Below are 53,196 nucleotides of genomic sequence, written 5' to 3' on the forward strand. Positions count from 1 at the left end.
CCTTATCGTCGGCAGCGTCAGATGTGTATAAGAGACAGGGGCGGGGACGGCGTCAGACATCGGCGGTCTCCTTGTCCACGCTGCGGCTCGCCTCGTCGATGGCCTGCACGAACACCGCAGGGTCCTGCGCGCCCGAGACGCCGTAGCGGCCGTCGAGCACGAAGAACGGGACGCCGTTGATGCCGTAGGCGCGGGCCTGGGCGATGTCAGCGGCGACGTCGCCGGCGAACCGGCCGCTGTTCAGCGCCTCGAGCACCTCCTCCCGGTCCAGACCCACCTCGGCGGCCAGGTCGGCGAGCTCGTCGGCGTGCCCGACATGCCGGCCGTCCGTGAAGTAGGCCTTGAGCAGCCGTTCCTTCATCTCGTACTGCTTGCCGTGCGCCTTGGCCAGATGCAGCAGCTCGTGCGCCTTGAGCGTCTTGGTGTGCCGCACGTCGTCCGTGCGGAACTCGACACCCTCGGCGGCCGCGAGCGCGGCGACGTGCTGCTGCATCTGCCGGGCCTGCTCCAGGGGAATCCGCTTGTGCCCGGCGAGGAACTCGGTGGCGGTGCCTTCGAAGTCGACCGGCGTGTCCGGTGACAGCTCGAAGGAGTGGTACTCGATGGTCACGTCGGGCCGGGCGCCGTCGCGCTCGGTGATGCGGTCGATCGCCGACTCGAGCCGGCGCTTGCCGATGTAGCACCAGGGGCAGGCGACGTCGGACCAGATGTCGATCTTCAGGGGTTCGCTCACGCCGGGCGACAACGCCGGGCGCGGGCGTCGCATTCCGGCCCGCGTCTACCGGCGTTCCGGGGCGTCCCGCAGCGCCGAGACGACTGCGATCCTGTCCGCGCCGTACGTCCGGTCGGCGTGGCGCTGGATGCTGCCGTCGTCGTAGACGACCGTGATCCAGACGTAGCCGTTCTCGGTCCAGCCGGCGAGCCCGCCGAGGGGCTCGTAGACCTCGTCCAGCAGGTCCTGGGCCTGGCGCTCCGGCCCGGCCTCGCCGGGGTCGCCGGGGTCGCGCCGGGGGTCGTCGGGCGGCTCGGCCCTGGGGTCCGGGGCCGTCGCGGGCTCGGTGAGGTGGAACGTCTCGCCGTCCCAGGTGCCCACGACCGCATATTCGCCCCAGGTGGTGTCCCGCACGGACTCGGACTCGACGTCGTCCCAGTCCCAGCCGGTGCTCTGGGGGCCGCCGCACTGGGGAGGGAGCGATTCGGCGACCCCGCCCAGGCAGAGCTCCGGGGGGCCGTCGCCCTTCTGGAGCACGGTCGCGACCGCGGTCACCGGGTCGCCGCTCGATGCGCCGGCGCCGGATGCCGGGCCGGCCGGGCCCGCGCAGCCGCCGAGGAGCAGGACGCCGGCCGAGGCGACACCGAGGAGCAGGCGCGGGGATCGTGCCGGGATGGCTCGTCGTTGGGTCATGCCTGGTATGTGTCGCGGGGACGACGGCGCTTGCGCAGGCGAGCGGGGGCACCAGGGTCCGGGGGAGAGCGCTCAGCCCACCGAGCGGCGGTGCCGCTCCGCGAGCTTCTGGTACTCGACGGCGTTCTCCCGCACGCGCTCGCGGCCGGCGTCGTCCAGCTCGCCGCGCACCTTCGCGGGCAGTCCCGCGGCCAGGTGGCCGGCAGGGATCTCCTGCCCCTCGCGCACGAGCGCGCCGGCCGCGACGAGGGCACCGGTGCGGATCACGCTGTTGTTCAGGAGTTTCGCGCCCATGCCGATGAGGCAGCCGTCCTCGATGGTGGCGCCGTGGACGATCGCCGCGTGCCCGACGCCGACCCCGGCCCCGATGTGCGCCGGGACGCCGGTGTCGGTGTGCACCACACAGTTGTCCTGGATGTTGCTGCCCTCGCCGAGGGTGATCTCGTCCATGTCGCCGCGCAGGACGGCGCCGTAGAAGACGCTCGCGCGGGGCCCGATCGTCACGCGGCCCACGATGGTCGCGGTCGGCGCGATCCACGCCGTCGGGTCGATCTGCGGCTCGTGGCCGTCGAAGGGGAGAACAGTCGCCATGGAGGGCACCCTACGTCCCGGGCGAGTCGACAGGCACGGAAGCCGGTGGACCGGGGACACTGTGCTGCATGGAAAGTCAGTACAAGCCCGATGACTCCCGGTTCATGACACTGACGGACGTCTGCAAGGCCCTCGACGTCTCCAGCGCGATCGTGTACGGCCTGCTGCGCAGCGGCGAGCTGCCGGCCATCCAGGTGGGGCCCAAGAAGGTCTGGCGGATCGAGCGTTCTCGTTTCGAGGAGTACGTCACCGCCCAGTACGCCCTGGTCCGGGAACGGATCCGGAGCGGCGAGGTCCGGTAGGTCACCCGGTGCGGGCCGCGGCGAGCTGCACGACGATCTTGCCGCGGTTCGCGCTGTCGGCGAGCCGCTCGTACGCGGCGGGCGCCTCCTCGAACGGGTAGACGCGGTCGACCACGGGGCTGACGGCGGCGGTGGTCAGCCAGTGCGTCACCGCGACGAGGTCGTCGCGGCTCTGGGGGACGGCGAGCATGCGCACCCGCTTGCCGGTGAACCAGTGGATCGCCGGCCCCGTCGCGAGAGTGGCGAGCAGGTCTCTGGTGCGGCCGCCCACCAGGTAGTAGGCGCCGCCGGGCCGCAGCGCGCCGTGCACGCGATACGGGGAGCGGCGGGCCACGAGGTCGATGACCAGGTCGTAGCGCTCGCGGTGGCCGGCCCAGTCCTCGGTCTCGAAGTCGATCGTGTGGTCGGCGCCCGCACGGCGCAGGTGGTCGGCCTTGTCGGCGCGGTCGACTCCCGTGACCTCGGCGCCGGCATGCTTGGCGAGTCCGACGACGAACGCCCCACCGGCGCCGCCCGCGCCGTTGACCAACACCCTGTCGCCCTGCCGGACCTTCCCGGCCACGCGCACGGCGCGCCAGGCGATGCAGCCGGCCTGGGGTATCGCGGCGGCCTCGACGAAGGACAGCTCGGCGGGCTTGCGCGCGAGGAGCCGGGGGGCGGCGACGACGTACTCGGCCAGGCCTCCGCGGTAGCCGGGAAGTTCGCCGTACACCTCGTCGCCCGGGGCGAGGCCGGTGACGTCGGAGCCCGCGGTGGTGACGACGCCGGCCACGTCGGAGCCGGGGACGGGGTTCCTCGGGCGTCGCAGGCCGGCGACGCGCGCGTAGAAGGGGCTGCCCGCGAGGTTCTCGCGGTCCGAGCCGTTGAGCGAGGCGGCATGGACGCGCACGAGGACCTGTCCGGGGCCGGGCTCCGGCCGCGGGATGTCGCCGAGGCGGACGACGTCGGCCGTCCCGTACCGGTCCTGGATGATCGCCCGCACGGTGTCTCCTCGGCGGTCAGGAGCCGCGGGTGAGGCGGCCGTGGTCGTCGAACCGGGCGTCGTCGGAGCGGCCCGACCAGAACTCGCGCAGGATCTCCTCGGGGCTGAGCAGGGTGTCGGGGCGCACGGCCGGCTCGGTGCCGCCGGACAGCAGCTTGACCTCGTCGTGGATCCGTTCCATGGAGGTGTCCAGGGACTGGGCGACGTCGGCGGCGAGCTTCAGCGAGTCGATCAGGTGGCGGGGTACCTCGCGGTCGTACTTGTAGTAGATCTTGTGCTCGAGCGACGCCCAGAAGTCCATCGCGATGGTGCGCAGCTGCACCTCGACGATGACGTCCTCCACGCGGTCGGACAGGAAGACCGGCACCTGCAGGATGAGGTGCAGCGACCGGTAGCCGTTCTGCTTGGGCGTGGCGATGTAGTCGCGCTCCTCCAGGAGCGTGACGTCGGCCTGTTTGATGAGCATGTCGCGTACGTGGTAGATGTCCGAGACGAAGCTGCAGGTCACGCGGATGCCGGCGATGTCGAACATGTGCTTGCGGATGCCCTCGGGCGTGAACGGGATGCTCTTGCGCCGGCACTTGGCCACGATCGAGTCGAGCGACTTGAGCCGGGAGCCCACGTGCTCGACCGGGTTGTACTGCTGCATGTGGCGCAGCTCGTCCCGCAGGATCGAGATCTTCGTCATCACCTCGTCGATGCCGAACTTGTAGGTCAGCGCCATCCGGCGGACCTCGTGCATCACCACGCGCAGCTCGCTCGGGTCGACCGTGTCCATGGGCCGATCCTAGGCGGAGGTCCGTGACGACGCCGTGAAAATCGGTTGACGTCTTCGCGTGGCCTGCTCGGGGGTTGACGGGCCCCTGGTGGGTTCGTAGGCTCACCACCGCGCAAGAAATGAACAATCTGGCTGCACAAAGTTGTCAGCTTGAGAGCAACATTCCGAGCAACTTCATCGCCGCCGCCGTTGTCGCCGGCCACGATCCCTGGAGATCCGATGAGAAGACGCAAGCGCACCACCATCGTCACGGCTCTGGCCGGGCTGACCGGCCTGCTGCTGTCCTCGCCGGCCGCCGTCGCCACGCGGCCGGCGTCGGCCGAACCGGTCGATCTCGCCGCGGGAAAGCCCGTGAGCGCCAGTTCCCACCAGCAGGCGTACGTCTCCGGCAACGTCACCGACGGGGACCCGGCCACGTACTGGGAGTCCGTCAACGACAGCTTTCCCGAGTGGCTCCAGGTCGACCTGGGCGCCCCGGGAACGGTGACCGGGCTCGAGTTCCGGCTGCCCGCGGGCTGGGAGGCCCGGGACCAGGACGTCACGGTCCTGGGGTCCGACGACGGCGTGTCGTTCACGCCCGTCCTCGAACGGGACACCTACTCGTTCGAACCCGGGGCGGCCAACACCGTCCAGGTCGACGTGCCCGACGCCGGAGCCCGGTTCGTGAGGCTCCGCTTCGAGGCCAACACGGGCTGGCCCGCCGGGCAGCTCTCCGAGCTGCGGGTGCTCGGTGTCCCGGGCGAGCAGGCGGGCGGCACGAACCTCGCGGACGGGCGACCGGTCTCCGCGTCGTCGTCCACGCAGACCTACGCCGCCTCGCACGCGACCGACGGGGACACCGGGACCTACTGGGAGTCCGGCGCCGGGCAGTACCCGGCCACCCTCACCACGAGTCTCCAGGCGCCGGCCGAGCTGGCGTCCGTGACGGTCCGGCTGAACCCAGATCCGGTGTGGGCGCAGCGCACCCAGACGTTCGCGGTGCTCGGCCGCACGGGATCGGGAGCCTTCACGACGCTCGCCGAGCCCGCGCAGTACACCTTCGCCCCGGCCACCGGGAACGTCGTGACCGTCCCGGTCGCCGGCATCGCGCAGGACGTGCGCCTGGAGTTCTCCGCGAACTCGGGCGCGCCCGGAGCCCAGGTGGCCGAGTTCGAGGTGCGGGGCACGCCGGGCGAGGATCCGACCGACCCGCCCACGGACGACCCGACCGACCCGCCCACCGACGACCCCACCGACCCGCCGGACCTGCCGGACGGGCGCGGCGCCGACATGCCGTACCGGATCCTCGAGGCCGAGGACGGAACGCTCGGCGGCGGGGCCGAGCTGCTCGGGCCCAACCGGACGGTGGGTGACCTGGCCGGGGAGGCGTCCGGGCGACGGGCCGTGCACCTGGTGCAGGACGGTGCCTGGGTGGAGTGGACGTTGACCGAACCCACGAACACGCTCGTGACCAGGTTCTCCATCCCCGACGCCGCGGATGGCGGCGGTCAGGACGGCAGCATCGACATCCTCGTGGACGGCGAGTTCCGCCGCCGGCTCGACCTCACCTCCCGCTACTCCTGGGTGTACGGCAACGAGGCCAACCCGGGGAACAGCCCGTCCGCGGGCGGTCCGCGGCACGTCTACGACGAGGCGAGCACGCTCCTGGACGAGACGGTCCCGGCCGGTTCGACGATCCGGCTGGTGCGTACCTCGGCCAACCCGCTACCGGTCTCCGTGGACTTCATCAGCACCGAGCTGGCCGGCCCCAAGGCGAACCCGGACCCGGCCCGCTACGTGGAGCCGGACGGGTTCACGCACCAGGACGTGCAGGACGCGCTCGACAAGGCGCGCATGGACACCGGCGGCGAGTACGACGGCGTGTACCTGCCCGCGGGCGACTACACGACGGCGAGCAAGTTCCAGGTGTACGGCGAGGCGGTCGACGTCGTCGGCGCCGGCCCCTGGTTCACGCGGTTCCGCGCCCCCGAGGGGCAGACCAACACCGACATCGGCTTCCGCGCCAACTCCTCGGCCAACGGTTCGGCGTTCCGCAGCTTCTCCTACTGGGGCAACTACGTGCAGCGGATCGACGGGCCGGGCAAGGTGCTGGACTTCACCGGCGTCGCCGACATGACGGTGGACGACCTGTGGGTGGAGCACATGGTGTGCATGTTCTGGGCCGCGAACATGGACGACTCGACGATCACCAACTCCCGGATCCGCAACACCTGGGCCGACGGCATCAACATGACCAACGGCTCGTCGGGGAACGTGGTGCGTGACATCGAGACCCGCGGCACCGGGGACGACTCCTTCGCCCTGTTCGCCGCGACGGACGCCGGCGGCAGCGGCCAGGCCGGCAACCTGTACGAGAGCCTCACGTCCCTGGTCACGTGGCGGGCGGCAGGCCTGGCCGTGTACGGCGGCCAGGACAACACGTTCCGCGACATCCTCGTGGCCGACACCCTGGTCTACTCCGGGGTGACGATCAGCTCGCTCGACTTCGGCTACCCGATGGAGGGCTTCGGACCCGGGGAGACGCGCTTCGAGGAGATCTCGCTGGTCCGCACCGGCGGGCACTTCTGGGGTGACCAGACGTTCCCGGCGATGTGGCTGTTCTCCGCGTCGAAGGAGTTCCGGGCGATCCGGGTGTCCGACGTCGACATCGTCGACCCGACGTACTCCGGGATCATGTTCCAGACCAACTACGTCGGCGGGCAGCCGCAGCACGCGATCGAGGACACCGTGTTCACGCGGGTCTCGGTCAGCGGGGCCCGGCGCAGCGGCGACGACTGGGACGCGAGGTCCGGGTTCGGCATCTGGGCCAACGAGCTGCCGGAGCCGGGACAGGGCCCCGCCGTCGGCTCGGCGACGTTCGTGGACCTGACCCTCGCGAACAACGCGGTCGACATCCGGAACACGACGAGCACCTTCACGGTCGACCGGGAGTAGACCCGCCGGCGTGGGCCTTCCCGCCTGCCGCGCAAGATCTCGCAAGTCGCGCAAGCGGCTTGCGAGATCTTGTGTAAGGTCGATGGTATGGGACGACGACTTGCCGATGTGGCCGAGAAGGTCGGGGTCAGCGAAGCGACCGTGAGTCGGGTGCTGAACGGGAAGCCCGGGGTGTCGGCCGCGACGCGCGAGGCCGTGCTCACGGCGCTGGACGTGCTGGGCTACGAGCGGCCGGTGAAGCTGCGGGGTGACCGGGCCCGGCTGGTGGGGCTCGTGCTGCCGGAGCTGGCCAACCCGATCTTTCCGGCGTTCGCCGAGGTCATGGGCGGCGCGTTGGCCCAGCAGGGGTTCACGCCCGTGCTGTGCACGCGCAGCGCGGGCGGCATCACCGAGGCCGAGTACATCGACCTGCTGCTGACCCAGCAGGTCTCCGGGGTGATCTTCGCCGGAGGGCTGTACGCCGAGCGGGACGCGGACCATGAGCACTACGAGCGGCTGCGGTCCCTCGGCCTGCCGGTGGTGCTGATCAACGCGTCGATCGACGAACTCGGCTTTCCCCAGGTGTCCTGCGACGACCTGATCGCCACCCAGCAGGGCCTGGAGCACCTGGTCTCGATGGGGCACGAGCGGATCGGGCTGCTGCTCGGGCCGGGGGACCACGTGCCCTCGGAGCGCAAGCTGGCCGCGGCCCGGTCGTTCGCGGCCCGCGCCGGGATCGAGTTCCCCGACGAGCTCGTGGTGCACAGCCGCTACGGCATCGAGGCGGGTCAGGCCGCCGGCGCGAGGCTCGTCGAGCGGGGTGTGACCGCGATCCTCGCGGCCTCGGACCCCCTCGCACTCGGTGCCGTCCGCGCCGTGCGCCGCGCGGGTCTCGACGTGCCGCGGGACGTGTCCGTCGTCGGCTACGACGACTCGGCGCTGATGAACTCCACCGACCCGGCCCTGACCACGGTGCGCCAGCCGATCGACCAGATGGGGCGGGCTGCCGTGGACCTGCTGGCCGGCCTGATCGAGGGGGCTGCCGTGTCGCGCGACGAGCTGCTGTTCGAGCCTGAGCTGGTGGTGCGCCGCTCCACGGCGGCGGCACGACCGCGGGGGTGACGCACGGGTGACCTGCGGGTGACCCGCCGCGGGTGGCGCGGGGCCCGGCGGCGCCGTCGTCGATTCCGGGACAAGATTCCCTGCATATTGTCTGTCAAGTTCTTGCGCTGACTCTGTTCAGTCGTTACGGTCATGCCCGGAGACCGAACACGACGACGTGCGGAGGGCAGCGTGAACCACCCCGACGAGCGCGCATGGTGGCGCGACGCGGTGATCTATCAGATCTACCCGCGGTCGTTCGCCGACGGCGACGGTGACGGCACCGGCGACCTCGCCGGCATCAGGGCCCGGCTCGGCCATCTCGAAGCGCTCGGCGTCGACGCGGTCTGGTACACGCCCTGGTACGCCTCACCGCTGGCCGACGGCGGCTACGACGTGGCCGACTACCGGGCGATCGACCCCGTCTTCGGCGACCTCGCCGGCGCCGAGGCGCTCATCGCCGAGGCCGGCGAGCGGGGCATCCGCACCATCGTCGACGTCGTCCCCAACCACGTCTCCGACCAGCACCCCTGGTTCCGTGCCGCGCTCGCCGCGCCGCCCGGCTCACCCGAGCGCGCCCGCTTCTGGTTCCGTGACGGCAGCGGCCCCGGCGGTGAGGAGATGCCCACCGGCTGGACGTCCAGCTTCCAGGGAGACACCTGGACCCGCACCACGGACCCTGACGGCACCCCCGGCCAGTGGTACCTGCACCTGTTCACCCCGCAGCAGCCGGACCTCAACTGGAACAACGCGGACGTACGCGCCGAGCACGAGGCCGTCCTGCGGTTCTGGTTCGACCGCGGCGCCGCCGGCGTGCGCATCGACTCCGCCGCCCTGCCCGCCAAGGACCCCGCCCTGCCGGAGGTGCCCGAGACCTGGGGCGCCGGCGAGCACCCGCACCTGGACCGCGACGACCTGCACGACATCTACCGCGGCTGGCGGGCCGTGGCCGACTCCTACGGCGGCGGCCCCGGCGCCGAGCGCGTCCTGGTGGGGGAGGTGTGGCTGCCCGACCCCGAGCGCTTCGCGCTCTACCTGCGCCCCGACGAGATGCACACGGCGTTCAACTTCGACTTCATGACCCGCCCCTGGGACGCGAAGGAACTGCGCGAGTCCATCACCCGCACCCTGGACGCGCACGCCCCCGTCGGCGCACCGGCCACCTGGGTCCTGTCCAACCACGACATCACCCGCCCCGTGACCCGGTACGGCCGCGAGGACACCTCGTTCGACTTCCTCAGCAAGCGTTTCGGCACCACCGCCGACCTGGAGCTCGGCACCCGCCGCGCCCGCGCGGCCGCCCTGCTGACCGGCGCCCTGCCCGGCAGCCTCTACGTCTACCAGGGCGACGAGCTCGGCCTGCCCGAGGCGGACGTGCCCCGCGACGCCATCCAGGACCCGATGCACTTCCGCTCCGGCGGCGTCGACCCCGGCCGCGACGGCTGCCGCGTCCCGCTGCCCTGGACCGCGAGCGGGCCCAGCCACGGCTTCGGACCCGACGACGGAGCCGCGCCCTGGCTGCCGCAGCCCGACGGCTGGGGCGAGTTCGCCGTCGAGCACCAGGCCGGCGACCCCGGCTCGATGCTCACCCTCTACCGCACGATGATCGCCGCCCGCCGCACCGAACCCGGGCTGCGCGGCGACGCCTTCGCCTGGCTCGACCTGCCGGGCACCCCCCTGGACGGCGGCGACCGTGTCGTCGCCTTCACCCGCGGTGCGGGGTTCGCCTGCGTGGTGAACCTCGGACCCGACCCCGTGGCGCTGCCCGGCGGCGCCACGACCACCCTCACGAGCGCGCCCCTCACCGACGACGGGCGGCTCCCCCCGGACACGGCGGCCTGGTGCCGCCTGGAGGACCCGACCGGCGCTACCTCGCGCCGAACCAAGGAGTGATGATGAAGTCACGCACAACCGCCCCCCTCGCCGTCCTGGCGCTCACCGCGGGTCTGACCGCGGGGCTCACGGCCTGCTCCGCCGGCGAGGAGCCCCTCAGCCTTGCCGAGGCCGATGCCCTCGACGAGCAGGAGGTGACCCTCACGGTCGCGATCGACGAAGGCCTCGCCGACGAGGCCGTCGCCGCCTTCGAGACCCGCGCCGCGGAGTTCACCGAGGAGCACCCGAACATCACCGTCGAGGCGCAGGAATACACCTGGACCGGTACCACCTTCGCCGCCGACCTCGCCGGGGGCACCCTGCCCACCGTGTTCACGGTGCCGTTCACCGACGGCCGCGGCCTCATCGAACGCGAGCAGATCGCCGACATCTCGGCGCTCACGGCCGAGCTGCCCTACGCCGACCAGTTCAACGAGACGGTCGCACAGGCGGGCCAGGCCGCCGACGGCTCCCAGTGGGCCATCCCGGTCGCCGCCTACGGCCAGGGCATCCACTACAACCGCGCGCTGTTCGCCGAGGCCGGGCTCGACCCCGACGACCCGCCCGCCACGTGGGACGAGGTGCGTGAGGCGGCAGCGGCGATCAGCGAGAAGACCGGCGAGACCGGCTTCGGCATGATGACCTCCTCCAACACCGGCGGCTGGATCCTCACCTCGCTCGCGTACGCGATGGGCGGCCGCGGCGAGACGAATGACGGCAAGCAGGACATCGCGACCATCGACACCCCCGAGTACCACGACGCCCTGTCGTACCTGCACGACCTGCGCTGGGAGGACGACTCCATGGGCGACGAGTTCCTCTACGACTGGGGCACCAGCCACGCCGACTTCGGCGCCGGCAAGATCGGCATGCTGATCTCCGGCGGCGGCGACTACGGCAACCTCATCACGCAGAACGCGATGAACCCCGACGACTACGGCGTCACCGTGCTGCCGCTGGAGGGCGACGACGCCGCCGCGCTGGGCGGCGGCACCCTGGCCGCCGTCGACGCCAAGGCGAGCCCCGCCGAGCAGGCAGCGGCCGTGCAGTGGATCGACTTCTACTACCTGGGCAAGCTCACGACGCAGGCCGGCGCCGTGGCCGACGCCGAGGCGGCCGCCGCGCAGGACCAGCCCGTGGGCGCCCCCGTCCTGCCCGTGTTCGACAAGGCGACCTACGACCAGACGCAGGAGTGGATCGCCGACCTGATCAACGTGCCCCTGGAGCAGTTCGCCCCGTACAGCGACGGCATCTACGACCAGCCGCTGGCCCCCGAGCCGCCGTCGGCCACGCAGGACCTGTACGCCACGCTCGACCCGGTGGTGCAGGCCGTCCTGACCGACGAGGACGCCGACATCGACGCGCTGCTCGCCGACGCCGAGCAGCAGGTCCAGACCCTGATCGACCGTGGCTGACGTCGTGGTGACCTCCCTCGAGCGGCCGGTGCCGCCTGCGACCTCGCAGGCGGCACCCGCCCGGGCGCCGCGCCCGGGCGGCCTCGCCGCCTGGGCGCGGCGGGGCGGACCCTCCACGCTCCTCATCGCCCTGCCGATGATCCTGTGCTTCGGCCTGTTCTCCTGGTTCCCGATCGCCCGCGCGGTCGTCATGAGCGTCCAGTACACCAACCTGGTCGCCGCCCCGGAGTTCGTGGGACTGGAGAACTTCACGTACGTGCTGTCCGACCCGCTGCTGCCCGTCGCCGTGCGCAACACGCTGTACTTCGCCGTGCTCGCGCTGCTGTTCGGCTACCCGGTGCCGCTCCTGGCAGCCGTGGCGATGAGCGAGGTGCGCCGTGCCCGCGGCCTGTTCGCCGCGCTGGCGTACCTGCCCGTCGTCGTCCCGCCCGTGGTCGCCGTGCTGCTGTGGAAGACCTTCTACAGCGGCGCCGACACCGGCGTGTTCAACACCATCGCCGGGTGGGTCGGTGCGGGACCGTTCCCCTGGCTGCAGGACCCCGACTGGGCGATGCCGTCCCTGGTGCTCGAAGCCACCTGGGCGGCGGCCGGCGGCACCGTCATCATCTACCTCGCCGCCCTCACCGGCGTCCCGCCCGAGCTGTACGACGCCGCCGAGGTGGACGGGGCCGGCATCTGGCGCAAGATCTGGCACGTCACCCTCCCGCAGTTGCGGCCCGTGCTGTTCATCACGCTGATCCTGCAGATCATCGGGACGTCGCAGGTGTTCACCGAGCCCTACCTGTTCACCGGGGGAGGCCCGGCCAACTCCACGACCACGATCCTGCTGATGATCTACAACTACGCCTTCGGCGGGCGCGGCGACTACGGCGCCGCCACGGCGCTGAGCCTCCTGCTCGCCGTCGTCCTCGCGATCCTGTCGGCGATCTACTTCCGCACCACCAAGCGCTGGAGCACGACATGAGCGGCCCGACGACGGGCCGGGCGGCCGGCCCCGCGACCGACCGGGGCATCATCTCCGACGCCGACCTGCGCCGCCCCGGTGTCCGGCGCGGCCTGCGCGGGGTGCACGGCCTGCTGCTGGCCGGGCTCGTGGTCCTGGGGCTCGGACCCGTCCTCTGGCTCGGCAAGGCCGCGATCACCCCCACCCAGGACACGCTGCGTGCCCCCGTCGAGGTGTTCCCGAACGGGACCGACTGGGCGAACCTGGCCGAGGCCTGGACCCGGTTCGACATCGACCTGCACTTCTTCAACACCCTGTGGCTGGCGCTCGGATCCTGGGCGGTGCAGCTCCTGATCGCCGTGACCGGCGGGTACGTGCTGTCCGTGCTGCGGCCCGCCTACGCCCGCGTGCTCGGCGCGCTCGTGCTGTCCACGCTGTTCGTGCCCGCCGTCGTGCTGCTCGTGCCGCTGTACCTCACGGTGCTCGACGTGCCCGTCGCCCACGTGTCCCTCATCAACACGTTCTGGGCGGTGTGGCTGCCGGCCGGGGCGAACGCGTTCAACGTGCTGCTCGTGGCCCGGTTCTTCGACGGGCTGCCCCGCGAGGTGTTCGACGCCGCCAAGGTCGACGGGGCCGGACCGTTCCGGCTCGGCTGGTCCGTCGTGCTGCCCATGTCCCGGCCGATCGTCGGGGTGGTGTCCGTCTTCGCCTTCATCACGGCGTGGAAGGACTTCCTGTGGCCGCTGCTCGTGCTGCGCGACCCCGCGGTGCAGCCGCTGTCGGTGCGGCTGCCCGCGCTGCAGGACTACGTCGAGCTGGACGTGCTGCTCGCCGCGCTTGCGATCAGCACCGTGATCCCGATCGCGATCTTCCTGGTGTTCCAGCGGCTGTTCCTCGGCGGGGCGGGGCTGTCCGGGGCGGTGAAGGGGTGAGCCAGGGCATGGGATTGGCGCTCCTGGTTGCAGGTGCCTGCTTCACCATGCGGCACCGGTCGCGCCAGGCCTGCGGCCGGCGAGTGAGGCCAGAGGGCGGGCAGAGCAGTCCCGAGCCCCACGTGCACCCCCACCCCCGCCGGTGGTACGACGTCTGTAGCCGAACACCAAGGAGCCCGCCACGATGAACGATGCCCCGAACAGACGGGTCGAGGACTACGCCCTGATCGGTGACTGCCACAGTGCCGCCCTCGTCGGCCTCGACGGCAGCATCGACTGGCTGTGCCTCCCGCGCTTCGACAGCGACGCGAGCTTCGCCGCGCTGCTGGGCGGCCCGGAGCACGGCCACTGGCGGATCGCGCCGGAGGCGGGTGGTCGTGCCAGGTCTCGCAGCTACCGGGGCGACACGCTGGTGCTGGAGACGCGGTGGGACACCCCGGACGGGTCGGCGGTGGTGCTGGACCTGATGCCGCCCCGGGGGGAGGCGGCGCACGTGGTGCGGATCGTGGAGGGTGTGCGGGGTGCGGTGCCGATGGAGCTCGTGCTGCGGCCGAAGTTCGGGTACGGGGAGATGGATCCGTGGATCGTCCAGGACGAGGGCCAGGTGAACGCCGTCTCGGGGCCGGACGCGATCTGGCTGCGGGGTTCGGTGCCGCTGCGGCACGACCGCCGGGCCGCGCGCGCGTCGTTCGTGGTGGGGGAGGGGCAGCGGGTCTCGTTCGTGCTCAGCCATCGCGCCTCCTACCTGCCCCGCCCGGATCCCGTGGACGCCGACCGCGCGCTGGACGAGACGATGATGTTCTGGGAGGACTGGATCGCCCGCTGCGACTACCGGGGCAGGTGGGCCGGGGCGGTGCGCCGCTCGCTGCTGACGCTCAAGGCGCTCACGTACGCACCCACCGGCGGGATCGTCGCGGCGGCGACCACGTCGCTGCCGGAGCAGATCGGGGGCCCGCGCAACTGGGACTACCGGTTCTGCTGGCTGCGGGACGCGACCTTCGCGCTGCAGGCCCTGCTCGGCACGGGGTACATCGCCGAGGCGCGGGCCTGGCGCGAATGGCTGCTGCGGGCCGTGGCCGGCGACCCGTCCAAGCTGCGGATCATGTACGGCCCCGACGGCTCCCGCTCCATCCCCGAGCGGGAGCTCGACTGGCTGCCTGGCTTCCGCGACTCGGCACCGGTGCGGGCGGGCAACGCCGCCGTCGGGCAGCGGCAGCTCGACGTGTGGGGCGAGGTGCTCGACCTGCTGCACCATGCCCGCCTGACCGGGCTGGAGCCCACCGACGCCGCCTGGGACGTGCAGCGCGGCCTCCTGGACTGGCTGGAGGGGCACTGGTCCGAGCCGGACAACAGCCTGTGGGAGATGCGGGGCGAGCGCCGTCACTTCGTCTACTCCAAGGTGATGGCGTGGGCCGGGGTGGACCGCGGGCTGCGCACGATCGAGCGCCGGGAGTTCGGCGGGCCGGCCGGCCGCTGGCGGGCGCTGCGCGAGGAGATCCGCGACGAGGTGCTCGCCCAGGGTTTCGACGCCGACCGGGGGACGTTCACCCAGTTCTACGGTTCGCAGGGGGTGGACGCCGCGCTCCTGCTGCTGCCCCGGGTGGGGTTCCTGGCGTGGAACGACCCGCGCATGCTCGGCACGATCGCCGCCGTGGAGCGGGACCTGTGCCGGGGTGAGTTCCTGGCCCGCTACGACCCGGAGGCCGACGGCGGCCCGGACGGCCTGCCGGGCGGTGAGGGGGCGTTCCTGGCGTGCAGCTTCTGGCATGCGGACGCGATGCATGCCACGGGGCGCCCGCGGGAGGCGGAGCGGCTGTTCGGGAAGCTGCTGGAGCTGCGCAACGACGTCGGCCTGCTCAGTGAGGAGTACGACGTCGCCGCGGGGCGTCAGCTGGGCAACACGCCGCAGGCGTTCAGTATGGTCGGCCTGGTCAACACCGCACGCCGCCTGGGCGGCGGGAGCATGGACACGCACGAGGGGTCCCCGGTGGGCTGACGCGCCGCCCCCGGACCGTGATCCGGGGGCGGCGCGGCATCCTCAGACCGCCAGCCGGCGGGTGGCCGTGCGGTGGCGGCCGTGCCCGGCCGTGGCGGCGGTGACCTGGAACCCGTCGTCCGTCGGCGCCATCGACGGGACGTAGACACTCGCCCCCGGGGCGACGCCGGCCGCGGTGACGGGCGCTCCCTGACCGATGATCCGGAAGTCGACCGGCTCGGCGTCGAGGTTGACCAGGTGCACGGCCGCGCCGGTCGCCGGCCCGGCGTCGTCGGCGGTGGCGGCGAAGGTCACCGTTCCGGCGGTCTGGGCCACGTCGATGGCCGTGACCTCGACGGTGATGCTGCCGGAGTGCTCCACGGTGAGCAGGTGCTGGCTGCGCGAGGCGTCGTCGAAGAACGTCCGGCCGGTCGGGGCGATGCTCACGGGCCGGTCGGTGCCCCACCAGAACTGGATGCGGGTGCCTCCGCGGGTGAGCGAGAAGCCGCTCGCCGTCGTCGACGCCGTTCCGGTCGCATCGGGGCGGGTGCCGTCGGAGAACTCCAGCACGTCGCCGGCGCCCACCACCAGGGGCAGGCGTTCGACGGCGCTCACCGTGGTCTGCACGGTGCGGACGATGCCGTCGTGCCGGTGGGTGATGTCCTGGACGGTGGCGCCCGACGCGGTGGTGTACCGGGTGGTGAACGTCCCGTTGTACCCGGTCAGGTCCGCATCCTGGATCACCGGGCCCGACGCGTCGTTCCCCTCGTGGTGGACGGCGGTCACGTTGACGCGCGAGGCGTCCGCGCCGCTGGTGGTGACCATGGCCCAGGAGTCGTCGCCCCACTTGTTCGTGGACAGCAGGACCATGCCGGCCTGGGGGTGCCAGAACATGCCGGGGCCGGTGCGCTGCCGGATCCACACGACGTCGCCGTACATGGCGCCCAGGTAGTACCCGGGGCGGCGCACGAACACGAACTGCTGGTCGATGATGCCGGTGCGCAGCTCCGTGAACCGCTGGGAGCGCAGGTACGGCTGCTCGGCCACCTGTGCGTCCCGTTCGGCGGCGGTGACACCGTCGGGCGCCTGCGAGACGTGCATGTACAGGCGCGGCGAGCTGTTCTGCTTGGCGCGCGGCTCGACCGGGTCGGTCGACGCCGCCCAGTCCGCACGGGCGGCCTGCTTGTCCCCGGCGGGCGGGTAGAACGCGCGCAGGCGCGGCACGTCCTCCAGGAAGACGCGGCCCAGGGCCGCCCGGTCCTTGGCGTCCAGCACCCGCGGGATGAAGGTCAGGGCAGGGTTGCGGGCGCTGGCCTCGCTGAAGTGGAAGCCGCTGTCCTTGCCGGGTTCCAGCACGACGGCGTAACCGAGCCAGTCGGCGAACCGGCGCGCCAGTTCGAGTGCGGACGCGTCGCCGGTGAGTTCGTAGATGTGTCCCAGGTCGGGGAGCATCACCTCGAAGTTGTATCCGGCGTCGTACGTGTTGGCCTCGGAGAAGAACCCGGCCGGGGCCAGGCCGTGCTCCAGGAGGTAGGTCATCCGGCTGGTCAGTGACGCCCCGATGGACGCGTCGCCGAGCACGTGCGCGGTCTGCGCGACGCCCGCCAGGCCGGCGGCGACCTGGTTGGTGTACCGGATCGGCGGGCCCCAGTAGGGCTGGGACAGGTCGGTCAGCCACGTGCTGCTGAGCCGGAGGGCCTGCTCGATCTCGGTGCGCCGGGTGGGCAGGGCGCCGATGGACTTCAGGTCGCGCAGCGTCGCCGACAGCGCCACCGTCCCGAACCCGGTCGGGGCGAGGCCGTGCTCGTCGATGCGGTACTCCGGCCACGACCCGTCGGCGTGCTGCAGGCCCAGGTAGAAGCCGATGGCGGCGTCGAGCCGTCCCAGCAGGTTCGCGTCCCGGTAGTAGGGGTTCCAGGGGCGGTCGTGGGCGGCGAACCAGGACAGGGTCGCCACGTGCTCCATGATGCGGGCGTTGAACGGCTCGTTGGGCTTGCGCTGCCAGCCGTCCTCCATCCAGCCGTACCGGTCCGGGTCGTCGTCGACGACGCTGTTGGCCAGCGGGGCGAGGATCATCAGGTAGGCGGCGTAGACCTGCTCGTCCGGGGCGAACAGCGTCCGGTCCGGTGCGCCGGCGGGCAGTGCGTCGACCAGCGGCAGGACCGTGCCGGACGACGTCGCGGCGGCCGGCCGCGCGAGGCCGAACGCGCCGACGGCGGCCGCCGAGACCGCGCCGACGGCGGTGATGAAGCCCCGCCGGCTGAGCGGCGGCAGGCCGGGAGCGGTCAGGTCACGGGTTTCGGTCATCGTTGACTCCCATGGTGGTGAGATGTGTGATTCTGCGGAACGGGGGAGGGGGCGGGCTCAGCCCTTCAGGCCGGACCGGGTCAGGCCCTCGACGAACTGGCGCTGGGCGAAGAGGAAGACGATGAGCACCGGGATCACGGTGAGCGCGGTGGCGCCGATCTGCGTGTTGTAGAGCGGCTCGCCGTAGTTGTCCTGGTACTGGGTCAGGCCCAGGCCGACGGGGAAGAGCTCGGGGCTGCGCAGGAAGACCAGCGGCTCGAAGTACATGTTGAACGCGTACAGGAACTTCATGATCGCGACCGCGGCGACGGCGGGCCCCGACAGGGGGAACGCGATCCTGGTGAACAGGCCGAACCGGCCCAGTCCGTCCAGGCGGCCGGCTTCCTCCAGCTCGTCGGGCAGGGACAGGAAGAACTGGCGGAAGATGAAGACGCTCACGATGCAGCCGGGGCCGAAGATCGGCACCACGATCAGAGGGACGTGGGAGTCCATCAGCCCGAGCTGGGCCACCCACCGGAAGATCGGGATGATCGTCACCTCGCCCGGGATCATCATCCCGGTCATCAGCACCAGGAAGACCTTCCCGGCCCCGGGGAACCGGATGCGGGCGAACGCGTAGCCGCCGAGCGCCCCGACGACGATCGAGCCGATCGCGATGACGGTGGCCAGGTACAGCGAGTTGACGTACTGCTGCGCGAACGGCGTGACCGTGAAGATCCGCTCGACCCCGTGCAGGGTCCACTCGGTGGGCAGCAGGCGGGGCGGCGTCGCGAAGATCTCGTCGACCGGTTTGAACGCCGCGAAGACCATCCAGATCGTCGGGTAGAGGAACGGGACCGACAGCACGAGCAGCAGCCCGTACAGGGCGACCTTCGAGGCCAGGCCGCGGCGGCGCCGGGTGGTGGCCCGGCGGCGCCGGGCGGGGACCGGCCGCACGGGGGTGGCCGCGGCCACGCGCCGGGTGAGCAGGTCAGACTTCATCGTGCACCCACTTCTTGCGTGTGCCCCACTGCAGCGCGGCCAGCGCGAACAGGACGAGGAACATCAGCACGCCGATCGCCGAGGCGTAGCCGAAGTCCTGCTGCTCGAAGGCCGTGCGGTAGAGCAGGTAGGAGATCACCGTGGTGGAGCGGCCCGGCCCGCCCTCGGTGAGGATCTGGATCGGGACGAACACGTCCATGGCGCCGATGGTCGTGATCATCACGACCAGCAGGATGGTCGGGGTGATGATCGGCAGGGTGATGGACCGGAAGACCCGGCCGGGCCGCGCGCCGTCGAGCCGGGCGGCCTCCTTGAGCTCGCCGGGCACGGTCTGCAGGGCCGCCAGGAACAGCACCATGTTCATGCCCACGCTCTTGAAGACCTGGATGACCACCACGGTGACCAGCGCCCAGGCCGGGTCGCGCAGCCAGTTCGGGCCGTCGATGCCGATCGCGGCCAGCGCGCCGTTGATGCCGCCGTTGCTGGCCACCAGGTAGTTCCAGATCAGGACCCACGCGACGGTCGAGACGACCACCGGTGAGAAGAAGACCGCGCGGAAGGCGCCGGTTCCGGCCAGCCGCTGGTCGAGCAGGACGGCGAGCGCGAGGGCGAGCGTCACGTTCAGGACCATGAGCAGGCCGGCGAACAGCAGGGTGGTCCACAGGGAGCCCCACACGACCGGGTCGGTGACCAGCCGCTGGAAGTTCGCCGCACCGACCCAGTGGAACTGGCCGATCAGCGGGTTCCAGTCGTGCAGGCTGTACCAGATCACGTATCCGAACGGGATCAGGCCGAACGCGGTCACGCCCAGCACGGCCGGGGCGGCGAAGACCATCCCGAACGCGGCGTCGATGCGGGCCGGCCGGGACCCTCCCGGCCGCCCGCGGCGGGAGGTACGTCCCGCCGCGGGCGAAGGTGTGGTGGCGGTGGCCAACTCAGCCTCCGGCGATGATCGGTTCGATGTCGGCGCAGACCTGGGACAGCACGGTCTTCGCGTCGCCGTCCGGGACCCACAGGGCGTCGAGGTCGGCCCGGACCGGGTCACCCAGCTCGCTCATCTTGATGTGCCCGGGCTTGGTGACGGCCTCCAGCGCCTGGTCGATGACGGTGCCCTGGATCTGCTCCTCGTTCAGTGCGGGGGCGGCGGCACCGAGGGTGTCGACCGTCAGGAGCGAGGCGCGCGGCGGCGGGAAGAACTGGGCGAGCAGCTCCGAGTTGGCCTTGTTCGTGAAGTAGGCGAGGAAGTCCGCGGCGATCTCGGGGTGGTCGCTCTGGGAGATCACGCCGACCCCACCCTGGCCCACCACGGGGACGGTGCCTGCCGGACCGGCCGGAAGGGGCACGAAGTCCCAGGCGAAGTCCTCGCCCAGCGAGGCGGAGGAGCTGAGCTGGGCCAGCATCATCCCGGTCTGCCCGGACGCGAAGTCGTACTCCTCACCCGGACCCGGCACGGCGCCGGTCTCGAAGATCTGGTCGTGGAACCAGTCGAAGAACTCCACCATCTCGGGGGAGTCGAAGGTGCACTGGGTGCCGTCCGCGCTCCAGGGCGCGGCGCCCCAGGACATCCACATCGCGCCGAGGGCGTTGTTCCAGGCGGTGTAGGGGTCCACCACGGTCTGGAACCCGGCCACGGCGTCGTCGTCGGCGGCGGTGGCCGCGGCGACCTCCATGAGGCGGTCCCAGGTCCAGTCGCCGTCGGCGATCAGGTCGCGCGGGTCGGGCTGTCCTGCCTTCTTCAGGAGGTCCTGGTTGACGTAGATGCCGAAGGGGCTGTTGGAGAACGGGTACCCGTAGATGTCACCGTCCTTCGACCAGACCTCCAGGGCGCCGTCGAGCAGGTCGTCGACGTCGTAGTCCGGGGTGGACTCCAGCGTGGGGCTCAGGTCGTACAGGGCCCCGCTCCGGACGAACTGCGCGGCGTCGGACTCGCCGAGCCAGGCCAGGTCCGGCGCGTCGCCGCCCGCGATCTGGGTCGTGAGGGCGTTGATGTAGCTGGAGCCGGTGAGCGGTTCGAAGGTCACCGACGAGACCTCGTCGGGGTGCTCGGCGACGTAGGCGTCCGCGATCTCGTCGAAGATCGCGTGGTGGGCCTCGTTGCTGCTCCACATGACCATCCGCAGGTCGACCGGACCGTCGGCGGCCTCGTCGCCGCTTGCCTGTCCGGAGCAGGCGGCCAGTGTGAGCGCGGCCGCCGTGAGCATGGCCCCGGCAGGGAGCGCCCTGCGGAGCCTGGGGGAGTGACGCATGAGTTTCCTTCCTCAACAACAGTGTTCAGGGGGCAGGAGCGGTGCTGCCGATGCTCAACGTAGCAAGTTCTTCGAAGAAGAGCCAGAGAATTCTACGAGAAGTTGCTAATAAATTTTCCATAACGGTGCTCCGGGTACGCGTGAGGGTACGGAGCCGCTGCTCCGTACCCTCAGGGATGTGCCACCGGCGGACGAACGCGTCTCATCCCATGGCGACCGGCCCCGTCGAGGAGCGCACCACGAGCCGGGTGGCCAGCTCGGTGTGGTGGGACCGCGGGGTGGATCCCGCCAGCAGCGCGGCCAGCGTCTCGACCGCGGCGGCGCCCATCAGGTCCAGCGGCTGGCGCACCGTGGTCAGGGGCGGGGAGGACATCTGGGCCATGATGAGATCGTCGAACCCGATCACGCTCAGGTCCGCGGGGACGCGCAGCCCGGCCCGGCGGGCGGCCTCGAGCACCCCGAGCGCCTGGGAGTCGGACGCGGTGACCACGGCGGTGGGGCGGGGGTCCCGTGCCAGGACCTTCTCGCCGAGCTCGAGCCCGGAGTCGAAGGTGAAGTCGCCGGGCAGTTCCAGCTCCGGGTCGGGCTCCACCCCGGCCGCGGCCAGGCCCGCCAGGAAGCCCGACAGCCGCGCGCGGGAGGCCATGGCCTCGGGGTAGCCGCTGAGGATCGCGATCCTGCGGTGCCCCAGCTCGGTGAGGTGCTCGGTGGCGGACACGCCGCCGGCCCAGTTGGTGGCACCGATGCTGTAGGTGTCCTCCTCGGGGTTGCTCAGCGGGTCGATCACCACCAGCGGGATGCGATGGGCCGCGAACCGGGCCCGTTCGGCGTCGTCCAGCGTCGAGGTGATGGCGATGACACCCCGCCTGCCCGCCGCGTGCAGTTCGTCGATCCAGCGCAGGTCCCGCGCGTCGTCGGGGTACACCGCCACGGTGACGTCGAGCTGGGAGGTCTCGGCGGCGTCGATGGCGCCGCGCAGGACGTCCAGCGTGTAGGGCGAGTACATGTCCCTGGCCAGTACGGTCACCGGCGTCGTCGACCCGCGGCGCTTGCGGGGGGTGACGTAGCCGCGCTCCTTGAGCGCGTGCTCCACCCGCTCCCGCGTCGCGTCGGAGACGTTCGCCCCGCCGTTGGCCACCTTCGAGACCGTCGAGATCGACACGCCGGTCATCTTCGCCACCTCGGCGAGTGACGGCTTGCCCTGCCCGTTCGGTCGGTTCGCCACCATCAGACTCCTCTCTCTGCCGGCCGTCGTCGGCCGGTTAGGCATGATCACCATAACATTCTTGTAGAATTTTCGGAGAATTTGAGTACACTCGTGCCCCGTGCTGACGCGGCCCGGCCCATCATGGCCGCGCGAGACATCCTGGCACCAGAAAGGTTGAACTCTATGGAGATCTACGCGGACATCGCTGTGATCGGCGGTGGGCTCGGCGGAGTGTCAGCGGCGCTCGCCGCGCTGCAAGCGGGCAGACGGGTCGTGATGACCGACCCCACCTCCTGGCTCGGCGGGCAGCTGACCAGTCAGCTCGTCCCCCTCGACGAGCACCTCTACATCGAGACCGACGGCGCGAACCGTTCCTACCGGCGCTTCCGGGACGCGCTGCGCGACTACTACCGGCGCCACTACCCGCTCACCGACGCGGCCCGTGACGACCCGCACCTGAACCCCGGCGAGGCCTGGGTCAGCCCCGTCAGCGTCGACCCGCGCGTGGCCGTCGCCGTCATCGACGACCTGCTGGCCCCCTACCGCAGCTCCGGGCGGCTCACGGTACTCATGCGGAGCGAGCCCGTGGCCGTCGAGACCGACGGCGACCGCGTCACCTGCGTCCGCGTGCGCAGCGAGGACGGCACCACCACCGACCTGCACGCCCCGTACGTCCTGGACGCCACCGAACTGGGCGACCTGCTCGACCTCGGCGGCATCGAGCACGTCTCGGGCCGCGAGTCCCAGGAGCAGACCGGGGAACCGGGCGCCTGGCCCACCGCCGACCCGCACGACATGCAGGGCGTGTCCTGGTGCTTCGCGATCGAGCACCACGAGGGCGAGGACCACACCATCGACCGGCCCGCGGACTACGCGTACTGGCGCGACCTGCGCCCGCCCCAGCTCGACGGACGGCCGATCCTCAGCTTCGGCGAGCCCGCCGACGCCGACGGCAGGCCCCGCCCCGTCTTCACGTTCACCCCCAACCGTGACGACGACGTCATCGACCTGGACCACCGCAACATCGGCCTGGCCCCCGAGCTGTGGAACTACCGGCGCATCGCGGCCAGGCGCCACTTCACCCCCGGCTTCTACCGCAGCGACGTCGTCGTCGCGAACTGGCCGATGAACGACTACGTGGGCGGGCCGCTGTTCGGCGTGCCCGAGGCCGCCGGGCACTGGCAGGCCGCCAAGGCGCTCAGCCGGGCCACCCTGTACTGGCTGCAGACCGACGCCCCCCGGCCCGACGGCGGAACCGGCTGGCCCGGGGTGCGGCTGCGCGCGGACGTGGCAGGGACCACCGACGGGTTCGCCATGCACCCCTACATCCGCGAGTCACGGCGCATCCTGGCGCGCAGGACGATCGTCGAACAGGACATCTCCACGACCTACCGGGGCGACGGCGGCGCCGAGCGATACCCGGACACCGTCGGCACCGGGCACTACTTCTGGATCGACCGCCACCACACCACCGGCGACGGGCGCGGCGCGGGCGGCACCCCGCACCCCTTCGAGATCCCCCTCGGCGCCCTCGTGCCCCGCCGCGTGCGCAACCTGCTGCCGGCCGCCAAGAACATCGGGACCACCCAGATCACCAACGGCGCCTACCGGCTCCACCCGGTCGAGTGGTCCATCGGCGAGGCCGTCGGCACGCTGGCCGCCCACTGCCTCGACCACGACACGGAACCCCACGCGGTGGCCGACAGCGAGGAAGCCACCGCCGAATTTCAGGACCGCCTGGCCGCACAGGGCGTCCAGCTGCGATGGGACGAAGGGAAGCGCTGGTGAACCACCTGGCACAGCACGTGATCGGAGCCGTCACGTCCGGACCCGAGCCGGCCGCGGACTACCTGCGCACCGGCGACGTGTTCGAACGGCCGTTCCTGCTCGGCGCCGCCACCGCGGCCTACCAGATCGAAGGCGCCGCCGACGAGGACGGCCGCGGGCGATCCATCTGGGACACCTACTCCCACACCCCCGGACTGGTAGCGGGAGGCGACACCGGCGACGTCGCCGCCGACCACTACCACCGGCTCGGCGAGGACCTGGACCTGATGAACGGGCTCGGCCTGGACGCCTACCGCTTCTCCATCTCCTGGCCCCGCATCCAGCCCGGCGGAACCGGCCCGGCCAACCGCCGCGGCCTGGACTTCTACTCCCGCCTCGTCGACGGCCTCCTCGAACGCGGCATCACACCGGTCGCCACCCTCTACCACTGGGACCTGCCCCAGGAACTCGAGGACGCCGGCGGCTGGCCGCTGCGCGACACCGCCTACCGCTTCGCCGAGTACGCCGGGCTCGTGGCCGACGCCCTCGGCGACCGCGTCCCCATGTGGACCACCATCAACGAACCCTGGGCCGCCGCCTACCTCGGCTACGGCTCAGGCGTCATGGCCCCCGGCCGCACCGACGGCGCCGCCGCACTCGCGGCCGTGCACCACCTCAACCTCGGACACGGCCTCGCGGCCGCCACCCTGCGCGAACGCAGCGCCCCCGGCACGTCCGTGTCGGTCACCCTGAACATGCACGCCGCCCGCGACGGCGGAGACGGCGGCCCCGAAGCCGTCGAACGGGTGGACGCCCTGGCCAACGGGGCGTTCCTCGGACCGATGCTCCGCGGCGCCTACCCCGAACGGCTGCTCACCGACACCCAGGACGTCACCGACTGGTCGTTCCTGCGCGACGGCGACCTCGACCTGATCCACCAGCCGCTCGACAGCCTCGGCGTGAATTTCTACTCCACCGTCACCGTGCGCATGTGGGACGGGACCGGGGAGAAGACCAGCGCCGACGGCCACAAGCCGTCCACCGCGACCCCGTGGGTCGGCAGCGAGTCCGTGGAGTTCCTCCCGCAGCCCGGCCCGTTCACGGCGATGGGCTGGAACATCGCCCCCGAGGCCCTCGAACAGGTGCTCGTCGGACTCGGCAACGCGTTCCCGGACCTGCCCCTCATCGTCACCGAGAACGGAGCAGCCTTCGACGACCGCCGCACCCCGGCCGGCGGCGTGCACGACACCGGCCGCATCGACTACCTGCACCGCCACCTCGTGGCCTGCGCCAGAGCCCGTGAACGCGGCGTCGACCTGCGCGGATACTTCGTGTGGTCGCTGCTGGACAACTTCGAGTGGGCACACGGCTACGAGAAGCGGTTCGGCGTCGTACACGTCGACTACGACACGCAGCGACGCACCGTCAAGGACAGCGGGCACTGGTACGCGCAGCTCGCCCGCACCCGCCGGATCGGCTGAACCCCGCCGTGGGCGACGGCGAGGCGCCACCGCACCGGCGTCTCGCCGCCGCTCCGGCACCACGGATGTATCGCGAACGGTCCCGTGGGCTGAAGCCCCGCACGCCTCACCGGCCCACGATGGGCAGGACGCGCACGACGCGCGACCCGACGAGTGAGGAGACCACCATGACCGCCATCCCGTTCCGCTTCGGCGTCGTCACCACCGCACCACCCCGCGCGACCGCCTGGACCGACCATGCCCGCGCCGTCGAGAGGCTCGGCTACGACACCCTCGTCATGCCCGACAACGTCAGCCGAGGACTGGCCGTCTTCCCCGCCCTCGCCGCCGCGGCCGCCGCCACCTCACGGCTCCGCCTGGGCACCTACGTCCTGGCCAACGACGTCCGCCATCCCGTCATGGTCGCCAAGGAGTCCCTGGCGCTCGCAGCCCTGTCCGACGGCCGGTTCGAGCTCGGCCTGGGCGCCGGACGCCCGGCGGCACAGGCCGACAACGCCATGCTGGGCCTCCCGTTCGACGACGGCGCCGTGCGCGTCTCCCGCCTCGCCGAGTCGATCGGACTGATCCGCCGGCTGCTCGACGGCGAGACCGTGACACACGACGGCGAGCACTACGCCGTCACCGGCGCGACGGTCACCGCCGACGGGGCGGCAGCGCGGCCCGTGCCGCTCATGATCGCGGCCGGAGCACCGCGGATGCTGCGGCTGGCCGGCGAGGTCGCGGACACCGTCGCACTGGCCGTGCCGCCCGACGCCGCCGGCGAGGACGCCGCCGCGAAGGTCGACCGGGTCCGGTCGGCCGCCGGCCGGCACGTCGAGGCGAACGTGAACCTCATGGCCGTCGGGGGACAGGTCCCCTGGTTCCTGCGCGGGCGCCTCGACGCCGAGGCGCTCGCCGCGGCAGGATCGCCTGCCGCCGTGTCCGGGTCGCCCCAGGAGATGGCGGACGAGCTGCGCGCCCGCCGCGAGCGGTGGGGCCTGTCGTACTACCTGGTCTCCGACGAGCTGATGGACACGTTCGCGCCGGTGGCGCGGGAGCTGGCGGGGGAGTGAGGCAGCATGCCGGGCGGCGGCGACCCGAGTGACCAAGGTCCCGCCCGACCGGGACCGATGCCCGGTGCGGCCCCGCCCCTCCCGGCGCACCATGGACTCACCACCATCGCGTCGAAGGAGTCGATGACATGCCTGCTCGCATCCTGGTTCTCGGCGGGAGCTTCGCCGGCCTGACGGCCGCGCTCTCGCTGACGTCGCGGCTCGGCGCCGACGCGGACGTCACCGTCGTGTCGGCCGCCGACCGCTTCGTGTTCAACCCGTCCCTGATCTGGCTGCCGTTCGGCCGCCGCGGGCGGACGGACATCAGCTTCCCCCTCGCCCCCACGTTCGAACGGCACGGTGTGCGGTTCGTGCACGCCGCCGCCACCTACGTCGACCCGGCCGAGCACCGGGTGGAGACGACGGAGGGCGTCTTCGACTACGACTACCTGGTGATCGCCACCGGCTACCGCAACGACCTCGACGTCGTCCCCGGGATGCACGAGACCGCCACGATCACCACGCTGGGCGCTGCGGAGCGCACCGCGAACGCGTGGCGGGAGTTCCTGGACGACCCGGGCGACGTGATCGTCGGCGCCACCCAGGGCGCGAGCTGCTTCGGCGCGGCCTACGAGTTCCTGTTCAACACCTCCTACCAGCTGCGGCGCGCCGGCCTGCACGACAAGGTGAAGCTCACCTACGTCACCGCCGAGCCGTACGCGGGCCACTTCGGGATCGACGGCATGCCGGGCGCCAAGCCCCTGATGCGCATGTTCGCCCGCAAGGAAGGCATCGCGGTCGAGACCGGCCAGGCGATGCGCGAGATCCGGCCCGAGTCCATCGAACTGGCCGACGGGCGCGAGCTGCCCTACAAGTTCGCCATGGTGATCCCACCGTTCCGCGGCCAGGACTTCCTCGCCAAGACGCCCGGCCTCGTCGACGCCGGCGGCTACGTCCCCGTACGGTCCACCTACCAGTCCCAGCACTGGGACGACGTCTACGCCGTCGGGATCGCCGCCGCCGTGCCCGTCCCGTGGACCACTGCCATCCCCACCGGCATCCCCAAGACCGGCTTCCCGACCGAGCAGCAGGCGCACGTCGCGGCGAAGAACATCGCCGCCCAGGTGCGCGGGACGGAACCCACCACCCGCAAGGAGTTCTCGCAGATCCCCGCCCTGTGCATCATGGACGCCGGCAACAACGGCGTGGCGATGTTCGCCGACCACATGCTCCCGCCGCGCAAGGCGGCCGTCATGATCCCCGGTCCGCAGAACCACCTGGCCAAGGTCGCCTTCGAGAAGTACTCGCTGGCCAAGATGCGGGCGGGCCGCGTGCGACTGCCCTGACCGGAACCCGCCGGAGCCGTCTGCCGGTCCGGTGCTAGCGTCCCAGGATGACAACGACATTCCGGGACCTGCACCGCCCCGGCGACCCGCTGCTGCTGGGCAACGCGTGGGACGCCGGCTCGGCCCGCATCCTCGCCGAACTGGGATACGCCGCGATCGCGACCACCAGCAGCGGGTTCGCCGCGACCCTCGGCCGCCGGGACGGCAGTGTCTCGCGCACCGAGGCCCTCGACCACGCCGCCGCGCTCGCGGCGGCGGTGGACATCCCCGTCAGCGCGGACCTCGAGAACGGCTTCGGCGACACGGCCGACGACGTCGCCCGTACCGCGGCGGGCGCCCGCGGCGCGGGCCTGGCCGGCTTCTCGATCGAGGACGCCACGGGACGCGACGACGAACCCGTCCACGACGCCGAGCTCGCCGCCGAACGCATCGCCGCCGCGGCAGAGGCGTCCGGCGACCTGGTCCTGACGGCCCGCTGCGAGAACTACCTGCACGGCAGGCCCGACCTGGCCGACACCATCGCGCGCCTCCAGGCCTACCAGGAGGCAGGCGCCGACGTGCTCTACGCTCCCGGGCTCGGCTCGCCGGACGACATCGCCACGCTCGTGCGTGCCGTGGACCGCCCGGTCAACGTGCTGCTGCGGCCCGGCGGACCCACGCCCGCCGAACTCGCGAAGGCCGGCGTGGCGCGGATCTCGGTGGGCGGGGCGTTCGCGTGGGCGGCATACGCCGGCCTCGTCCAGGCGGCCGGGGAGCTGCTGGCGGGCCAGACGGCCTTCCACGACCGGGCGGCGGCCGCGAAGGCCGTCATCGACCGGGCGCTCACACCCGCCCGGACCTCTGCCTGAGCGGGTCCGGGCCCGTCCACTCCTCGTTCGGCTCTCGCGGGTCCTGCGGCAGCAGCGTGCCCATCCAGGCGTCCCGCCGCCTGCCGCGCTGCAGCCCGTACCGGCGCAGCGTGCCCTCGACCCGGAACCCGAGGTTCCACGCGACCCGGCGCGAGCCCCAGTTGCCGACGTAGGCCAGCCAGGTGATCACCGCCAGGTCCAGGCCCTCGGGATCGAAACCCCAGTCCACGACGAGCCGGGCGGCCTCGGTCGCGAGTCCCTGACGGCGTGCGCCGGGGGCGGTCCAGAACCCGATCTCGGCCGCCCGCTCCTCGTCGGGAGCGCCGGCACGGCCTTCGAAGTGGAGCCCGACCATGCCGAGCAGCGGCCCGTCGGTGTCGCCGGGCTCCCGGACGGCCCAGGTGAACTCGCTGCCGCGAGCCCAGCCGTCCGGCACGAACCGTCTCACGAACAGTTCGGCGTCCGCGCGCGTGTACGGCGAGGGCACGACGGTCCAGTCCGAGATCGCCGGATCCTGGCAGGCGGCCCTGATCGCGTCGATGTCGTCCTCCGTGGGGACGGACAGGCGGACGGTCTCGTTGGCGAGGACGAAGGGTTCCACCCGCCTACCCTGCCATAGACAGGTGCACTGACCTGCACATTCATGTGTCCGTATCGATGTGGTCCGCCTCTGGTGGCGGCTGCCGCCCACCGACGCCGTCGCCCGCCGGCGGGTGGCGCAGCGCGGTGAAGACCGCCCACGCGACCGCGACGAGCGGCACCGCGACGACCGCGCCGAGCACCCCGCTGACGAGCGTTCCGGTGGTGATCGCCAGCGCCACCACGACCGGGTGCAGGGAGACCTCCCTGCCCATGATCAGTGGCTGCAGCACGTGGCCCTCGAGCTGGCCGATGCCCGCGATCCCGATGATGACGAACAGCGCGGTCAGGGGCCCCTCGGCGGCGAGGGCGACGACGGCCGCGATGATCATGGCGAGCGGGGCGCCCACGATCGGGATGAACGTACCGATGAACACGAGCACCGCGAGCGGCGCCGACAGCGGCACTCCGAGGATCGCCAGGAAGATCCCGGCGAGGGTGCCGTTGGTGAGGGCGATCAGGACGGTCCCGCGCGTGTAGCCGGAGAACGTCTGCCAGCCCGCCCCGGCGGCCTGGCGCCAGCTCTCGCGGTGCACCGCCGGGATCTGGGAGAGGAACCAGCGCCACATCGCCGTACCCGACGCCAGGAAGAAGACGGTGCAGAAGATCGCGAGCGCGAGCGTGGCGAGGGCCTCGACGACGGAGCCCGCTCCCTCGGCAGCGCGGGCGGCGAGCTCCTCGCTGTTCTGCCGGACCCAGCCGGACATGTCGCCGAGCCACTGGCTGCGCTGGGTGATCTCCACCTCGAACGGGCTGGGCAGGGACTCGATCAGGGCCACGAGCCGGTCGACGCCGCTGCTGAACTGGATCGCGAGTCTCTCCCACTGCCCGGCCACCGATGCGATCACGTAGGTGAGCAGGCCTCCGACGACGACCACGCCCGAGAGGATCGCGAGTGCGGTGGCCAGCGGGCGAGGCATGACGCGTCCGTACAACGCCGTGATCGGGTTGAGCACCGCGGTGAAGACCAGCGCGAGGAAGACCGCGACGAAGACGATCTGCACCTGCCACGTCAGCCAGAACACGGTCGCGACGGCAGCCAGGAGCACGATCATCCGCCACGACCAGCCCGCCCCGGTGCGCAGCCAGCTGGGGACCGGGTCGCCGGCGGCCGGATCGGCGGGAGTCTGCGACGTCACGACGACAGTCTGCCGCACGGGCCGGAGCCAGGCATCGGCGGATCGCCTCCGCCGGGGCGGTACAGGTCACACCCGTATCGATGCGAAGTTCGCGCCCGGTTCGTGCTATGTTTTTCCAGCACCGGAACGGAGCCACGAGGCCCGGGACGGACCACCTGTCCGGGTGGCGGAATTGGTAGACGCGCTAGCTTGAGGTGCTAGTGCCCGTATTAGGGCGTAGGGGTTCAAGTCCCCTCTCGGACACCACACCTGACCTGCATAAACGCAAGACTCAGAACCTCATGTCTGCACGCGGTGTCTGCACGGGCCCTGATCAATCGGTCAGGGTCCTTGTCGTGCACCCTGGGGCGACGGCGCGCGAGGTTGGCGATCTCACGTCTTGTCGTGGCAATCTGCCAGGGGGTGCGTGAGATCGCGCGCGCCCTGGGCCGTGAACCGGGGACGGTCTCTCGCGAGTTGCGGCGCAACACGCCGCAAGGACACGTCACCGGCGACGTCGTGCTGGGCGAACGTCCTGCTGAAGCTGCGGACGGTGCGGTCCCGGGGAGCCGGACACCTTCCTCGCGTCATCCGGCACGGTCGTGGGAAGCCAACCTGGCCGCGCGAAGAAGCCCGAGCGACTCGGCTTTCGCCAGCGCTTCCTTGCGGTGCGAGACTCGCAGCTTCTGATAGATCCTCCGGATCTGCGTGCGGACCGTAGTGACCGAGACGCCGAACTGTGCTGCCGTCTTCTTTGCGGTCTGGCCGGTACTCAAGGCCCGGAGCACTTCGTGCTCCCGAGGGGTGAGGTGCACCAGTGGATTCGATGGCGGTGCGTTGTACCGTGTGGTGACGGTTCTGCCGTGGAGCGGATTGACCACGCGTGCCAGCCGAGCGAGCTCCTCAAGCTCGACGTCGTGCAGAGCCAAGAACGGTGAGACGTGCGCTCGGCTTGCGCGCAGGCGCATCGCCGACAGGAACGCGAGTCTGGCTCGCTCAGGATGCCCAGTCCTCAGGTGGGTAGTGGCCTCGACGAGACGCAGGCCCATCTGATCGTTGAGGGGCAGTCCGTTGCACTGGATCCCTTTTGCGGCGACTCGCATCGCTTCGTGATGGTCTCCGGCCAGTAGATGGGCCCAGGCGGCGTAGAGGATCAGTGAGTCGATCTCGGCGTGCTGGTCCGAGAGATGCAGCACACGCGTACCAGCCCCAACCCGCAGGAGCAGTATTGCCTCGGCACGCAGAACAAGTTCTCCGGCCATGGTCGTCGGATCGGGGCTGAGAGCTCCGTGTCTCTGGCGGGCGGCATCGAGTGTACGAAGGCCCCGGTCTGGGTCGCCGAAGTGCGCGTCATAGCTTGCGTTGGCGAACGCAATGAATGGCCAGAGCTCCACGCTCTCCGTGGCGGGTCCGATCCGATGAAGGATGTGGGCCGCTGTGTCCGGATCGCCCTCGTCGATCGCGATGAGCGCGCGGGCCGTTGCTGCGCCTGTGCCGCACTGGTGCTCGATCCAGTCGGGAAGGGAACCCGAGTGTTCGAACGCCTCCAGCCAGTTGCGGGCCAGATCGAAATGACCACGCCATGCGCTGAGGAGCGCGAGGTTTGCCGCTGCGCTCGTCCCAGCGTAGTGAGCGTATGGTGGTTGGCCCGCCTCGGAGTGGGCGCGCGTGAACAGCCGCGTCGCCTCGTCGAGCGACCCTCCGAGCATTGCTGTCAGACCACGCTCGGCAGAGAGCCAACCGGGACGGGCCGCTGCCGTGGCGGGCTTCCAGGGCGGTACGGGCTGCGCCGCGCCGAGTGTGATGTGAGTGTCGCTCCACGCACCGATGCGCTCGGACCCGCTGTAGTCGCCGCGCATACGCGCCGAGATGACGGCGGCAGCGCCGGCCGCGAGAAGGTCGCCGGACCGGCTGAACGAGCCAAGGCGCATGCCGTAGCGCTGTCCGACCACGACGTAGAACTGCAGAGTCCGGCGTAGCCGGTGGTGGTCTCCCTCCGCGTAGCCCGCGCGAAGGTATGCGAAGAGGGCGGCATGCAACAGCCGGGGGCGGCTTTCGAACACCTTGGTGGGGATTTCCTCCACCCTCCGCAGCACCTCGGGACCGAACTTGCTTGCCAGGTCATACCAACGGGCGTCGAACAATGCCTCGATACCGTCGAGATCACCAGAAATCAGCTCTGAATGGACCAATGCGTCACTGAGTGAGTGCGGTTCATCGGATGAAATAGGCACTCTCGGATCATGCCTTTGCAACTTTGTGGATGCCGGAGCGGCACGGGTGAATTTTGTCCAAAACTGATGACAGAGTTGATGATTTTTGCCGTTTCATCGATTAGGGCTGGCTGGATCGCCGTTTCATGGGAAGCGCATTGGGCACGCGAGGGGCGCGTGCGAGGAGGAAAGGAAGCCCATGCGCAGTCCGTCAGAACGTCGCAAGACCGACCGTATGAGAAGGGGGCGTCAGTCCCTGCGAACGCAGCGGGCTGGGGATGGCCGTTCCCAGCTGCAGAACCGTCTGATCGGTGGTGCCGTGGCCGTCGTGACGGCCTGCGCAGGACTCTTCGTGGCAACGCCTGTCGCGTTCGCCGATGCCGTGTACGAGATCACGGGCGAGTGGGAGACCGGCACGCCGACCGTCGCGACGTCCGGCGACGTCGTCACTGGCGTGTGGCGCGTGAACGTCAACGACGATGCCCCCGCGCCGTCCAACGAACCGGTCGACAACGTGACCTTCAGCGTCACGCTGGAGAACGGGGTCTTCGCCGAGCTGCCGGACGTCTGCCTCGCGGCCGACGTCGACCCGGTCTCGGCGATCTCGGCGGACGGCGCGACGCTCACCTGCAACCTCGGTACCAAGGACCAGGGCACCGCCGCGGTGATCCAGACGCCGATCGAGGTGGACGGGCCCACCGGTAGCCAGCTCTCGGCATCGGGCACGATCGCCGGGCAGACGGTCGACCTGAGCCCGATCGACATCGTCAACGACTTCGGGATGGACATCCGGTGGGTCACCGGCGCCGCCTACGTTTCCAGCGGCGCGGACTACTTCGAGGTCACCTACGAGTGGACCCTGAGCAAGGCGAAGGCGAGTGACGCGGGACCGCAGACGGTCACCTACGAGCTCGACATCGCGTCGCCGCAGGGCGGCACGATCCAGATCGCGCCGCAGGGCTGTACGGCGTTCGACCTGGGAGTGGCGGCCGACGGTCACCCGTGGTCGGGCGGTGACCACCCGGCGGACCGGATGACGTCGTTCGTGGACGCCTGCACGGTCACGCAGACCGGCCCGACCACGTTCGAGATGACGCTGACCGGCATCGACTACGACCCAACCAACATCCCCACGCGCGACTCGGCAGGCAACCTGCTGCCCACCGACGAGGTGGCGCTGGCCTCCGGTTCGATCTACGTGCGCGTTCTCGACGTGCCCGGTGGCTCGGCGACCCTCACCTCGAACGCACCGACCTACACCTCGACAACCGGGCTGACCGCACAGGACGACCCCTCGAACAACAGCGAGACCAAGTCGTGGCAGCCGCTCGGCACGTACTCCTCTGGTTGGGGCCGCGGGTACACGGGAAGCGGCGGCACGACGTGGGACGACACCTACCGTGTCTCTGCGGGCACCGTCGTGGGGCAGTACCTCGACACGGGCTGGCAGCGCTGGTCCGACCGCGCGGACGAGCGTCTCGTCGGTATGTGTGCGCCCTTCGACACGCGGCACGTGACGCTGGAGTCGTTCGTCTGGGGCACTCCGCCTGGTGGCGTCGACGGCGCGCCATTCGAGTACTACACGGGTGCTAGCCCGAACCTGGACCCGGCGAGTGGCAGCTACGACCCGAACACGTTCGACTGCGGGCCTGACGACGGATGGAGCACTACCCCGCCGGCGAACCTCGCCGACGTCAAGGCCGTGCGCGTGGTGATGACCCAGGGACAGGCTGAGGCACACGCCGACGACCCGAGCATCACCCCGGTCGCCTTCGTCCGGATCCGGCCGGAGACCCCGCCGGGCACGGAGGTGTGGACCTTTTTCTCCGGGATCCTCGACGCCCCGGCCCCAGACTCGTGGACCGGTCCGGACTACGCCGGATGCATCACGAACACGCCCGGCTGGCGATACCCGTGCACGACGGGCTTCCGGGATGTGCTGCGCACGATCGACGCCGCACCGGCGATCGTGAAGTCGGCCGACCGCAGCGCCGTGACGCCGGGCGTTCCTGCGACGTTCACGCTGACCTACGCCGCGAACGGCGCCGGGCAGGTTCCGCCGACAGTCGACAACTACGAACTCGTGGACACGCTGCCGCTCGGTCTGACGTACGTGCCTGGTTCTTCGTCGCCCGAGCCGGCGGCCACGACTGACGGCGAAGGGCGTCAGGTGTTGAGCTGGAGTCTCGACGGGGTCGCCACGAACACCCAACACGTGCAGACCTATCAGGCGGTCGCGGATCCGAGCGTGACCCCGGGGGCGGTTCTCACCAATACCGCGTCGGCGTCATACGGCGGGCAAACCCGCTCGGCCACCGCGCAGGTGACTGTGTCGTCGTCCGGCTACACAACGATCGGGAAGTCTGCGGACACGCCGTACATCCCGAACCTCGCAGGCGACGGCGTGGGTGCCGGCTCGTGGACGGTGACGCTGCGGTCCTTCGACCCGCTGCCGCAGTCGTTCACGGACGCGATCGACATTCTGCCGTTCAACGGTGACGACCGCGGGACCGGTTTCACGGGCGACTACTCGCTGACCGGAGTGGACGCTGTCGCGGGTGCCACGGTCTACTACACGACAGCGGACCCGGCCTCGCTCAGCGACGACCCAGGCGACGAGTCGAACGGCGCCGCGGGCGACATCGCGGGGAACTCTGTCGGCTGGACCACGACCTACACCCCAGAGGCGACCGCTGTTCGTGTGATAGGGCCCGAGCTGGTGCCGGGCGCGACACAGGCCTTCACCGTCGGCATCGAGACTGACGGCGTCGAGGGCGGCGACATGCTCGTCAACCGTGCCCAGGCGCGCGACGGCCACACCGAGCTCGTGATGCGCACGTCGGCGCCGATCGAGGTCGCGAACTACTACTCGGCGTCGCTGAAGAAGTACGTACAGGACGCCGAGGGCGCGTGGCGCGACGCGAACACCGTGGAGGATTATCCGACCTACCGGCTGGGTGACACGGTTCCGTACCGGATCGTGGTGGAGAACACCGGTCAGGGTACCCTGACCGATCTCGTGATGACCGACGACCTGTTTCCTGACGGCTCGTTCACCGTGGCGGAGCTCGCCCCGGGTGAGCAGGAGACGTACGAGTTCGAGATCGTCCTGGAGGAGGGCAGCCCGGACACCGTGGTGAACACCGCGTGCGGTGCCGCGGACGTCCCCGAGGACTCCGACGTAGCGCCGACGATCAACTGCGACCCAGCAGGGCTGGAAGTGGATGGAGACCCCACCCACAGCAAGGAGCTGGTCTCGGCCACCCCGATCGGTGACGGTCAGTGGGAGGTCGTGTACGGGATCGACGTGAGCAACACCTCAACCATGTCGACGTCGTACACCCTGGACGACGAACTGCACTTCGCCGAGGCGGCAACCATCGTCTCGGCCGAGGTGACGTCCTCGCCGGACGGGGTGACACTGACCGAACCGGCCTGGGACGGTCAGAAGAACCTCACCGTCGCCTCCGCGGTGCCGCTCCTCGGTAACGAGGACAGCGCCTACGAGCCGCACCGGTACGAGCTGACTGTGATTGCCGACGTCCCGCTCCAGGTGCCCGGCGCGGGCATGGCGGGCGACCCGACCACGTGCGGCCCCGACGGTGACGATTCCGACACGGCGTTCAACAATACGTCCGCGATGACCGACTCGGCGGGCCAGGTCGAGGACGATCAGGCGTGTGCGCCGATACCGTCGATCGACGTCACCAAGTCCGTCGTCAGTGACCCTGTTGCCGGCAGGGGCGGGAGCTGGACGATCACGTACGAGGTCAAGGCCACGAACGACGGAGACGCCGCAGGCAAGTACACGCTCACCGACCGCCTGCGGTTCGGTGCGGGAATCGACGTGACGTCCGCGGAGGTGACGGCGACGCCCAAGGGCGTGACGGCTGCGGAGTCGTGGACAGGTCAGGGGATCGAGGGCGACGACACGAACGTGGTCGCCTCCGACGTGAACCTGCGTGCGGGAGCCACCCACACGTACCAGCTCACGGTCCAGGCCACCGTTGACGAAGACGCCGCCAACGAGTCCACGTTCACGTGCCCGCTGCCTGGTTCCGGTGAGCCGGGCGCGTTCGCGAACACGGCCGACATCGGTCACAACGACCTGACCGACAGCGCGGACGCGTGCGCCACACCCAAGGAACCCGGCGAGCCGAACGATCCTGGCAACCCCGGCGGTCCTGATAGCCCCGGTACACCGAGCGACCTGCCGCCGCTCGCGGCGACGGGCGTCAACGTCGGGTGGATCACCGGGGGAGCGGTGCTGCTGATCCTGCTCGGCGCCGCCGCGATGGTCATCTCGCGTCACCGCCGCACCATCGGCTGACGTCATGACACCGGAAGCCCTGCCCACGGGCAACCAGCTCGTGGGCAGGGCTTCCACCTCCGCACCACCCGCACTACGCCAGTGTCCACCGGCCCCGGTGGCAGGACATGCCGACCGCGCCGACCGCGACGGGGAAGGTCGTGTGGAACCGGCCCAGAATCAGGAGTGTTTCCGCCTCAGGTCCGGGGTCGTAGGGGTTGAAGTCGTAGCCGCGTTCTCGTCGGAACTGCGCACCCATCAGTTCCGCAGCCCGCTCGTGGTCCGCGGAGGTCACGGGGGCGAGCAACCCACCGGGATGAGCTTGGCCCAGCAGTGGCGCCACGGTCATCGTGAACAGGGAAGTGTCCACACGGTCGAGTTCTTCGGTGTCTTCGCGCAAGATTCGAGTCTGTTCGTCCTCGAGAGCATGGTCCGGCCAGATGATCGTCAACGAGTTCCCCACCGCGCCGAGCGACAGCTTTCTGCTCGCAAACGCCCGGTACGTGGCCCACGCGACCGGCAGCGACGCGGTCGGGTCGTTCCTGCTCGACACCGGCGGCCAGAACGTCCAAGGCGTCGCGCACCAGGTCCGTGACCAGGTCGGCACCACTGCGACGGTGACCGACATCGTCTCCAGCCGGATGATCGTCGGCTCCAGCCTGACGGCGGTCGACCTGACCGGCCTGACGCGTCCCGAGCTCACGTTCGCCCTGGCGCTGGCCGTCGGGGTCACCGGGCTCTCGCTCTGGCTCGGGCTCGCGGAACGCAAACGGAACTACGCCATCGCCGCGGCGCTCGGTGCCAAGGCGCGCGAGCTGGGCGGATTCGTCGTCGCCGAGGCGTCGGCCGTGGTTCTGACCGGTCTTGCGCTCGGCGGCGCCCTCGCGCTCTCGCTGTCGGTGATGCTGGTGAACGTGCTCCATGGGGTCTTCGACCCACCCCCTCAGCATCCGCTCGCACCGACGGGGTACCTCCTGCTGTTTCTCGCACTCACCCTGGTCTCGGCGGGGGTCGCCGCAGGCCTGACCCTCCGAGCCGTCCGCGCCCGGGATATCGAGCTGCTTCGATCGAGCCAGCCACGATCACCGGCTCGACCCGAACCGGCTCGGCTCGGGACGGCGGCCGCAGATGTACCGTTTCTTCGAGACGGATGGTGAGACTCGAGAGATGGATGTCCACACGCCCACGCCCGAGAGGCCGGCGCGCACCGGAAAGCAACCGCTCATCGGCACGGCGGTGACAGCCCTCACCGCCGTCGTCGGCTTGGCAATCGTCATTGTCACGCGCGAGCACAACGGGCCCTTCGGGTTCGAGCGCATGTGGATGAACACCCTGGTCGAGCACCGCTCGTCCTTCTTGACGGTCGTGATGCTCTCTCTCGACGGCCTCGGCGGCGGTTGGATCACGGTGCTGCTCGGCGGCGCGGCAGCAGGGGTCTTCGTCGTGTGGCGTCGCCCATGGGCGGCCACCTGTCTTGTGCTCTCGCTCGTCGCCTGCTCGGCACTGGTGTACCTGGTCAAGGTAGTTGTCGCCCGCCCCAGGCCGATCGACATCCTGGTGGTGACCGACTTCGGCTCCTATCCCTCCGGCCACAGCGCGACGGCAGCCGTGATCGCCGCGACGCTCGGGTTCCTGTTCCAGCGCACCTGGGTGTGGGTGGTCGGGGGGATCTACACGGTGGCCATGATGTTCAGCCGCACGTACCTCGGCGCTCACTGGATCTCGGACACCGTCGCCGGAGTGCTGCTGGGCATCGCTGTGGCCGCCATCTTGTTCGCCGTGTTCGCGAGACGTCTCGATGCCGAGCGCACCAGAGCACGCCCAGCGACCACTTCGGCACCAGGTCGGTGATCATGGGCGGATGGGAGACGTGAACGCCGAGCCTCTGCCGCGGCTGCTACTCGTGGAGGACGACGCGCGCCTGGCGCCGATCATGACCGACTACCTCTCTGACGAGTACGCGGTCACCCACGTGGCCGACGGCACCGCCGGCTTGCAGGCAGCTCTCGATGGATCGTTCGACGTGATGATCGTCGACCGCCGGCTGCCGGGCACCGACGGCATCGATCTGGTGACGTCGGTACGCTGCGCGAAGATCCCCACGCCGATCATGGTGCTCACCGCTCTGGGTTACGGGCGCTGCGACGAACATTCGAACAGGGCGAGCCGAGGATCTCCATCGGGTCGTGGGACTACTACCCGGAAAGCCGCTGCCTCTACTCGCCCTACGGAAGCACTGTGGTGCTCACGCCGAAGGAGAACGCGCTGCTCAACCTCCTGGCCGGTCAGCCGCACCGCACATTCTCCAGGCCCCAGATCATCAGTTCGGTCTTCACCGACGTCGACCAGCCCATCGTGACGGTCCGGGGCTCGGGTACCGCCCGGGGACGCTGTGACCAGCCCCGAGCCCGACGACGCCGGCGACACCCGCGCCGTGCGGTGCGGTCGCAATCCTTCGGCGTTTCTCAGAGTCGGCTCGCGAGGACGGTGAGCGACGAAGGGAGCACCCACCGATGCTTGCCACCGCGGCGCTGATCTCGAGGGGGCTCGTATGCAGGGGAAACATGGTCATCTCAGCCGGGAGCAGAAGCAGTTGGCGCTGAGTCTGCACGCGCAGGGTTGGCGCAGGATCGACATTGCTCGTGAGATCGGGTGCAGCGCACCGATGGTCGGGCTCATGGTCCGGTCCGGCAAGCACCTTGATGGGCAGCCGTTCGGCTGAGAACCGCGCGCCGGGAACCTGACGATCGCCGAGCGCGAGCTGATCGTCGAGACCGCGCCGTCCTGCTGCCCGCCGGCCGTCGTCCGCCGACCTGGCTGAGCACGATCAATTGTTCCCGGTAACATTCGGTGCGCCCGATACCACCCGTTCTGCGATCACGATGACGTGAGAGGCCAGGCCGATGAACACTCATCCCGTACGTTCTGCGATGTCCGCAGGCGCGACGGTCGCCCTGCTCCTCGCGGGGCTGACGCCGGCGGTCGCGGCCGAGACCTCCCTCGACGACGCGCTGGTCCTGGAGCTCCGGCTCGACGGCTCGCTGGCCGACTCCGGCCCGAACGCGTTCGAGGTCACGATGCAGTCCGGCACCGAGAGCTACGCGCCCGGCCTGGACGGTGGCGAAGCCCTCGAGTTCGACGGATCCGGCGCAATCCGGCTCGGTACCGACGCCGCGCTCCAGCCCCAGGACCAGACGACGTCGTTCTGGTACAAGCCGACCGGGCCTACGGCAGCGGAGCGGCCGTCACGCGCGACTTCCCGGTGACCGTCGAACCACTGACCGAGGAGACCGCGATGCACCTGCTGGAGGCAGGTCTTGAGAACGTGACGATCGAGGACGCCTACCTCGAGAACGCGAACCAGAAGACCGTCGACTACCTGCTCGAGCTCGACTCGGCGAAGTTCCTGTACTCGTTCTACGAGACCGCCGGCCTGGAGCCGACGACCGCCGCACCCTACGGCGGATGGGAGCGCGCGAGCGGCCTGCGCTTCCAGGGCCACTTCTTCGGCCACTACATCACCTCGCTCTCGCAGTCGTACGCCACCGTGGAGGACCCGACCACCCGCGCGCGCCTGCTGGAGGAGCTCACCGAGGCCGTGCACGGCCTCAAGGCGAGTCGGGACGCGTACGCGGCAGCGCACCCGGAGAGCGTCGGCTACGTCGCTCCGTTCGGCACGAACGTACTGCCCAGCGGTGGCGACGGCCTCCTCGTGCCCTTCTACGACCTGCACAAGGTGCTGGCCGGGCTCATCGATGCCTACCAGTACGCGCCCGACGACATCTCGGCCGAGGCGCTCACGGTGGCGTCCGGCTTCGGCACCTGGGTCAGCAACTACGGCGCGTCGCTCGGCGACCCCTCGACGCTCCTCGACACGGAGTACGGCGGGATGAACGAGGCGCTCTACGAGCTGTACGAGATCACGGAGGACCCCGACCACAGGCGCGCGGCGGAGTACTTCGACGAGGTGACCCTGTTCCAGCAGCTCGCCGCCGGTCAGGACGTGCTGAACGGCAAGCACGCGAACACCACGATCCCGAAGCTCGTCGGTGCGCTCGAGCGGTACACCGTGTTCACGACGAACCCGAACCTGTACGAGACCCTCACCGACGCCGAGAAGCAGGACCTGGCGATGTACCGCACGGCCGCCGAGAACTTCTGGCAGATCGTCGTCGACGACCACACCTACGCCAACGGCGGCAACAGCCAGTCCGAGCACTTCCACGCGCCGAACACGCTCTACGAGTACGCGAACAGCGGCAACACGACGGGCTACGGGGAGAACTCGACCTCGGAGGGCTGCAACGAGTACAACATGATCAAGCTCAGCCAGGCCCTGTTCACCGTGACGGGCGACGTGAAGTACGCGGACTACGCCGAGGCGACGTTCATCAACACGGTCCTCGCCTCGCAGAACCCCGAGACCGGGATGGTCACGTACTTCCAGCCGCAGACCGCAGGGTACGCGAAGGCGTTCGGGGAGAAGTTCGACCAGTTCTGGTGCGACCACGGCACGGGCATCGAGAACTTCACCAAGCTCGGTGACGCCATCTACTTCCGCGACGAGCGGTCGGTGTTCGTCAACCAGTTCCGGTCGTCCACGCTGAGATCCGCACCCCACAACCTGCAACTCAGCCAGGTCGCCGACGTCCCCCGGAAGGAGACCGTCCGGCTCTCTGTCGCGTCCCTCGACGGCGGCGCCCTCGCGGACGGCACGACGATCCGTCTGCGGGTGCCGTCCTGGGCGGCAGACACCCCGACCCTCACCGTGAACGGCGAGGCCCTCGACGTCGCGGCGCTCGCGACCGGCGGCTACGTGTCGTTCGAGGTCGCGGCCGGTGACGAGATCCTCTACACGCTGCCCGCCGAGGTGCGGGTCTCCGGCACGACGGAGAATCCGTCGTGGGTGGCGTTCCGTTACCGGCCCGTCCTGCTCGCGACCGAGCTGAGCCGCGAGAACGTCGAGGCGACCTACACGGCGGGTGTGCTCGTCGAGATGAGCGTCGCCGACACGTCGCTCACGGGCAACGTCGTCGTCGACGACGCCGCGGCGTGGAAGGCCGGCATCACCGAGAACCTGGTGCGCATCGCCGACGGTGAGAACGCGAACGGCCGCACCACCATGCGGTTCGCGATGAACGGCGTCGACGACACATCGGCCGCGCTCACCTGGGAGCCGTACTACAGCCTCTACGGCGCGCGCTACGCCACGTACGTGACGCTCGTCGAGCCCGACTCGCAGGAGGCGCAGGACCTCATCCGGCGGGAGAAGGAGCAGCTGCGCGTCGAGGAGACGACGATCGACTCGCTCACCTCGTTCGACGACAACAACTCGGAGGCCGACAAGAACTACGAGTACAACAGGTCGAGCGTGGGGGTGTACCGCGGCGAGCCGTACCGCGACGCGCAGATCGCCACCGACGCGTACTTCCAGTACGACATGATCGTCGACCCGACCGTGGAGCGGAACTACCTCGGCGTGCGGTACCAAGGGGGCGACGTCGGGCGCACGTTCGACGTCTACCTGGGCGACGTGCTGCTCAAGCACGAGGCCGTGACCGACGCGAACGGCTCGACCGACTGGTACGTGCAGTACGACGAGATCCCCCGGGAGATCCTCGACGGCCTCGACGTCGCCGACAGCTACAAGCGTGACCAGAACGGAGGGTACGTCCTGGACGAGAACGGGCAGAAGGCGCCGGTCGTGACGGTCCGGTTCCAGGGCGACGGCAGCAGCTACGTGGGCGGCGTCTACGGCGTGTGCACGACGGTGAGCGACCGCTACGACGCCGAGGCGGCGCTGTCGGAGCTGTCGTTCGACGCCGGGTCGGTCTCGCCCGCGCTCGATCCGGCCGTGCACGAGTACACGGTGACGGTGCCGGCCGAGGTGACGACCGCCACCATGCACGTGGCCCCGGCCTCACCGAGCGGCCTCGTGTACGTCGACGGCGTGCTCGTCGACGACACGCAGCCGCGGGTCATCCCCCTCACCGAGGGCGACGAGCCGACCGACGTGACCGTCGAGGCGTTCGCACAGGACCACGCGACGTCGATCGTCCACACGCTGCACGTCGTCAGGGGGCGCCCGCGGTCGAGCTGACCGCGGCGCCGCGGTGTGTGGGAGGGAAGGTGTTCCTGGCAACCACGGTGACGAACTGCTCCGAGGAGGTGCGCACGTCCTATGAGCACGGTGGTGTGGGCCCGCATCGGGTGACTCGGGTGACCCAGCAGACGGGTCCGGCCGCGACGATCGATTCGGCGGCGCAGACGACCGTGGGCGAATACTCCTATGACGCGTCCGGGAACCAGACCGTGCGGACGCTGTCCACGCCGGTCGATGCCACCGATCCGGCGCAGGCCGAGGCGGACGCTGACGGTGACGGGGTGGTGACCACCAGCCAGTTGCTGGGCTGGGACGCGGCCGGGGACCTGGCGACGGTGGCGACCTCGGGTGAGGGCACCGAGGGGGAGAACACCGTCGAGGGCGGCGAGGCCGAGTACGTGCACTCACCCGGTGGTGAGCGGCTGGTGCGTATCGACGAGAACGGCGCGACCGTCTACTTGGGTGGTCAGGAGATCCGGGTCGACAACGCCGGGGCCGTGGGGGCGCTGCGGTACTACTCGTTCGCCGGGCAGACCGTCGCGGTGCGTGACGGTCGCGGGCTCGGCGGAGTGACCTCACTGGTCGCGGATCATCAGGGCACGACGATCGCGGCCGTGCCGAACACGAACTGGACACCGGACGCGGTCACGCGCCTGTACTCCGACCCGTTCGGCGGGGATCGGACGCCCGCGGTAGCCGATCCGGACAGCGGAGAGCTGTTGTCCGGCGGGGACCGACTGCCTGGGGACCGCAGGTTCCTCGGCGCGGCAGGAGGTGTGGAGGACTCCGCCACCGGGCTGGTGCTGTTGGGGGCCAGGTACTACGACACCGGGCTGGGCCGGTTCATCTCGACCGACCCGCAGCTGAACGCGGCCAACCCGGCGCAGTTCAACGCCTACGTGTACTCCGGGAACAACCCGGTCACCTTCTCCGACCCGTCCGGGCTGTCGTGGTTGAGCAGCATCAAGTCCGGCGCGAAGAAGGCGTGGGGTGGGACGAAGAGGTTCGTGTCCAAGTACCAGGCCGAGATCGTGGGCGGGGTCGCGGGAGCGGTCGTGTTCGGCGGCTGCATGGCGCTGACCGCGGGTGCCGGGTCGGTCGGGTGCGCCATCGCTGCCGGGGCTGCTGGTGGCGCGGTGACGAACCTGTGGAAGAGCAAGGTCCAGAAGAAGACGCCGTTCTCCTGGAAGTCGCTGGCGCGTGACACGCTCATGGGTGCTGCCGCCGGTGCGGTGTTCGGACCGGCCGGCGGTCGGGTCCTGAGCGCCGTGGCGGGACGTGTGGCGCCGGCTGCGACGCAGGCGGCGTCCAACGCGATCCGCTCGGTGGCTTCCGCGGTCACTTCGCGCGTGGCGGCGGCTACGGCTGGCGCACGGGCGGCGGCGGGGAGGGCGGCCGCAGCCGCGAAGAACCAAGCGGCAAGGCTGGCACAGGCAACCAAGAACCGTGTCAGTCAAGCAGTGAGCCGGCTCAAGGGCCAGTGCTCGTTCGCCAGCTCGACCGGGATCTTGATGGCCGATGGTTCGATCAAGCCGATCGAGGACGTCAAACCCGGGGACAAGGTCACCGCCACCGACCCTGAAACAGGCGAACAGGCCGCGCGCGAGGTCAAGGCCACGCACGTGCACGACGACGTCCTGGTCACCCTGCGCCTTGAGAACGGTCAGACGATCCGGACCACGGAGGACCACCCGTACTGGAACGCCACCGACCAGGAGTTCCAACGCGCCGACCAACTCGACCAGGGCGACCAGGTCCTCGACGACCACGGCGACCTGCACACCGTGGCAGGCATCGAGAACGACGTCACGTTCGAACCCGCCTGGAACCTCACCGTCGCCGAACTGCACACCTACTATGTAGTCGCCGACCCAGCCCGCGGCCCACCCGCCACGGACGTCGTCGACGGCACCACAGGCGTCGACAGTATCAGAATTCTTGTCCATAATTGCCCCACTGGTAACCTGCAATCAGGGAATAGTGCTGCGGCTTCGGCGGGAACGAAGATTCATAACGGGCCGGAATGGGCAGAGCACCTCGTTTCAATGGGGTACAAACCAGGTTCCAAGATCAGCGATGGCAACATTCCTGACGGATTTCCTGACCGCGGGTTCCCTGTCGAACTGAAGCCTCAAACGAAGAGCGGAATAAAGGCGGGTACTCGTCAGCTAAGGCGCTATATGCGAGAGATGGGTGTTGACTACGGCGAGCTCTGGACCTATAAGCAAAGTCAAGATGGTGTAGTATTTAGCCTAACAGCAATCCCGAAGAGTCGATATCGCTGGTGGAAGTGGAATTGATATGCCGCGAAAAGTTGGCCGTGCAAGATTCCTGCAGGAGCTTCAGGCTCGCGGTTATTTTCCCGCCGCGCCTGAAGTAACGAGATCCGGAACGGCGCGGTGGACTCTAGGTGACTTCGAGTACCAGTTATCGCTTGAGTCGCGGGGCCCAGGGGGTGCTACATGGATCTTGTGGGTCGGTGATCAGTATTTTCAGAGAGTACGTGAGCGCGGGTTCGGTGCGGCGAAACTTCAAATCCGCCCGATGGCCGACGGAGTTTTCGCCATAACTGACTCTGTGCAGGACTTGGCGAAGTTTTCCGAGGAGCTTTCGCGAGGCGTGTCTTTCGTGACCGACAGGGAAGATTTCTGTCGGATCCTGATGAGCGAAGATTCTGTCTATCGGGGCAGCCTTGAAGTGTGGCAGTTACCCTCAAACTATCCTTCTCGGCTAGCTGAAGCTTTGGTCTTGTCGCGCTTTCTGGCGAGGGCAGATCTTGAGCGCGACGTGCTCGAACGGATTCACAGCGCACCTGCTACCAACATGTTTGGAAAAACCGTTTCTGCAGTGCAGTCAGTGCGAAGATGGCTGGGTGAATACTCTCGAGACCTTGCGATAGAGGTTGACCTCGATCCGACAGTGGGGAGATGAGTGGCAGGGCGACAACCTGCCGATCGACTGGTTCCACAAGTATGTGGTGACCAGTGTGACCCAGGCCCAGGGGCCCGGCAAAGTCGTCGGGTAGGGCTGTGACCTGCGTCTTTGCAGGTGGACGGGTGGGTGCGGGCGTGCTATGACCGTGTTGGATCGGAGGTTCTCACACTTCTGATCTGGCACGGAGAGCACGCCCGCGTATGCCATCTTCCCCGAACACGGGTCCTGTTGTGGAGCCTGTCTCGCGTCACGAGCACCTGGTGGCTGTCCTGGCGTTGGTTCCTGATCCGCGTGAGCGTCGCGGGCGGCGCCACACCGTGGCGGCATTGATCGCGGTGGCGGTCGCTGCGGTGCTGACCGGCGCGAAGAGCTTCACCGCGATTGGTGAGTGGGCCGGCGACGCCGGGACCGGCGTGCTCGCGCAGCTCGGGATGGTGCGCCCGGCTGCGACGGAGTCCACGTTCCGGCGCCTGTTCGCGCGCCTGGACGCCGACCGGCTGGACCGGGTCCTGGGCGCGTGGGCCGCCACCAGGGCGGCGATCGTGGACGGGCGTCGGGTCGTGTCGATCGACGGCAAGACCGTGCGCGGCGCGCGTAAGGCCCATCAGCGGGCCCCGCACCTGGTCGCCGCGCTGTGTGCCGGCGTGGTGATCGGGCAGGTCGGCGTGGACGCGAAGACCAACGAGATCCCGGCGACCAGGGACCTGGTCGAGATCCTGGACGTGACCGGCGCCGTGCTCACGATGGACGCCGCACACACCAACCCCGCCACCGCCAAGGCGGTCCGCGACGCGGGCGCGGACTACGTGCTCACCGTCAAGGGCAACACGGGCGGTCTGCATGCCCGCCTCAAGGCCCTGCCCTGGAAGAACATCCCGGCGACCACATCACGCAGCAGGGGGCACGGGCGCCGCGAGACCCGCACGATCAAGGTCGCAGACGTACCGGCCTGGATCGAGTTCGACGGCGCCGCCCAGGTCGCCCAGCTACGACGCACCACCTGGCGCAAGAAGGCCAAGAACTCGCCCGCCCGGAAGTCGGTCGAGGTCGTCTACCTCATCACCTCAGCGCCCGCGCGCGACGCCGGCCCAGCCCGGCTGGCCGCCTGGATCTTGCAGCACTGGGAAATCGAGAACCGGCTCCACCACGTGCGCGACGTCACCTACGACGAGGACCGCTCCCAGGTCCGCACCGGCAACGCGCCCCAGGTCATGGCCACCCTGCGCAACACCGCCATCACGCTCCTGCGCCTGGCCGGCTGGACCAACATCACCGCCGCCACCCGACATCACGCCAGAAACCCCGAACGCCCCATCACGCTACTCCTACAGACCTGACTTTGCCGGGGCCCTGGACCCAGGCCGGCGCCTCGCCCACGAGCGGTGGTGGTGGGGGGATCGTGACCGGGTCGGAGGACGTGGTCACCCGGTACCGGTATGACGGCGGCGCGAAGTGGGTCAAGCCCACCGGGCCGCTGACGGATCCGGAGGAGGTGACGTGGTCCGAGTTCCGCGGGTTCCGTACCGTGGTGGTCACCACTGGTGATGGTTCGCAGGCCAGCGCCACGACGACGCGATATCTGCGGGGCGTGGACGGCAGCACCTTCGACGTCGGCCCTTCTGGAAACAGGACGACGGTCGCCGATCATGATGCGCTGGCCGGTCAGGCTGTCGAGGTCATCGGGCACAACGGCACCGATGCCGAGCAGGCCGTCTCCTGGACGGTGACCAAGCCCAAGGCGCCGGTGGCGGTCGCGACCGGGGTCGACGGGGTCAAGGCGACCCGCATGGCCGGCACGGTCGTGTTCGGCTACACGATGGATGCTGCCGGTCAGGTCGCGGCGCGTAGCAGCACGGACACGACGCTGAACGCTTACGGTCAGGTCAAGCAGACGGCGGATGCCGGGGACCTGGACGTGTCCGGGGATGAGGCCTGTACGAAGGTCAGTTACGTGCATGCCGGTGACAGCACGTTGGCTGACAAGAACATGCTGACGCTGGTGGAGCGCACCCAGACGTTCGCGGTCTCGTGCGCCACGGTGAGCGCCGGCGGCGCGTCTCGTCCGGGTGACGTGATCAGTGACGGGTACGCGGTCTACAACGCGCTGGGGCAGGCGGTGGAGAAGTGGACCGTGGACCCGAACCTGGACCGGGACTCGGGGACTCTGGGGGATGCGGACGGCGTGGGGTATGTGCGTGCGCAGAAGATGACCTATGACGCGCTGGGGCGTGTGGTCAGTGACACGGATCTGGCCGGGCGGACGACCACGACGTCGTACACGCCCGCCACGGCACCGATCGCGACGCAGGCGGTCACCACGGGGCCGGACCCGGACGGGGCCGGACCCAAGACGCCGATGACGACCACGGTGCAGTTCGATGGCGTGACCGGTCTGATGGAGTCGGGGACGGACCCGAGCGGTCAGACCACCCGAGGCGTGTACGACGGGATGCTGCGGGTGTTCCAGACGCAGGACGAGGCCCTGGATACCGGGGAACTGCGTCAGGACGACGCCGCCACGCGGGGCCGGCAGATCACGCAGACGTTCTATGACAGCGCCGGGCGCACCTGGAAGGTCACGAGCCCCCAGTTCGCGACCGGCCTCGTGTCGAACACGCCGGTGCAGCCGGACCTGATCGCACCTGCGGCCACGGTCTCCTCCTACGACGGCGCGGGCCGCCCGGTGGACCAGATCTTCTATGTGGGCAACCCGGACAACCATCTGAACGAGCGGTGGCGTTCGGTGACCCGGTATGACGGGAAGTACACGACCGTCGTGGCTCCCGAGGGTGGCGTGGCGCGCACGACGGTGACCGACGCGCTGGGGCGCACCACGGCGCTGTGGGAGCACAAGACACGCCCGACTGTTGACTCCGACACGGCCGACGGGCACTGGTACGTGCCCTCGACGCTGCCGGGGTTCGATCCGCGTGCCCTGGCGCCCTCGTCCTACCGCAAGACGACGTATGACTTCGACCGGTTCGGGTTGATGACTTCGGTGTCGGGTCCGGGTGGCGGGCAGTGGACGTACGAGCACGACATGGGTGGCCGACAGGTACGTGCCACGGATCCTGAGGCTGGCGTCTCCACGACCGTGTACGACGCGGCGGGGAACGTGGCTCGCACCGTGAACGGGAACGGGAACGAGGCCGGCGCCACCCAGGCGGTGGTGGACGCCAACACGCTCGTGCACTCCTACGACGCGCTGGGCCGCCCCACCCAGGTTGCCGACGGGGCCGGGCTGGTGCGGTCGCGGTGGACGTATGACGAGACGCCGGGCGTGGACGGACAGCCGGTCAAGGGCCTGCCGTCATCCTCAACACGGATCGCAGACGGGCTGGAGTACACCACCCGGGTCGAGGGATACGACGAGGCGCTGCGGCCCACCGCGACATCGGTCGTGCTGCCTGAGCTGGAGGGCCTGGACGGTCTGGCCGGGCGAACGTTCACCACCTCGACCGAGTACCGGATCGACGGATCGGTGCGCCAGCAGGTGCTTCCCGCCATCGCGCAGCTGGATGAGACCGGCGCGGTGGCCGGGACGGTGCTGGGCAAGGAGCGTGTGACCACGTTCTACGACGACGCCGGCCTGCCGGTGTGGATGGGTGGCGGGTTCGGGTGGGGCACGTATGTGGCCGATTCGCAGTTCACCGCCAAGGGCCAGCCGCAGGCGCTGGACCTGGGCACGACCTATGGCGCGGTGGTTGCCTACGACTACGAGGACGGTACGGAGCGGCTGTCGGGGATCCGGTTGAGTCGGGAGCAGTACGACGGCACCGACCTGGAGCTGGCGTACGGGTATGACCCGGCGGGGAACATCACCTCGATCACCGACCAGCCCACCCTGGCCGTGGGCGAGCAGTACGCGGGCGGGCCGATCATCCCGGGGGCGGAACGTCACGACAACCAGTGCTTCGACTACGACGGCCTGGGCCGCCTGATCGGGGCGTGGACCGACGCCGACGGCACCTGCGCGGCCTCGATCGGAGACGTGACCGCGACGCAGGTCGGTGTCGCGGGCGGTTCGGCGGCGCCGTACTGGCAGGAGTACACCTACGACACTTCCGGGAATCGCACCTCCCTGACCGAGCACGTCCTGGACGGCAGCACTGATGTGGTACGTACCTCCTACGAGCACGGGGGTGTGGGTCCGAACCAGGTGACCAAGGCCGTGCAGGCGGTCGGGCCGCAAGCCGACATCGAGTCGGCGCCGCAGACCACGGTGGGCCAGTACACCTACGACGCCTCCGGCAACCAGACGACGCGGACGCTGTCCGAGCCGGTGGACCCGGCAGATCCGGTGCAGGTTGAGGCCGACACCGACGGTGATGGGCTGTTGACCGCGGTGCAGGAGTTGGGCTGGGACACCGAGGGTGAACTGGCTGCAGTCTCCACCACGGGTGAGGACGCCGGCGGGGACGAGGAGGTGCTGGCCGGCCAGGCGGAGTACGTGTACACCGCTGGCGGTGACCGGCTGGTCCGTACCGATGGCGAGGGGACCACGGTGTTCCTGCCTGGTGGGCAGGAAGTGACCGTGACCGACGGCGCCGTCAGCGCGGTGCGGTACTACTCCTTCGCCGGGCAGATGGTCGCCTCCCGCAGCGGGAACGGGCTGGGCGGGGTCACTTCTCTGGTGTGTGACCACCAGGGCAGCGTGATGGCCTCGGTGCCGAACACTGACTGGACTCCGGACGCTGTTACGCGCGTGTACACCGACCCGTTCGGTGGGGACCGTACGCCTGAGGTCACTGATCCGGACACCGGTGAGACGGTGCGGCCCGCTGACGAGCTGGCGGGTGATCGCAGGTTCCTCGGCGGGGCCGGCGGCATCGATGACTCGGCGACCGGGCTCGTGCTGCTCGGAGCCCGCTACTACGACACGACCCTTGGCCGGTTCATCTCCGTGGACCCGGTCATGGACCTCGCAGATCCCGGACAGTGGCACGGGTACGCCTACGCGAACAACAACCCCGTGACCTACTCCGACGCGTCCGGGCTGTTCGCGGTGATCGGGCCGCTGCTGGACGGCGTGTGGGTGCCGAAGAACTCCAGCAGCCCCGCCGCGGGCAAGCAGGTCGCAGCGAACAACACCGGATACACCGGTGACTGGCACGACATCGGCGAAACCGTGCCACCCGTCGAGCCGCCGCCGAGTGAGGCAGAACAGTTCGCGAAGGAGTTCACCGAGGGCGCGCTCGACTACGGCGCAGAAATGGTCAACGGCATGGTCGACCTGGCCAAGACCGAGTGGCAATACCTCAAGCAGTGCGTCAGCAACATCTTCAACTGCGGGAACTTCTTCGACTTCAACAAACAACTCTTCGCCGACGCCCTCAACCCCATGGGCGCCATCGACGGACTCCTCGACGAATTCAACAACCTGAAAGACCTCTTCGACTCCGGACGCACCGCCTACGCTCTTGGACGGCTGTCGGCCATCGTCCTGGAAACCCTCGTCACCAAGGGCGGCGGCAAAGCCGCAGCACTCGCCATCAGAGGCGCACTCAAACACAGTCCACACATCGACGCCGCAGACACAGGCCGACGATCCTCGGACGACTTCGGTGGTTCCTGTCCAAGGCCGAACAGCTTCGACGCCGGAACGTTCGTGCTCATGGCCGACGGGACCCGCAAGCCGATCGAGGACGTCGAGCTCGGGGACAAGGTCATCGCGACCGACCCGGAAACGGGAGAGCAGGGACCGCGACAGGTCATCGACCTGATCCGGCACGGCGGACCCCACACAATGGTCGACGTCGAGCTGTCCGATGGGTCCCAGGTGGATGCGACCGACGAACACCCGTTCTGGGTCGTCTCTGCCGGTGAGTGGGTTGACGCTATCGACCTTGAGATCGGTGACGTCGTTAGCACGGCGGACGGCGCAACGCTCACCATCGTGAGTGTCGACGTGAGCCGTTACGACCTCACCGCTTATAACCTCACCGTTTCCGAGTTGCACACGTATCATGTTGGTACGGCGGACGTGCTAGTGCACAACTGCGGCGACGAGCCGATAGATTTCCGCCCGAATACCGTACACATCTTCAGGGATGCGAGAGGTCACCTGGCTGAGGACACTCCTGAGAACAGGGCTCTGATTCAGAGTGCCATTGACCCCGCGAACTTGCGTCACTCGGTTACGCTCAAGGACGGATCGACGCTCGAAAAGTACTTTCGAAAACTCGAAGACGGTACTCAAGCGTGGGCTGAGGTTCGTGGAGGAGTAATTACCAACGGAGGTCTCAACATTGTCCCAAGATGATGACTCGCTGACTACGTGGGAAGCGTTCCTTGTCATGTCTGACTTTATCTGGCAGTTTGGCGAACGGGCAGGCGACGATCTGTTGACCTTGATCGGTGATACCGGCCTTGAAGCTGATGGTCAACCAACTGACCCGGCGGCCTGGGACGACTGGCTCGCAAGTGTTCGTCATATTCGATCTGGCCAGCTTCCGCGGAGTGATCGCGAGCAGGCCTAGGTGTTGCTGGCCATGACGTTGGTGACGCGGGGTCGGGCGTGAGGAAGGGGTAGGTCCTGGCGGCAGGATGGAAGTGCGACCAGGCGTCCTTGCCGAGAGGCGAGGCAGATCTGCGCCAATCTGCGCAGTCGCAGCTGCAGCACGGCTGAGTAGCGGGTGGCGGCCCGGCTGCAGTGTGCTGCTGGCCGCCACCCTTGGTGAGCCGGCTACTCGTCGTCTGCTGCTGCGGCGGCGAGGGCGATTTCGACGCGTTTGCCGCCGACCATTGCTGTGAGGGTGACGTCTTGGGCACCGGCTGCGGAGAGGTAGGCGAGCAGGGTGGACCACAGGACGTCCTGGCGGGATTCGAGCTTGGAGACTGCGCCCTGTTGTATGCCGAGTCTGGCGGCGACTTCTTGTTGGGTGAGGTGTCCGGCCTTGCGGACCGCGGCGAGTTGCATCTTGTAGGCCCGGTCTGCCTCGTCGATCTCGGCGACGATCTCGGCTACTGCGGCGGCGTGGTCCGGGTCGCCGGCGAGCTTCTTGGCCAGCCGCTCGTTCCTCGGGGTGAACCCGGGCAGGTCGGTGGCGCTCATGACTCCTCCTCGATGGTCGTCCCCTGCGTGTTGTTGTTCTCGGTCCCCTGTGGTTCTGTCCCCTGTGGTTCCGGCTTGTGGTCGCCGGCGCGGGCGCGCAGGTAGTTCTCGATCGCCTGATCTGCTCGCGACCCGACGCTGTCATAAGAGATGTCGCCCATCTGGGCCTTGTTGTTCCCGAACAACGCGATGACTGCCCGTTGGTCGTCCGGGAACCAGACGATGATCCGCACGGCGAACCCCGCCCGGAACGGGTGCGCGACACGCCACACCTGGCCTCGATTCTTCGTGGGTGAGGTGACTCAAGGCATGGGAAAGGTGCTCTGACCTGGCACGATTGGTGTTGTCGAGACACTGTCGGGCTGGAGGATCGGAGCACCTTTCTGGTGGGCAACACTACTGC

39 protein-coding genes, 1 tRNA gene and 2 pseudogenes are annotated in these 53,196 nt (G+C 69.7%); 26 read left to right on the forward strand and 16 right to left on the reverse strand.

Annotation, left to right across the window (positions count from 1 at the left end; genetic code table 11):
* Positions 1-52: 52 nt before the first annotated feature.
* The 3 genes from HGK34_RS14945 to HGK34_RS14955 all read right to left on the reverse strand — a co-directional run bounded on the left by HGK34_RS14945 (position 53) and on the right by HGK34_RS14955 (position 1,996).
* Complete coding sequence (locus tag HGK34_RS14945) at positions 53-733, reverse strand: DsbA family oxidoreductase (RefSeq protein WP_201848796.1); 681 nt, start codon at positions 731-733, stop codon at positions 53-55.
* A gap of 45 nt (positions 734-778) precedes the next feature.
* On the reverse strand, positions 779-1,405 hold the full coding sequence (locus HGK34_RS14950) for a hypothetical protein (RefSeq protein WP_201848798.1): 627 nt from the start codon (positions 1,403-1,405) through the stop codon (positions 779-781).
* A gap of 72 nt (positions 1,406-1,477) precedes the next feature.
* A complete protein-coding gene (locus HGK34_RS14955) occupies positions 1,478-1,996 on the reverse strand; it encodes a gamma carbonic anhydrase family protein (protein WP_201848800.1) in 519 nt (172 codons plus the stop codon).
* Between the two features lie 68 nt (positions 1,997-2,064).
* Between HGK34_RS14955 and HGK34_RS14960 the strand changes: the two genes are divergently transcribed.
* The gene (locus HGK34_RS14960) at positions 2,065-2,298 is read left to right on the forward strand and encodes a helix-turn-helix domain-containing protein (RefSeq protein WP_201848802.1); all 234 of its coding nucleotides are present in this window, start codon (positions 2,065-2,067) and stop codon (positions 2,296-2,298) included.
* Between the two features lies 1 nt (position 2,299).
* On the opposite strand, the gene HGK34_RS23570 is transcribed toward HGK34_RS14960, so the two are convergent.
* On the reverse strand, positions 2,300-3,280 hold the full coding sequence (locus HGK34_RS23570; RefSeq protein WP_201848804.1) for an NAD(P)-dependent alcohol dehydrogenase: 981 nt from the start codon (positions 3,278-3,280) through the stop codon (positions 2,300-2,302).
* A 16-nt stretch (positions 3,281-3,296) separates the two neighbouring features.
* Positions 3,297-4,058: a GTP pyrophosphokinase gene (locus tag HGK34_RS14970; protein ID WP_201848806.1), complete on the reverse strand. Its 762-nt coding sequence runs from the start codon at positions 4,056-4,058 to the stop codon at positions 3,297-3,299.
* Positions 4,059-4,277: 219 nt separating this feature from the next.
* Here HGK34_RS14970 and HGK34_RS14975 point away from each other — a divergent pair, with 219 nt between their 5' ends.
* The 7 genes from HGK34_RS14975 (at position 4,278) to HGK34_RS15005 (ending at position 15,230) form a co-directional block, all read left to right on the forward strand.
* Positions 4,278-6,992 carry a discoidin domain-containing protein gene (locus HGK34_RS14975; protein ID WP_201848808.1) on the forward strand — a complete coding sequence of 905 codons (2,715 nt, stop codon included), beginning with the start codon at positions 4,278-4,280 and terminating at the stop codon, positions 6,990-6,992.
* Between the two features lie 87 nt (positions 6,993-7,079).
* Positions 7,080-8,093: a LacI family DNA-binding transcriptional regulator gene (locus HGK34_RS14980; RefSeq protein WP_201848810.1), complete on the forward strand. Its 1,014-nt coding sequence runs from the start codon at positions 7,080-7,082 to the stop codon at positions 8,091-8,093.
* A gap of 132 nt (positions 8,094-8,225) precedes the next feature.
* Entirely contained in the window at positions 8,226-9,965 is a 1,740-nt protein-coding gene (locus HGK34_RS14985; protein WP_201848812.1) for a glycoside hydrolase family 13 protein, read from the forward strand.
* Positions 9,966-9,967: 2 nt separating this feature from the next.
* Complete coding sequence (locus HGK34_RS14990) at positions 9,968-11,359, forward strand: ABC transporter substrate-binding protein (protein WP_201848814.1); 1,392 nt, start codon at positions 9,968-9,970, stop codon at positions 11,357-11,359.
* Between the two features lie 7 nt (positions 11,360-11,366).
* Positions 11,367-12,323 (forward strand): carbohydrate ABC transporter permease, encoded by a 957-nt coding sequence (locus HGK34_RS14995; protein WP_372433136.1) that lies wholly within the window; start codon positions 11,367-11,369, stop codon positions 12,321-12,323.
* Positions 12,320-13,234, forward strand: coding sequence for a carbohydrate ABC transporter permease (locus tag HGK34_RS15000; protein ID WP_201848816.1), 915 nt, complete (start codon positions 12,320-12,322; stop codon positions 13,232-13,234). The genes HGK34_RS14995 and HGK34_RS15000 overlap by 4 nt, the downstream gene beginning before the upstream one ends.
* A gap of 184 nt (positions 13,235-13,418) precedes the next feature.
* Entirely contained in the window at positions 13,419-15,230 is a 1,812-nt protein-coding gene (locus HGK34_RS15005; RefSeq protein ID WP_201848818.1) for a glycoside hydrolase family 15 protein, read from the forward strand.
* Between the two features lie 42 nt (positions 15,231-15,272).
* Here the strand turns inward: HGK34_RS15005 and HGK34_RS15010 are convergent, their stop codons facing one another.
* The 5 genes from HGK34_RS15010 to HGK34_RS15030 all read right to left on the reverse strand — a co-directional run bounded on the left by HGK34_RS15010 (position 15,273) and on the right by HGK34_RS15030 (position 21,968).
* A complete protein-coding gene (locus HGK34_RS15010) occupies positions 15,273-17,516 on the reverse strand; it encodes a hypothetical protein (protein ID WP_201848820.1) in 2,244 nt (747 codons plus the stop codon).
* A 57-nt stretch (positions 17,517-17,573) separates the two neighbouring features.
* Positions 17,574-18,497 (reverse strand): carbohydrate ABC transporter permease, encoded by a 924-nt coding sequence (locus HGK34_RS15015; protein WP_201848822.1) that lies wholly within the window; start codon positions 18,495-18,497, stop codon positions 17,574-17,576.
* On the reverse strand, positions 18,487-19,431 hold the full coding sequence (locus HGK34_RS15020) for a carbohydrate ABC transporter permease (RefSeq protein ID WP_244666790.1): 945 nt from the start codon (positions 19,429-19,431) through the stop codon (positions 18,487-18,489). The genes HGK34_RS15015 and HGK34_RS15020 overlap by 11 nt, the downstream gene beginning before the upstream one ends.
* Before the next feature lies 1 nt (position 19,432).
* Entirely contained in the window at positions 19,433-20,743 is a 1,311-nt protein-coding gene (locus tag HGK34_RS15025; protein WP_201848824.1) for an ABC transporter substrate-binding protein, read from the reverse strand.
* A 202-nt stretch (positions 20,744-20,945) separates the two neighbouring features.
* Entirely contained in the window at positions 20,946-21,968 is a 1,023-nt protein-coding gene (locus tag HGK34_RS15030; RefSeq protein WP_201848826.1) for a LacI family DNA-binding transcriptional regulator, read from the reverse strand.
* Positions 21,969-22,133: 165 nt separating this feature from the next.
* Between HGK34_RS15030 and HGK34_RS15035 the strand changes: the two genes are divergently transcribed.
* The 5 genes from HGK34_RS15035 (at position 22,134) to HGK34_RS15055 (ending at position 28,423) form a co-directional block, all read left to right on the forward strand.
* Positions 22,134-23,738, forward strand: coding sequence for an FAD-dependent oxidoreductase (locus tag HGK34_RS15035; protein ID WP_201848828.1), 1,605 nt, complete (start codon positions 22,134-22,136; stop codon positions 23,736-23,738).
* Between the two features lie 20 nt (positions 23,739-23,758).
* Positions 23,759-25,198: a GH1 family beta-glucosidase gene (locus HGK34_RS15040; protein WP_372433137.1), complete on the forward strand. Its 1,440-nt coding sequence runs from the start codon at positions 23,759-23,761 to the stop codon at positions 25,196-25,198.
* A gap of 167 nt (positions 25,199-25,365) precedes the next feature.
* Complete coding sequence (locus HGK34_RS15045) at positions 25,366-26,250, forward strand: TIGR03621 family F420-dependent LLM class oxidoreductase (protein WP_201848832.1); 885 nt, start codon at positions 25,366-25,368, stop codon at positions 26,248-26,250.
* Positions 26,251-26,378: 128 nt separating this feature from the next.
* Complete coding sequence (locus tag HGK34_RS15050) at positions 26,379-27,575, forward strand: NAD(P)/FAD-dependent oxidoreductase (protein ID WP_201848834.1); 1,197 nt, start codon at positions 26,379-26,381, stop codon at positions 27,573-27,575.
* Positions 27,576-27,622: 47 nt separating this feature from the next.
* On the forward strand, positions 27,623-28,423 hold the full coding sequence (locus tag HGK34_RS15055; RefSeq protein ID WP_201848836.1) for an isocitrate lyase/PEP mutase family protein: 801 nt from the start codon (positions 27,623-27,625) through the stop codon (positions 28,421-28,423).
* On the opposite strand, the gene HGK34_RS15060 is transcribed toward HGK34_RS15055, so the two are convergent.
* Complete coding sequence (locus HGK34_RS15060) at positions 28,398-29,024, reverse strand: GNAT family N-acetyltransferase (RefSeq protein ID WP_201848838.1); 627 nt, start codon at positions 29,022-29,024, stop codon at positions 28,398-28,400. The genes HGK34_RS15055 and HGK34_RS15060 overlap by 26 nt on opposite strands.
* Positions 29,025-29,064: 40 nt before the next feature.
* The gene (locus HGK34_RS15065; protein ID WP_307815981.1) at positions 29,065-30,201 is read right to left on the reverse strand and encodes an AI-2E family transporter; all 1,137 of its coding nucleotides are present in this window, start codon (positions 30,199-30,201) and stop codon (positions 29,065-29,067) included.
* Positions 30,202-30,358: 157 nt separating this feature from the next.
* Between HGK34_RS15065 and HGK34_RS15070 the strand changes: the two genes are divergently transcribed.
* A tRNA-Leu gene (locus HGK34_RS15070) sits at positions 30,359-30,447 on the forward strand.
* 96 nt (positions 30,448-30,543) lie between these two features.
* Positions 30,544-30,669: pseudogene (locus HGK34_RS23775) on the forward strand (helix-turn-helix domain-containing protein); the annotation flags it as partial.
* 98 nt (positions 30,670-30,767) lie between these two features.
* Here HGK34_RS23775 and HGK34_RS23575 read toward each other — a convergent pair.
* Positions 30,768-32,414: a LuxR C-terminal-related transcriptional regulator gene (locus HGK34_RS23575; RefSeq protein ID WP_201848840.1), complete on the reverse strand. Its 1,647-nt coding sequence runs from the start codon at positions 32,412-32,414 to the stop codon at positions 30,768-30,770.
* Positions 32,415-32,745: 331 nt separating this feature from the next.
* Here HGK34_RS23575 and HGK34_RS22815 point away from each other — a divergent pair, with 331 nt between their 5' ends.
* A complete protein-coding gene (locus tag HGK34_RS22815) occupies positions 32,746-36,723 on the forward strand; it encodes a CLIPPER-2 domain-containing protein (RefSeq protein ID WP_307815982.1) in 3,978 nt (1,325 codons plus the stop codon).
* A 73-nt stretch (positions 36,724-36,796) separates the two neighbouring features.
* On the opposite strand, the gene HGK34_RS15090 is transcribed toward HGK34_RS22815, so the two are convergent.
* The gene (locus tag HGK34_RS15090; RefSeq protein WP_201848844.1) at positions 36,797-37,102 is read right to left on the reverse strand and encodes a hypothetical protein; all 306 of its coding nucleotides are present in this window, start codon (positions 37,100-37,102) and stop codon (positions 36,797-36,799) included.
* Positions 37,103-37,142: 40 nt separating this feature from the next.
* Between HGK34_RS15090 and HGK34_RS15095 the strand changes: the two genes are divergently transcribed.
* The 10 genes and pseudogenes from HGK34_RS15095 (at position 37,143) to HGK34_RS15140 (ending at position 52,218) form a co-directional block, all read left to right on the forward strand.
* Entirely contained in the window at positions 37,143-37,859 is a 717-nt protein-coding gene (locus HGK34_RS15095; RefSeq protein ID WP_201848846.1) for an FtsX-like permease family protein, read from the forward strand.
* A 10-nt stretch (positions 37,860-37,869) separates the two neighbouring features.
* On the forward strand, positions 37,870-38,553 hold the full coding sequence (locus HGK34_RS15100) for a phosphatase PAP2 family protein (protein WP_244666791.1): 684 nt from the start codon (positions 37,870-37,872) through the stop codon (positions 38,551-38,553).
* A 10-nt stretch (positions 38,554-38,563) separates the two neighbouring features.
* Positions 38,564-39,061 (forward strand): response regulator transcription factor, encoded by a 498-nt coding sequence (locus HGK34_RS15105; protein ID WP_201848848.1) that lies wholly within the window; start codon positions 38,564-38,566, stop codon positions 39,059-39,061.
* 192 nt (positions 39,062-39,253) lie between these two features.
* Positions 39,254-39,421 (forward strand): annotated as a pseudogene (locus HGK34_RS15110) (IS30 family transposase); the annotation flags it as partial.
* Positions 39,422-39,632: 211 nt separating this feature from the next.
* The gene (locus tag HGK34_RS15115) at positions 39,633-39,968 is read left to right on the forward strand and encodes a hypothetical protein (RefSeq protein ID WP_201848850.1); all 336 of its coding nucleotides are present in this window, start codon (positions 39,633-39,635) and stop codon (positions 39,966-39,968) included.
* The gene (locus HGK34_RS15120; RefSeq protein WP_201848852.1) at positions 39,965-42,802 is read left to right on the forward strand and encodes a beta-L-arabinofuranosidase domain-containing protein; all 2,838 of its coding nucleotides are present in this window, start codon (positions 39,965-39,967) and stop codon (positions 42,800-42,802) included. Before HGK34_RS15115 ends, HGK34_RS15120 begins: the two co-directional genes overlap by 4 nt.
* A 29-nt stretch (positions 42,803-42,831) precedes the next feature.
* Positions 42,832-45,105: a polymorphic toxin-type HINT domain-containing protein gene (locus HGK34_RS15125; protein WP_201848854.1), complete on the forward strand. Its 2,274-nt coding sequence runs from the start codon at positions 42,832-42,834 to the stop codon at positions 45,103-45,105.
* 894 nt (positions 45,106-45,999) lie between these two features.
* Positions 46,000-47,076 (forward strand): ISAs1 family transposase, encoded by a 1,077-nt coding sequence (locus HGK34_RS15130; RefSeq protein WP_201848856.1) that lies wholly within the window; start codon positions 46,000-46,002, stop codon positions 47,074-47,076.
* A 62-nt stretch (positions 47,077-47,138) separates the two neighbouring features.
* Positions 47,139-52,001, forward strand: a complete 4,863-nt coding sequence (locus HGK34_RS23580; RefSeq protein WP_201848857.1) for a polymorphic toxin-type HINT domain-containing protein — start codon at positions 47,139-47,141, stop codon at positions 51,999-52,001.
* Between the two features lie 34 nt (positions 52,002-52,035).
* A complete protein-coding gene (locus HGK34_RS15140) occupies positions 52,036-52,218 on the forward strand; it encodes a hypothetical protein (protein ID WP_201848859.1) in 183 nt (60 codons plus the stop codon).
* Positions 52,219-52,424: 206 nt separating this feature from the next.
* Here HGK34_RS15140 and HGK34_RS15145 read toward each other — a convergent pair whose 3' ends face one another.
* Together HGK34_RS15145 and HGK34_RS15150 are read right to left on the reverse strand one after the other, a co-directional pair.
* Positions 52,425-52,793, reverse strand: coding sequence for a helix-turn-helix domain-containing protein (locus tag HGK34_RS15145; protein ID WP_201848860.1), 369 nt, complete (start codon positions 52,791-52,793; stop codon positions 52,425-52,427).
* Positions 52,790-53,065, reverse strand: coding sequence for a hypothetical protein (locus HGK34_RS15150; protein WP_201848861.1), 276 nt, complete (start codon positions 53,063-53,065; stop codon positions 52,790-52,792). Before HGK34_RS15150 ends, HGK34_RS15145 begins: the two co-directional genes overlap by 4 nt.
* Positions 53,066-53,196 lie beyond the last annotated feature (131 nt).

This window comes from Myceligenerans indicum (assembly GCF_016742955.1).
GTDB lineage: Bacteria > Actinomycetota > Actinomycetes > Actinomycetales > Cellulomonadaceae > Myceligenerans > Myceligenerans indicum.

What these genes read in the sequence shown, in the direction of transcription:
- HGK34_RS14950 (WP_201848798.1), bottom strand. Translation starts at nt 1,405, where the DNA reads ATGACCCAACGACGAGCCATCCCGGCACGATCCCCGCGCCTGCTCCTC.
- HGK34_RS14955 (WP_201848800.1), bottom strand. Translation starts at nt 1,996, where the DNA reads ATGGCGACTGTTCTCCCCTTCGACGGCCACGAGCCGCAGATCGACCCG.
- HGK34_RS14960 (WP_201848802.1), top strand. Translation starts at nt 2,065, where the DNA reads ATGGAAAGTCAGTACAAGCCCGATGACTCCCGGTTCATGACACTGACG.
- HGK34_RS14970 (WP_201848806.1), bottom strand. Translation starts at nt 4,058, where the DNA reads ATGGACACGGTCGACCCGAGCGAGCTGCGCGTGGTGATGCACGAGGTC.
- HGK34_RS14975 (WP_201848808.1), top strand. Translation starts at nt 4,278, where the DNA reads ATGAGAAGACGCAAGCGCACCACCATCGTCACGGCTCTGGCCGGGCTG.
- HGK34_RS14980 (WP_201848810.1), top strand. Translation starts at nt 7,080, where the DNA reads ATGGGACGACGACTTGCCGATGTGGCCGAGAAGGTCGGGGTCAGCGAA.
- HGK34_RS14985 (WP_201848812.1), top strand. Translation starts at nt 8,226, where the DNA reads ATGCCCGGAGACCGAACACGACGACGTGCGGAGGGCAGCGTGAACCAC.
- HGK34_RS14990 (WP_201848814.1), top strand. Translation starts at nt 9,968, where the DNA reads ATGAAGTCACGCACAACCGCCCCCCTCGCCGTCCTGGCGCTCACCGCG.
- HGK34_RS15000 (WP_201848816.1), top strand. Translation starts at nt 12,320, where the DNA reads ATGAGCGGCCCGACGACGGGCCGGGCGGCCGGCCCCGCGACCGACCGG.
- HGK34_RS15005 (WP_201848818.1), top strand. Translation starts at nt 13,419, where the DNA reads ATGAACGATGCCCCGAACAGACGGGTCGAGGACTACGCCCTGATCGGT.
- HGK34_RS15010 (WP_201848820.1), bottom strand. Translation starts at nt 17,516, where the DNA reads ATGACCGAAACCCGTGACCTGACCGCTCCCGGCCTGCCGCCGCTCAGC.
- HGK34_RS15015 (WP_201848822.1), bottom strand. Translation starts at nt 18,497, where the DNA reads ATGAAGTCTGACCTGCTCACCCGGCGCGTGGCCGCGGCCACCCCCGTG.
- HGK34_RS15025 (WP_201848824.1), bottom strand. Translation starts at nt 20,743, where the DNA reads ATGCGTCACTCCCCCAGGCTCCGCAGGGCGCTCCCTGCCGGGGCCATG.
- HGK34_RS15035 (WP_201848828.1), top strand. Translation starts at nt 22,134, where the DNA reads ATGGAGATCTACGCGGACATCGCTGTGATCGGCGGTGGGCTCGGCGGA.
- HGK34_RS15045 (WP_201848832.1), top strand. Translation starts at nt 25,366, where the DNA reads ATGACCGCCATCCCGTTCCGCTTCGGCGTCGTCACCACCGCACCACCC.
- HGK34_RS15050 (WP_201848834.1), top strand. Translation starts at nt 26,379, where the DNA reads ATGCCTGCTCGCATCCTGGTTCTCGGCGGGAGCTTCGCCGGCCTGACG.
- HGK34_RS15055 (WP_201848836.1), top strand. Translation starts at nt 27,623, where the DNA reads ATGACAACGACATTCCGGGACCTGCACCGCCCCGGCGACCCGCTGCTG.
- HGK34_RS15095 (WP_201848846.1), top strand. Translation starts at nt 37,143, where the DNA reads ATGATCGTCAACGAGTTCCCCACCGCGCCGAGCGACAGCTTTCTGCTC.
- HGK34_RS15100 (WP_244666791.1), top strand. Translation starts at nt 37,870, where the DNA reads ATGGATGTCCACACGCCCACGCCCGAGAGGCCGGCGCGCACCGGAAAG.
- HGK34_RS15105 (WP_201848848.1), top strand. Translation starts at nt 38,564, where the DNA reads ATGGGAGACGTGAACGCCGAGCCTCTGCCGCGGCTGCTACTCGTGGAG.
- HGK34_RS15115 (WP_201848850.1), top strand. Translation starts at nt 39,633, where the DNA reads ATGTCCGCAGGCGCGACGGTCGCCCTGCTCCTCGCGGGGCTGACGCCG.
- HGK34_RS15140 (WP_201848859.1), top strand. Translation starts at nt 52,036, where the DNA reads ATGTCTGACTTTATCTGGCAGTTTGGCGAACGGGCAGGCGACGATCTG.
- HGK34_RS15145 (WP_201848860.1), bottom strand. Translation starts at nt 52,793, where the DNA reads ATGAGCGCCACCGACCTGCCCGGGTTCACCCCGAGGAACGAGCGGCTG.